General features: G+C 46.4%; 52 protein-coding genes and 2 pseudogenes (2 of these 54 cut by a window edge). 47 read left to right on the plus strand and 7 right to left on the minus strand.

From position 1 onward, the window contains the following. Nucleotides 1-229 (minus strand): annotated as a pseudogene (locus tag NXS07_RS00790) (type II toxin-antitoxin system RelB/DinJ family antitoxin) (it extends 34 nt beyond the left edge of the window). Between the two features lie 715 nt (nucleotides 230-944). Between NXS07_RS00790 and NXS07_RS00795 the strand changes: the two are divergent. The 27 genes from NXS07_RS00795 to NXS07_RS00925 all read left to right on the plus strand — a co-directional run bounded on the left by NXS07_RS00795 (nucleotide 945) and on the right by NXS07_RS00925 (nucleotide 37,014). After that, the gene (locus NXS07_RS00795) at nucleotides 945-1,394 is read left to right on the plus strand and encodes a phage tail protein (RefSeq protein WP_038196557.1); all 450 of its coding nucleotides are present in this window, start codon (nucleotides 945-947) and stop codon (nucleotides 1,392-1,394) included. A 38-nt stretch (nucleotides 1,395-1,432) separates the two neighbouring features. Then, the gene (locus NXS07_RS00800) at nucleotides 1,433-2,500 is read left to right on the plus strand and encodes a phage tail sheath family protein (RefSeq protein ID WP_258085986.1); all 1,068 of its coding nucleotides are present in this window, start codon (nucleotides 1,433-1,435) and stop codon (nucleotides 2,498-2,500) included. A 22-nt stretch (nucleotides 2,501-2,522) separates the two neighbouring features. Beyond that, nucleotides 2,523-3,932, plus strand: coding sequence for a phage tail sheath family protein (locus NXS07_RS00805; protein ID WP_038202112.1), 1,410 nt, complete (start codon nucleotides 2,523-2,525; stop codon nucleotides 3,930-3,932). A 66-nt stretch (nucleotides 3,933-3,998) separates the two neighbouring features. Beyond that, entirely contained in the window at nucleotides 3,999-5,207 is a 1,209-nt protein-coding gene (locus tag NXS07_RS00810) for a phage tail sheath family protein (RefSeq protein ID WP_258085987.1), read from the plus strand. Between the two features lie 15 nt (nucleotides 5,208-5,222). Continuing rightward, the gene (locus NXS07_RS00815; protein ID WP_258085988.1) at nucleotides 5,223-5,681 is read left to right on the plus strand and encodes a phage tail protein; all 459 of its coding nucleotides are present in this window, start codon (nucleotides 5,223-5,225) and stop codon (nucleotides 5,679-5,681) included. After that, nucleotides 5,678-5,860 carry a DUF5908 family protein gene (locus tag NXS07_RS00820; protein ID WP_258085989.1) on the plus strand — a complete coding sequence of 61 codons (183 nt, stop codon included), beginning with the start codon at nucleotides 5,678-5,680 and terminating at the stop codon, nucleotides 5,858-5,860. The genes NXS07_RS00815 and NXS07_RS00820 overlap by 4 nt, the downstream gene beginning before the upstream one ends. Then, complete coding sequence (locus NXS07_RS00825) at nucleotides 5,857-6,546, plus strand: CIS tube protein (protein ID WP_258085990.1); 690 nt, start codon at nucleotides 5,857-5,859, stop codon at nucleotides 6,544-6,546. The genes NXS07_RS00820 and NXS07_RS00825 overlap by 4 nt, the downstream gene beginning before the upstream one ends. Next, nucleotides 6,543-8,159, plus strand: a complete 1,617-nt coding sequence (locus tag NXS07_RS00830; protein ID WP_258085991.1) for a phage baseplate assembly protein V — start codon at nucleotides 6,543-6,545, stop codon at nucleotides 8,157-8,159. Before NXS07_RS00825 ends, NXS07_RS00830 begins: the two co-directional genes overlap by 4 nt. A gap of 10 nt (nucleotides 8,160-8,169) precedes the next feature. Then, nucleotides 8,170-8,592 (plus strand): GPW/gp25 family protein, encoded by a 423-nt coding sequence (locus NXS07_RS00835; protein ID WP_038202101.1) that lies wholly within the window; start codon nucleotides 8,170-8,172, stop codon nucleotides 8,590-8,592. Then, the gene (locus NXS07_RS00840) at nucleotides 8,589-9,014 is read left to right on the plus strand and encodes a contractile injection system spike tip protein (protein ID WP_258085992.1); all 426 of its coding nucleotides are present in this window, start codon (nucleotides 8,589-8,591) and stop codon (nucleotides 9,012-9,014) included. The genes NXS07_RS00835 and NXS07_RS00840 overlap by 4 nt, the downstream gene beginning before the upstream one ends. 90 nt (nucleotides 9,015-9,104) lie before the next feature. Next, nucleotides 9,105-11,291 carry a baseplate J/gp47 family protein gene (locus NXS07_RS00845; protein ID WP_258085993.1) on the plus strand — a complete coding sequence of 729 codons (2,187 nt, stop codon included), beginning with the start codon at nucleotides 9,105-9,107 and terminating at the stop codon, nucleotides 11,289-11,291. Next, the gene (locus tag NXS07_RS00850; protein WP_258085994.1) at nucleotides 11,284-14,190 is read left to right on the plus strand and encodes a baseplate wedge protein; all 2,907 of its coding nucleotides are present in this window, start codon (nucleotides 11,284-11,286) and stop codon (nucleotides 14,188-14,190) included. Before NXS07_RS00845 ends, NXS07_RS00850 begins: the two co-directional genes overlap by 8 nt. 53 nt (nucleotides 14,191-14,243) lie before the next feature. Beyond that, a complete protein-coding gene (locus NXS07_RS00855) occupies nucleotides 14,244-15,227 on the plus strand; it encodes a hypothetical protein (RefSeq protein WP_258085995.1) in 984 nt (327 codons plus the stop codon). 83 nt (nucleotides 15,228-15,310) lie between these two features. After that, nucleotides 15,311-16,837, plus strand: a complete 1,527-nt coding sequence (locus tag NXS07_RS00860) for a contractile injection system tape measure protein (RefSeq protein WP_258085996.1) — start codon at nucleotides 15,311-15,313, stop codon at nucleotides 16,835-16,837. 36 nt (nucleotides 16,838-16,873) lie between these two features. Continuing rightward, nucleotides 16,874-18,961 carry an ATP-binding protein gene (locus tag NXS07_RS00865; protein ID WP_258085997.1) on the plus strand — a complete coding sequence of 696 codons (2,088 nt, stop codon included), beginning with the start codon at nucleotides 16,874-16,876 and terminating at the stop codon, nucleotides 18,959-18,961. A gap of 83 nt (nucleotides 18,962-19,044) precedes the next feature. Then, entirely contained in the window at nucleotides 19,045-19,929 is an 885-nt protein-coding gene (locus NXS07_RS00870; protein ID WP_038214417.1) for a Pvc16 family protein, read from the plus strand. Between the two features lie 316 nt (nucleotides 19,930-20,245). Then, nucleotides 20,246-20,536, plus strand: coding sequence for a LysR family transcriptional regulator (locus tag NXS07_RS00875; protein WP_258085998.1), 291 nt, complete (start codon nucleotides 20,246-20,248; stop codon nucleotides 20,534-20,536). A 126-nt stretch (nucleotides 20,537-20,662) separates the two neighbouring features. Further along, on the plus strand, nucleotides 20,663-21,640 hold the full coding sequence (locus NXS07_RS00880; protein WP_258085999.1) for a hypothetical protein: 978 nt from the start codon (nucleotides 20,663-20,665) through the stop codon (nucleotides 21,638-21,640). Nucleotides 21,641-21,867: 227 nt separating this feature from the next. Beyond that, nucleotides 21,868-22,827, plus strand: coding sequence for a hypothetical protein (locus tag NXS07_RS00885; RefSeq protein WP_258086000.1), 960 nt, complete (start codon nucleotides 21,868-21,870; stop codon nucleotides 22,825-22,827). Between the two features lie 361 nt (nucleotides 22,828-23,188). Continuing rightward, nucleotides 23,189-24,625 carry an NAD(P)/FAD-dependent oxidoreductase gene (locus NXS07_RS00890; protein ID WP_038202074.1) on the plus strand — a complete coding sequence of 479 codons (1,437 nt, stop codon included), beginning with the start codon at nucleotides 23,189-23,191 and terminating at the stop codon, nucleotides 24,623-24,625. Between the two features lie 630 nt (nucleotides 24,626-25,255). Then, a complete protein-coding gene (locus NXS07_RS00895) occupies nucleotides 25,256-26,992 on the plus strand; it encodes a type VI secretion system baseplate subunit TssF (protein WP_258086001.1) in 1,737 nt (578 codons plus the stop codon). 11 nt (nucleotides 26,993-27,003) lie between these two features. Further along, nucleotides 27,004-28,893, plus strand: a complete 1,890-nt coding sequence (tssI, locus tag NXS07_RS00900; RefSeq protein WP_258086002.1) for a type VI secretion system tip protein TssI/VgrG — start codon at nucleotides 27,004-27,006, stop codon at nucleotides 28,891-28,893. Between the two features lie 12 nt (nucleotides 28,894-28,905). Next, nucleotides 28,906-30,126 carry a DUF2169 family type VI secretion system accessory protein gene (locus NXS07_RS00905; RefSeq protein WP_258086003.1) on the plus strand — a complete coding sequence of 407 codons (1,221 nt, stop codon included), beginning with the start codon at nucleotides 28,906-28,908 and terminating at the stop codon, nucleotides 30,124-30,126. Then, a complete protein-coding gene (locus tag NXS07_RS00910; RefSeq protein ID WP_258086004.1) occupies nucleotides 30,116-30,472 on the plus strand; it encodes a DUF4150 domain-containing protein in 357 nt (118 codons plus the stop codon). The genes NXS07_RS00905 and NXS07_RS00910 overlap by 11 nt, the downstream gene beginning before the upstream one ends. 10 nt (nucleotides 30,473-30,482) lie before the next feature. Continuing rightward, the gene (locus tag NXS07_RS00915; RefSeq protein ID WP_258086005.1) at nucleotides 30,483-35,342 is read left to right on the plus strand and encodes an RHS repeat-associated core domain-containing protein; all 4,860 of its coding nucleotides are present in this window, start codon (nucleotides 30,483-30,485) and stop codon (nucleotides 35,340-35,342) included. A gap of 1 nt (nucleotide 35,343) precedes the next feature. Beyond that, a complete protein-coding gene (locus tag NXS07_RS00920; RefSeq protein WP_258086006.1) occupies nucleotides 35,344-35,760 on the plus strand; it encodes an SUKH-3 domain-containing protein in 417 nt (138 codons plus the stop codon). A 531-nt stretch (nucleotides 35,761-36,291) separates the two neighbouring features. Then, the gene (locus NXS07_RS00925) at nucleotides 36,292-37,014 is read left to right on the plus strand and encodes a hypothetical protein (RefSeq protein WP_258086007.1); all 723 of its coding nucleotides are present in this window, start codon (nucleotides 36,292-36,294) and stop codon (nucleotides 37,012-37,014) included. Here the strand turns inward: NXS07_RS00925 and NXS07_RS00930 are convergent. The 6 genes and pseudogenes from NXS07_RS00930 to cobA all read right to left on the minus strand — a co-directional run bounded on the left by NXS07_RS00930 (nucleotide 36,940) and on the right by cobA (nucleotide 41,007). Then, nucleotides 36,940-37,273: pseudogene (locus tag NXS07_RS00930) on the minus strand (tRNA-binding protein). The gene NXS07_RS00925 and the pseudogene NXS07_RS00930 sit on opposite strands and share 75 nt — an antisense overlap. 257 nt (nucleotides 37,274-37,530) lie before the next feature. After that, nucleotides 37,531-37,722 (minus strand): hypothetical protein, encoded by a 192-nt coding sequence (locus tag NXS07_RS00935; protein WP_038222162.1) that lies wholly within the window; start codon nucleotides 37,720-37,722, stop codon nucleotides 37,531-37,533. 355 nt (nucleotides 37,723-38,077) lie between these two features. Next, nucleotides 38,078-38,272 carry a hypothetical protein gene (locus tag NXS07_RS00940; RefSeq protein ID WP_155271798.1) on the minus strand — a complete coding sequence of 65 codons (195 nt, stop codon included), beginning with the start codon at nucleotides 38,270-38,272 and terminating at the stop codon, nucleotides 38,078-38,080. 8 nt (nucleotides 38,273-38,280) lie between these two features. Then, on the minus strand, nucleotides 38,281-39,141 hold the full coding sequence (locus NXS07_RS00945; protein WP_258086008.1) for a GHMP family kinase ATP-binding protein: 861 nt from the start codon (nucleotides 39,139-39,141) through the stop codon (nucleotides 38,281-38,283). After that, on the minus strand, nucleotides 39,134-40,207 hold the full coding sequence (cobD, locus tag NXS07_RS00950; RefSeq protein WP_258086009.1) for a threonine-phosphate decarboxylase CobD: 1,074 nt from the start codon (nucleotides 40,205-40,207) through the stop codon (nucleotides 39,134-39,136). Before cobD ends, NXS07_RS00945 begins: the two co-directional genes overlap by 8 nt. Beyond that, a complete protein-coding gene (gene cobA, locus NXS07_RS00955; protein ID WP_258086010.1) occupies nucleotides 40,207-41,007 on the minus strand; it encodes a uroporphyrinogen-III C-methyltransferase in 801 nt (266 codons plus the stop codon). The genes cobD and cobA overlap by 1 nt, the downstream gene beginning before the upstream one ends. 740 nt (nucleotides 41,008-41,747) lie before the next feature. Here cobA and NXS07_RS00960 point away from each other — a divergent pair. The 20 genes in view from NXS07_RS00960 to NXS07_RS01055 are tightly spaced (at most 59 nt apart) and all read left to right on the plus strand, a layout consistent with a single transcriptional unit that may run on beyond the window. Continuing rightward, on the plus strand, nucleotides 41,748-43,142 hold the full coding sequence (locus NXS07_RS00960) for a cobyrinic acid a,c-diamide synthase CobB (protein ID WP_258086011.1): 1,395 nt from the start codon (nucleotides 41,748-41,750) through the stop codon (nucleotides 43,140-43,142). Then, complete coding sequence (gene cbiB, locus NXS07_RS00965; RefSeq protein ID WP_258086012.1) at nucleotides 43,139-44,113, plus strand: adenosylcobinamide-phosphate synthase CbiB; 975 nt, start codon at nucleotides 43,139-43,141, stop codon at nucleotides 44,111-44,113. The genes NXS07_RS00960 and cbiB overlap by 4 nt, the downstream gene beginning before the upstream one ends. Before the next feature lie 14 nt (nucleotides 44,114-44,127). Further along, nucleotides 44,128-44,781, plus strand: a complete 654-nt coding sequence (locus NXS07_RS00970; RefSeq protein WP_258086013.1) for a cobalt-precorrin-8 methylmutase — start codon at nucleotides 44,128-44,130, stop codon at nucleotides 44,779-44,781. Next, on the plus strand, nucleotides 44,774-45,937 hold the full coding sequence (gene cbiD, locus NXS07_RS00975; protein ID WP_038202042.1) for a cobalt-precorrin-5B (C(1))-methyltransferase CbiD: 1,164 nt from the start codon (nucleotides 44,774-44,776) through the stop codon (nucleotides 45,935-45,937). Before NXS07_RS00970 ends, cbiD begins: the two co-directional genes overlap by 8 nt. Continuing rightward, nucleotides 45,934-46,554: a cobalt-precorrin-7 (C(5))-methyltransferase gene (locus tag NXS07_RS00980; protein ID WP_038195623.1), complete on the plus strand. Its 621-nt coding sequence runs from the start codon at nucleotides 45,934-45,936 to the stop codon at nucleotides 46,552-46,554. The genes cbiD and NXS07_RS00980 overlap by 4 nt, the downstream gene beginning before the upstream one ends. Continuing rightward, complete coding sequence (locus NXS07_RS00985; protein WP_038218297.1) at nucleotides 46,544-47,140, plus strand: decarboxylating cobalt-precorrin-6B (C(15))-methyltransferase; 597 nt, start codon at nucleotides 46,544-46,546, stop codon at nucleotides 47,138-47,140. The genes NXS07_RS00980 and NXS07_RS00985 overlap by 11 nt, the downstream gene beginning before the upstream one ends. Continuing rightward, a complete protein-coding gene (locus NXS07_RS00990; RefSeq protein ID WP_038218298.1) occupies nucleotides 47,133-47,927 on the plus strand; it encodes a cobalt-precorrin-4 methyltransferase in 795 nt (264 codons plus the stop codon). The genes NXS07_RS00985 and NXS07_RS00990 overlap by 8 nt, the downstream gene beginning before the upstream one ends. After that, nucleotides 47,908-48,972 carry a cobalt-precorrin 5A hydrolase gene (gene cbiG / locus NXS07_RS00995; RefSeq protein WP_258086014.1) on the plus strand — a complete coding sequence of 355 codons (1,065 nt, stop codon included), beginning with the start codon at nucleotides 47,908-47,910 and terminating at the stop codon, nucleotides 48,970-48,972. Before NXS07_RS00990 ends, cbiG begins: the two co-directional genes overlap by 20 nt. After that, complete coding sequence (locus tag NXS07_RS01000; protein WP_038202033.1) at nucleotides 48,966-49,691, plus strand: precorrin-3B C(17)-methyltransferase; 726 nt, start codon at nucleotides 48,966-48,968, stop codon at nucleotides 49,689-49,691. Before cbiG ends, NXS07_RS01000 begins: the two co-directional genes overlap by 7 nt. Then, nucleotides 49,688-50,482 (plus strand): cobalt-precorrin-6A reductase, encoded by a 795-nt coding sequence (locus NXS07_RS01005; RefSeq protein ID WP_038195634.1) that lies wholly within the window; start codon nucleotides 49,688-49,690, stop codon nucleotides 50,480-50,482. Before NXS07_RS01000 ends, NXS07_RS01005 begins: the two co-directional genes overlap by 4 nt. Nucleotides 50,483-50,496: 14 nt before the next feature. Further along, a complete protein-coding gene (cbiK, locus tag NXS07_RS01010) occupies nucleotides 50,497-51,291 on the plus strand; it encodes a sirohydrochlorin cobaltochelatase (protein WP_038202022.1) in 795 nt (264 codons plus the stop codon). After that, nucleotides 51,291-52,004, plus strand: coding sequence for a cobalt-factor II C(20)-methyltransferase (locus NXS07_RS01015; protein WP_258086015.1), 714 nt, complete (start codon nucleotides 51,291-51,293; stop codon nucleotides 52,002-52,004). The genes cbiK and NXS07_RS01015 overlap by 1 nt, the downstream gene beginning before the upstream one ends. A gap of 3 nt (nucleotides 52,005-52,007) precedes the next feature. Beyond that, nucleotides 52,008-52,739, plus strand: coding sequence for an energy-coupling factor ABC transporter permease (locus NXS07_RS01020; protein WP_038195640.1), 732 nt, complete (start codon nucleotides 52,008-52,010; stop codon nucleotides 52,737-52,739). Between the two features lie 12 nt (nucleotides 52,740-52,751). Then, a complete protein-coding gene (locus NXS07_RS01025) occupies nucleotides 52,752-53,033 on the plus strand; it encodes an energy-coupling factor ABC transporter substrate-binding protein (RefSeq protein WP_038202015.1) in 282 nt (93 codons plus the stop codon). Then, entirely contained in the window at nucleotides 53,020-53,697 is a 678-nt protein-coding gene (locus tag NXS07_RS01030; RefSeq protein ID WP_038222184.1) for an energy-coupling factor ABC transporter transmembrane protein, read from the plus strand. Before NXS07_RS01025 ends, NXS07_RS01030 begins: the two co-directional genes overlap by 14 nt. A 35-nt stretch (nucleotides 53,698-53,732) precedes the next feature. Then, nucleotides 53,733-54,545 carry an ATP-binding cassette domain-containing protein gene (locus NXS07_RS01035; RefSeq protein WP_238125159.1) on the plus strand — a complete coding sequence of 271 codons (813 nt, stop codon included), beginning with the start codon at nucleotides 53,733-53,735 and terminating at the stop codon, nucleotides 54,543-54,545. After that, a complete protein-coding gene (locus NXS07_RS01040) occupies nucleotides 54,542-56,083 on the plus strand; it encodes a cobyric acid synthase (RefSeq protein WP_258086016.1) in 1,542 nt (513 codons plus the stop codon). The genes NXS07_RS01035 and NXS07_RS01040 overlap by 4 nt, the downstream gene beginning before the upstream one ends. 59 nt (nucleotides 56,084-56,142) lie before the next feature. Then, on the plus strand, nucleotides 56,143-56,688 hold the full coding sequence (gene cobU / locus NXS07_RS01045; protein ID WP_258086017.1) for a bifunctional adenosylcobinamide kinase/adenosylcobinamide-phosphate guanylyltransferase: 546 nt from the start codon (nucleotides 56,143-56,145) through the stop codon (nucleotides 56,686-56,688). Continuing rightward, nucleotides 56,685-57,443: an adenosylcobinamide-GDP ribazoletransferase gene (gene cobS / locus NXS07_RS01050; RefSeq protein ID WP_258086018.1), complete on the plus strand. Its 759-nt coding sequence runs from the start codon at nucleotides 56,685-56,687 to the stop codon at nucleotides 57,441-57,443. The genes cobU and cobS overlap by 4 nt, the downstream gene beginning before the upstream one ends. Before the next feature lie 31 nt (nucleotides 57,444-57,474). Continuing rightward, nucleotides 57,475-57,671, plus strand: partial view of an adenosylcobalamin/alpha-ribazole phosphatase gene (locus tag NXS07_RS01055; protein ID WP_258086029.1) — the beginning only. The gene runs 406 nt beyond the window's last position; the window shows 197 of its 603 coding nt (coding positions 1-197); its start codon is at nucleotides 57,475-57,477; the stop codon falls past the right edge of the window.

The raw sequence follows: 57,671 nt of genomic DNA on the forward strand, positions 1-57,671 counted from the left end.
GCGTTTTTCGCTTTATGAACGTCCACACCTTTTTCACTGTTGGCAATGGTTTCAGCTGTAAGTTCGTTTGGAATGCGCATATCGAAGGTAAGGCCTTTTCTCTTGCAACTTTGGTCAGAGTTATACGTATTAGATCAGACACGGTTAATCCCATGCCAGCCAGCACATCAGCAGCTTCATTTTTTAGTGTCTCATCTATACGAGCACGAACAATAGCATTTGCGGCCATGTTGAAACCTCCGTTTGGTTAATAGTTATTCGTAGCCCAGTTGGGCTACATAATCAAATATGGCGTGATAAGTTGCACTGATCAATGCGGTTGGTTATTCGTAGAGATTATTTTAATGCCAATAATAATCTCTACCTGATTTAATCTATTGCCATAAATATTAGTATTATTAGATATGTTGCCAGTAAAATATATTTTTAAATCATCAAGTCTTTTGAAATTGTCATAATAACTTACTTAGAACTATTAATTTCAAAAAATAATGAATGGATTTATCTATCTTTCAGCAATTAATTTTTATGCAATTGCAATAGGATTAAAATTAATTGCCATTTTGTATTTATTTTATATTGCCACGTCTGTAATTATATTAGATGCATTTAATCAGATAGGATTATTATTAAATTTTTCCGCTGTCTAATTATATTTAAAATCATCATTAATATGATTAATAAATAAATAATATATTCATCTTCATTCTGGTGTAAATGGAATTGTATAAAAAGCAAAATGCATAAAAAGCAAATTGCATTATTGGCAATGTATTTATTATGGATTTTTCGGCACGATATTACCGATGTAAGAATTATGTGACCACAGAAAATTCAAAATGATATTTTTTCATTTTGTGGCGGTAGCTTTCTTTAATATATTGTCTTCCATCGTATCTTAATTGTAACTAATCATAACCATTGTTATTCAAAAAGAGGCTCTTATGTCTACAAGTACATCTCAAATTGCAGTTGAATACCCTATTCCTGTTTATCGTTTCATTGTTTCTGTCGGCGATGAGCAAGTCCCCTTTAGCAGTGTTTCAGGGTTGGATATTAGTTATGACACGATTGAATACCGCGATGGTACGGGTCATTGGTTCAAAATGCCGGGTCAACGTCAACCTACTAATATCACCCTGCGTAAAGGCGTCTTTCCCGGCAAAACTGAACTGTTTGATTGGATTAATTCTATCCAACTTAACCAAGTCGAGAAAAAAGATATTACCATTAGTTTAACCAATGACGCAGGCACTGAATTATTGATGAGCTGGAATGTGTCCAATGCCTTCCCAACCTCGTTAACCTCCCCTTCATTTGATGCCACCAGCAATGATATTGCCGTACAGGAAATTACTCTGACAGCAGATCGCGTAACGATGCAGGCTGTTTGAAGCATTGATATTTAATCATTTCGTGTAAGGAAGTTTTTATGACAACCGATACCAGTTATCCTGGCGTTTATATTGAAGAATTAAATAGCCTGGCTTTATCCGTATCAAATAGCGCCACCGCAGTTCCTGTTTTTGCGGTAAATGAACAAAACAAACATATCAACGAAGATACTGCAACCCGTATTAATTCCTGGATGGATTATCTTAATTTGACGGGTGAATTTGATAATAAAGATAAATTAGCTGTTTCTCTGCTGGCATATTTTGCCAATGGCGGCGGCTATTGCTATCTCATCCAAACTAAGAGCTTAGAAAAAATTATCCCAACTTTGGATGATGTGACCTTACTGGTGGCTGCGGGCGAAGAGATTAAAACGTCAGTTGATATTTTATGTCAGGCAGGAAAAGGGTTATTTGCCATTTTTGATGGATCTGAAACAGAGTTGACGATTAACGGGGCAGAAGAGGCGAAAGGAAAGTATACCGCCACCCAGTTTGCTGCGGTCTATTACCCGTGGTTGAAAGCGGATTGGGCTAAAGCGGCCATTCCACCGAGTGCGGCGATGGCAGGGGTTTATGCCGCAGTTGATTTATCTCGTGGAGTGTGGAAAGCACCCGCTAATGTTGCCTTGAAAGGGGGTTTAGAACCTGCATTCTTGGTCACGGACGAATTGCAGGGGGTATATAACTCTGGTCGTGCCATCAATATGATCCGAAATTTCAGCAATACTGGCACTACAGTTTGGGGTGCAAGAACGTTGGAAGATAGTGACAACTGGCGCTATGTCCCTGTGCGCCGCCTGTTTAATACCGTCGAGCGGGATGTTAAGCGCGCGATGAGCTTTGCTATGTTCGAGCCAAACAACCAGCCGACTTGGGAACGTGTCAGGGCGGCGATCAGCAATTATCTTCATGGCCTGTGGCAGCAAGGAGGATTGGCGGGCAGTAAAGAAGAAGAAGCCTACTTCGTGCAAATTGGCAAAGGCATCACGATGACCCCAGACCAGATTAATCAAGGGCAGATGATTGTGAAAGTCGGTCTGGCGGCTGTTCGACCTGCGGAATTTATCATTCTCCAGTTTACGCAAGATGTAGAACAGCGTTAATCATATCGATTGAGGAATTATCATGCCTGCTACTCTAAAAGCACCCGGCGTTTATATTGAAGAAGATGCTTCCCTTGCATTGTCGGTCAGCAACAGCGCAACGGCTGTACCTGTTTTTATCGGAAAATTTACCCCGAAAAAGGAAAATCCAGCCCAAGTATGTACCCGTATCAGCAACTGGCTTGAGTTTACTTCTGCTTTCTCTCTGGCACCTACGACAGAGATTGTGATCAGATCGAGCATTGAACCTCCAGCTAATCCTGAAACAAAAGAAGAGACTGACAATAAAGAGACTGACAACAAAGAGACTCCTAAAGCCAGAACTCTCTCTGAAGCTGAAAATAAAAAAAACTGGATTCACGATATTGAGAAAGTCAATTTATCGCCAGCCGTGCAAGCCTTGCAGCTTTATTTCCAAAATGGGGGCGGAGCTTGCTACATCTACCCATTAAATGATGTTAAAGACGAGTCAATTCTGGCGTCTATACCTGATGTGATTGAACAAAAAGGGGATATCACGCTGCTGGTTTGTCCAGAAACCGATCTGGATTATAAAACCAAAGTTTACAGTGTTTTGCTCCCGCTATTGGATGATAAAAAAGTGGGTTATTTCCTGATTGCAGATAGCAATGATGGCGAATCCGTATCAGGGGTGGGGAACAATGCTAAAGCTGCTGCCTATTATCCCCAGCTACAAACTGACCTGAAATTTTCCCTCTTGCCTGAAGATAAGGATATTCGTATCAGTGGTTATGAGGATGATTCAGGTAAGGATGAGCCGAAGAATTTGGCCGACCTGCGGAAGACTAATGCATCGATTGCAAAAAGGATTGATGAAACACTGCAAGTGGAGCAACAAAGTGCTCTCATCCTTTCACCGAGCGCGGCCATCGCGGGAATTTACTGCCGGACAGATAGCAGCCGAGGTGTCTGGAAAGCCCCTGCAAATGTTGCACTGACTGGAGTCAAAAGTCTGCTTGATAAAGTCGACGATGAACGGCAGGGAGCGATGAATGACAAGGGCATCAATGTCATCCGTTCATTTACTGGCCGTGGCTTGATGGTTTGGGGAGCCCGCACGAGTGTGGAGGCCAATAATACCGACTGGCGTTACATTCCTGTCCGTCGTTTATTCAATTCCGTTGAACGCGATATCCGTCAGGCGCTGCGCGCTGTTTTGTTTGAAACCAATAATCAACCGACCTGGATGCGCGCTAAGGCCGCCGTTGATCAATATCTTTATACCCTGTGGCAGAAAAATGCCCTGATGGGCAATAGCCCTGAAGAGGCTTACTTTGTGCAGATTGGCCAGAATATCACCATGTCTGATGCTGATATCAAACAAGGCAAAATGATCATGAAAGTAGGTCTGGCCGCAGTACGACCGGCTGAATTTATCGTTCTGCAATTTACGCAGGATGTCGCCCAGTAATCTCCGTGATTAAACACCAGGCACTGTATTGACAGTGCCTATCTCACCACTTTAGAGGAGATGATGATGGAAAGAATTCAACCGGGCGTAACCTTAACGGAAAGTATCACCACCACGGGTCAGCAAGAAATTCCCAGCGCAGTGCCGGTATTTATTGGCTATACCGTCCATGATCTACGACCAGCAAAAACCGCGGTTCGTATCAACAATCTGGCGGAATATATCCAGTTATTTGGTGATGATCATCTGATGGCGCTGACGGTCAGGCTCTATTTCGATAATGGCGGGCAACAGGCTTTTATTTTGCCGCTGCAAGGCAATATGCCCTCAGCCAATATCACCCAGATGGAAGCCGAAATACTGATGGCCGCATTAGGCTCTGACGCAGTGAGAGAAGCGATTGGCGGGGAAACGCAGATTACTCTGATTCTGGCACCGGATATCGCCCGGCTCAATGACAGCGCTATTGATGATGGATCAACCTTAGTGAATCTATGGTCTCAAGGTTGGATGACACTACTGCAACTGAGCCAGATCCGCGCCAATCTCTTTGTGCTGCTGGATGCGCCGGATGAGGTTAAACAGGCACAACAATGTCTGGAAAGTTTATCGTCAGAATATCGCCAATGGGGAGCCGCCTATTGGCCTCGTTTGGAAACCACTTATCAGGATAAATTCAGTCAAAAAGGTATCGTGCTTTCTCCCACCGCCGCCATTGCGGCAGTTATCCAACGCACGGATAGCGAAGTAGGAGTGTGGAAGGCACCGGCCAATATTGCCCTGTCTCAGGTTATCCGGCCGGTTAAACCTTATCTTCAGGGAAGCGCGCTGTTTAACACCAATGGCACCTCGCTCAATATGATCCGCAGTTTCCCCGCTAAAGGCATACGGGTATGGGGTTGCCGCACACTGGAAAATTCGGATAACACGCCGTGGCGCTACCTGCAAACCCGTCGTCTGGTGTCCTATGTCACCGTTCATTTGGCGCAATTAGCGCGTATGTACGTCTTTGAGCCCAATAACGAACTGACCTGGATGAAATGCAAGGGGCAAAGCTACAACTGGTTACGCCAATTGTGGTTGCAGGGGGGGGGGTATGGTTCACGGGAAGATGAGGCATTTACCGTGCAGTTAGGGGTAAACGAGACGATGACGGAAGAGGATGTCCGTGCCGGCAAAATGATTATGAAAGTCTCCTTGGCCGTGTTGTATCCCGCTGAATTTATCGAGATCAGTTTGGTGTTTGATACCCAAACGGGTGCGCTTTTGTCTTAAGAAGGAGAGAGCATCATGAACGATTACTACACACCCGTGGTATCCCACCGTTTTATGGCGAGTTTTATTTTTAATGGTATTCCCGATCCACTGGATATCCACTTTCAGCGTATTTCCGGCCTCAGTCGGGAGCTTCACGTGACCCAACACAGCCAAGGCGGTGAAAACGCCCGTAATAACTATCTGGCCGAGAAGATCCAACACGGCACATTAACGCTGGAACGCGGCGTGATGACAGTTTCCCCTTTGACCTGGATGTTTGATCGTGTATTACGCGGTGAAAAAATCGCTTATGCCGATGTGGTGGTGATGCTGTTAAACGAGAATTCACTGCCTTTGTCCAGTTGGACACTCAGCAATGCGCTGCCGGTACGTTGGCAAACCAGCGACTTTGACGCGAACAGCAACGCCATCTTGGTGAACACCCTTGAACTGCGTTATCAGGACATGTGCTGGCTGGGAGTCAAAGTATGACAGTCGAAATCAGAGAATTAATCATTCAGGCAAAAGTGGTTTCATCAGCGCAACCGACTGAATCCGAAAGGCAAGGCCATTCTTTGGTTCAGGAGAGTCTGGATGAAGCCATTTGGGTTGAAAAAATTAAATGCGAAGTGTTGGCCGCACTGCGCGATGAGGAAGGGTGGCGTCCATGAGTCTGATTGAACGTGGTTTAGCGAAACTGACCATTAATGGTTATAAAGACAGGGAAGGAAAAATACGGGCAGGCACTGTGCAGGCCATGTATAACCCGGATTCCCTGCAACTGGATTACCAGACGGATTACCAGCAATCCCAAGCCATTAATAGCGAAAAACAAAGCAGCCTTTATGTACAGGCCAAACCCGCCGGATTATCCCTTGAGCTGATTTTTGATGCCACCATGCCGGGTAACAAAACCCCCGTTGAAGCGCAGCTAATGCAGCTCAAACAGTTGTGCAGCGTGGATGCCACCAGTAATGAAACGCGATTCCTGCAAATTAAATGGGGCAAAATGCGTTGGGACAATCGCGGCTATTTTGCTGGCAGAGCTAAAGGCTTGTCGGTGAATTACACCTTGTTTGATCGTGATGCCACTCCCTTGCGGGCGCGGGTCATACTGACATTGGTGGCAGATGAAAGTCTGGTGTTGCAGGAGACAGAACAAAACCTGAAATCGCCGGCGAAAATTGCCTTACGGGTACAGGATGGGGTATCTCTGGCACTGATGGCGGCCAGTACCGCATCGACGCTATCAGGTGGGGTGGATTATCTGACACTGGCTTGGCAAAACGGCCTGGATAACCTCAACGGATTTGTGCCGGGTGAAATATTGCAGGCGACCAGAGAAGACGCATCATGAGCCACCAACTGAAAATTATTGCAGATAGCAGGGCACTGTCACTGTTGGCCGCCGTTGATGTGGATACCGGTTACCGCGTTAACAGCATCCCTTCTGCAACGCTGAAACTAAGTGTACCGGACAGGCCACTTTCTTCTTTCAGCCAAACGGATGTTCAGACAGAACTGGCGCATTGTCAGGTAGGAAAAACCCTGCGTTTGGAATTGACCAACGGCGGCAAAAAATCCGTGCTGTTTAACGGCCTGATTACCCGTAAAACAGTGAAGATCAAAAATAAGCAATTATTGCTTACTTTGGTCGTCAAACATCGGTTGCAACTGTTGGTGGATACCCAACATTCACAACTGTTTAAGGCCAGCAGCGAAAAATCGATCTTAAACACCCTGTTGAATCAGGCGGGTATCAAGGCGCGTTTTGAACGGATCGCGGCGTTAGATCAAAAGCATGAACAGATGGTGCAGTTCCGTTGTTCAGACTGGCATTTTCTGTTGTGTCGGCTATCAGCAACCGGCGTGTGGCTGTTACCAACGATAGAAGGCGTTCGGCTTGTCCAGCCTGAAACCCTGAAATCCAACGCTTCCCATACCCTGAAAAGCCGGGGAGATGAGAAAAAAGATATCGTCGTCAAGGATGCCTGCTGGCAGTTTGACAACCACCTCAATCCGGCTTCGCTGGAAGTCAGTGGTTGGGATATCAGTAAACAACAAGTGTTGTCTGGCGGGCGTCACGGCAGTGTTGCCGTGGGTAAAGCGGCACTTTTCCCGGATAGATTGGCATCTCTGAACAAAGAGAGTTGGGATATTCGCTACAGCAGCCCGCTGACAACACAGGAAAGTGGCTATCTGGCACAGGGATTATTGCTCAATCAGCGCATTTCCAGCGTTACGGGCGAGTTCCTACTGAAAGGAGATGGACGTTATCAGTTGGGAGACAATATTCAGCTGACGGGGTTTGGTTCACAACTGGACGGTACGGCAAGCATTACTGCGGTTCGCCATCGTTTTAACCGACGAATTGATTGGGAAACCACCGTAAACATTGGCTTACAGCAGGAATATTTGCCGATGTTACCCGATGCCCCCGAACTGCATATTGCGACAGTCGCGAAGTACCAACAAGACAGTGCTGCCTTGAACCGTATTCCAATTATTCTGCCGGTGCTGAATCGCCCGAATGAATTTCTGTGGGCCAGATTAGGGAAACCTTACGCCAGCCATGAAAGCGGTTTCTGTTTTTATCCGGAACCCGGTGATGAAGTGATTGTCGGTTTTTTTGAAAATGATCCGCGTTATCCGGTTATTCTCGGAGCCATGCATAATCCGAAAAATAAAGCCCCTTTAGAACCGAGCCAAGATAATCAGGAAAAAGTGTTGGTGGTTAAAAAAGGTGAAAACCAACAACAGTTATTCATTAATGGTAAAGAGAAAATAATCCAAATTAATGCGGGAGAGAATCAAATCACGCTCCAGCAAGATAAAGATATTTCTCTGACAACGAAAAAAGAATTAACCCTGAAAGCACAGACTATGAATGCCACAATGGATAAATCCGTGACGATATCGGGCAAAAACAGTGTTGAAATCAAGGGTGCAAAAATTAATCTTACCCAGTGAAAGGTGAAAAATGGAAAACCAAATACTGACACAACTCTATGGTCGTGGTTGGGCTTTTCCTCCGGCCTTTTCCCTTGAGAAAGGGGTGGAGATGGCCGAAGGTGCTGACGATGTGCGCCAGAGTTTGCATATTCTGTTCAGCACTGATCAGGGAGAACGCCTGATGCGTGAACATTATGGCTGCGGGTTAAATGATTTTATGTTTGAAAATATCCGCAATGAACTGCTTGCTGAAATTGAATCCCATATCCATGACAACGTATTACGTTATGAGTCACGGGCAGATATTACAGATATCCAAGTTCGTCAGTCGCCAAATAATAAGAGTACTTTGCAAGTGCAGGTTATGTATCGCTTGCGGGGAAGCGACATCAATCAGCAAATTCAGGGTACGCTGGCGCTGAGTGAAGGTCGGGTGATGGAGGTGGTATGAGTGAAGCCATTGTGGTGGACGGGGATGTGCTACAGTTTGATCCCAGCTTTGGAGATCGGCAGGTGATAATTTCCATCCCCGCTAAAATCAGCGGCACCGGGCATGCGCAGGTGAACGGCAAAAAAGTCTGCATTCTGGGGGATGAGAAACAGGTTAGTGTTTCTGCAATCTATACCACAGCAACGCATACGACACCGGGAAAAGGCACCATTACCATCAGCGCGCTGGATGCCAGCCAGCAGGCTCTTCAATGTACCAGTGGCGCCGCCTTAATTATCAAAGGGCAGAAATTCACGGCGCTGTTTACGCCTGAATTACCCGCCATGAATAATACGGTAACTCCACCCCAACCGGATGTGACGACACCTTCATCGGGAAAAGGCAGTTTTATGACCCAACAGAATTTTGCCACCGTAAATTAAGCTACTGGCTGAATTAAACAGAATGTTAAAGGTGTGAATAATGATTTATTCACAGAGGAATCGCTGTGACAAATAAACACAGGTGATATTATGGAATTAACTGAGTTAAATAATAAATTGTCAAATTTGGTGCCGATGAGCGATTTTAAATTAGATAATCGAACCAGTTTGCAATTACTCCAATATATTGAAGAGTACACCAAATTAATTCCCTTTAATAAAAGTGATAAATATTGGAATGATTTTTTCTTTATGGCGAATAATACGCCGGAAAAGCTGGCCGAATTATACCAGGGGGAAATCGAATCCAATGGGGAGTTATTACCTCATCAGGCTTTTCTATTAGCGGCACTGCGATTATTGGAAACGCCAATATCCTTATTTAATACCTTGCCTGCGGCACATCGCAATCTTTATTATCGGGCGCTTTTGGGATTATCCCGCCGTCCGGCACAACCTGATCAAGTTGCCTTATCGGTGGAGCTGAATGCCACCGTGACAGAGCAACTACTCACTAAAGGCACCTTATTTGAAGCGGGACAAGATGACCAAGGCAATGTCCTGCAATATGCGCAGGATGCCAGTTTGTTGGCGAACCGTGGCTATATCAGTGATCTGTACTGGTTACGGAATAAAGAAAAACAGCAATGGGTTACCGCGACACCGTGGGATTCTCAGGCACAGTTATCATTGCCATCTGGTGGGATAAGGTTATTCAGTGAAACGGATCAGGATAAACCTGTGCTGGGTGGCGTGTTAATCACCTCTGCGCAACTGGCAATGGAAGAAGGGATAAGAAAGATCACTGTTACCTTTGATAAAGACGTTAGTAGCCAAAATCTGGTCGCCCAGATCAGCAGCGGTAATCAATGGCTAACTTTGACAGCGAAGGTGGATAAAGAAGGAGCCACACTAACGCTTTCAGATAAAGAACCCGCAATCACGGCCCCGGAGGATTTGGATAATCTGGTTTTCAGCCAGCCAGTCCTCAGGCTACAAGGCAAAGACAGCCAACCACTGCCAGCGGTGACAGCTCTTAAGGTACAAAAAAACCCGGTCGATAAAGCCGCATTCGAGACGTATCACCTATCTCCTTTTGGTTATAGCTCTGAAATTGAACCATTGGCAGAAAGTCCCGCTTTATACCTTGGTATCACTGACGTCGAACCGGAACAAACCTTATCGCTATATTGGAAATTAAAATCACCACAGCAACCTGAAAAAGTTTTCTGGTATTACCTGAACCAAAATAATCAGTGGACTGCACTGGATGCGTGGGTCAATGATCAAACCCAACATCTGTATCAGGATGGCACTTGGCAGGTTGTCCTGCCCGCGGATGCTGCCAAGCAAGCAACACAGATGCCAACAGAACGCTATTGGCTAAAAGCCGTTGTGGTCATCCCTACACACAAAGGTTCATGGGGAAAAAACCCTTGGTTATGCGGCCTGATCTATAACGCCATAACAGCCACGTTGGTCAATGCCGATAGCATCAACAACAACCATTTATTAACGCCTTTGCTGGCCGGCAGCATTCAGCGTCCGGTTGAACCGATTATTGTGGTGGCATCAATCAACCAGCCTTGGCCGTCATGGGGTGGACGTGTGCCGGAATCTTATAACGCCTTTTTTGAACGTACAGCGCAGCATCTGTCTCATCGAAATCGCGCCTTGACGTGGGGCAATATGGCGACCCTGTTAAAAGAGCGTTATGTCAGCATCTTTGATGTTAAGTATCCGGGCGATGATGAACTCACCCGAGTACCGGCACGGGAGGTACAGCAACTGACCATCATCCCGGCTAACCGATACAATGACAGCGATGATCCATTTCGTCCGGTACTCAACCCGGCACGCCTGCAAGAAATGGCCGGGTGGTTACAGCAAAAAAGTTCTCCCTGGGCTGAGATTGAGATCAGTAATCCCCAATATGTTGATGTGAAAATCAATTACACGGTGATTTTTAAGCCGGATGTTAACGAAGATTTTGGCTATCGCCAGCTACGGCAGCAACTCAGTGAAGCGTATATGCCCTGGAGCGTTGATGAGCAGCGCCCCGTCACGCTGAACAACAGCATTAGTTATTACCAGTTACTGGCAACCATCCAACAGCAACCACTGGTTGAACGAGTTACTTGTCTGACACTGCGTCGGTCGGATGCCGCCAAAGGCAGTGATATCACCGCATCAGTGGAAGCCAAAGATAATGAGGTGCTGATTTTGGTCTGGGAAGCAGACGATAAGCTGCAATGTCGAGGAAATAACGATGAGTAATCAAGATGCACTGTTTCACAGTGTGAAAGACGATATTCACTTTGATACCTTGCTGGAACAGGCTCATCATGTGGTTGAGCAACAGGCCGGAAAACTGTGGAGCGACACCGCGGAGCACGATCCCGGTATCACCTTTCTGGAAGGGCTTAGTTACGGTGTGTCAGATCTGGCTTACCGCCATACCCTTCCTTTGGAAGACTTACTGACCCCTGCGCCCAATGAGCAGGAACAGCAAGACGGAATTTTCCCCGCTGAATTTGGCCCCCACAATACGCTGACGTGTGGACCCATAACCACTGATGATTACCGCAAGGCGTTGCTGGATTTGCATAGCAGTGACTGGGCAGGAACAAAGTCAGCGTCAGAACAGGATAAAGGGGATTTTCTGTTCCGTAACGTGCAATGGGTACGCGAGCAGGAAGAGCACCGCTATACCTATTGGTATGATGCCACCAAAAGGGAATATAGCTTTGTTGAGAGTAAAGAGGCGAAAAAGTTTACCCTGCGGGGAAATTACTGGCTCTATCTGGAGCCAACCCGTCGTACTCAGGAAAATCTAACCACCGCCACCCAGCAATTAACGGACTTTTTGACTCAAAACCGCAATATTGGTGAATCTGTCAGTCAGATTATCTGGTCAAAACCGGTTGATTTTCCGCTATTACTGGATATTGAACTGGATGACGATGTAAAAGTACAGGATGTTCCGGGTATTTTTGCTGCCGTCTATACTACCGCAGAACAATATCTGATGCCTGAGGCCCAGCGTTTCAGTACGGTAACGCTGCAAGATGCCGGAATGCGCAATGATGAAATTTTTGACGGGCCACAATTGGAACATGGCTGGATCACTGAATTGCCGACAGTCCGTGATTATACCAAACGGATCACCCTCAATCTGAGCCGACTGGTTAACAAGTTGCTTGAGATTAAGGGCATTCAGAACGTTAATCGCCTTCGACTGGATGATAACTTTGATAAAACCCTGATTGAACGAGCTAAAGAAGATGCTTGGTCATGGTCAATTAAAGAAGGCTACTACCCTCGTCTTTGGGGTAAATATCCACTCCATCAATTGGCACAACATGATGGCCCGCTGAGAGTGGTAGCCAAAGGTGGGATCAGCGTCACGGTTGATGAAAACCAAATTCGAGGCAGTTTACCCAACCCTCCCCTGATTCAGAATAAACCTGTGGTATTGGCTTATGGTCAGCATCGCGATGTGGGTCGTTATTCTCCCGTCAGCGATACGCTACCCGCTTGCTATGAGTTACAGCATGATTTATCTGCCTTATCTGACAGTAAACATGCCCAGCGCTTATTGTCACTTCATCAGTTTCTGCTGCCATTTGAACAACTGTTGGCTTGCGGCTGCCAGCAAGTTGCCATGCTGCCAAAATTGTTGGCTTTTAAGCGTGAAGGATATGAAGTCTGGGGCGATCAATGGCCGTTTAAGCCGGATTCTGTCAATGATGAAGCTCATCAGAATTACGCCCCTGCGTTAAAGAAGTTGTTAGAACAGATCGCACATAACAGTGATCATGAATTGGATATCGTCAATTATCTGCTTGGCTATTTTGGCACTCAGCGGGCGCCACGTACTTTTACCACCCCCATTGATGATTTCCGCGCAGTGCAACAGGGTTATCTGGCGCAGCAACCCACATTGACTTATCACCGCGCTAATATTCGTATTGATCAAGTCTCGTCACTACAAAAGCGCATTGCTGCCCGCATGGGGTTAGGCGGTGAACTGTTTAAACCGGAATCTGATCTGAGCCGACTGCCTTTTTATCTGGTGGAACATCGGGCATTGCTGCCAATTAAACCCAATAGCCAATTTGATAAAGAGCAGAAGCCAGATTCGGTAACAGAAGAGAAAGAGAGCCAAACCGGTCAACATTATGTGGTGATTAAGCAGGCCGGTATTGATGGCAAACTGACACAAGGGCAAGTGATCAATTTAGTCCTCTATGAAGGCGCACAAGGGGAAAACCTCTTTACAATACGTGGTCAAATGATAGTCAAAACCAAGGGGGATCAGTTTTGGCTGGATGTGGGTAACAGTGCGCAACTGGAGTACAATCTAAAACGCGTAATGGATGCCGCTAAAGCGAAAAAACTGCACTGGCAAAACGGCGTGGTCTGGATGGAAGATATGAACTATCGTCTGGCCTACGATAGTGAGCAATCCCTGAATGGCAGCCCATTGCCTGACAACCAACGGCGCCTGACCCGCACAGCACAGACTCCCTTCCCATCTCTAATTGCGGTCGGCAATGAAATTACCCTGACCAAAAATTTAGGGATAGTCGGTGTCACACAGGATGCACCTGACGAAGCAGAAAAACTCTATGCAAAAGTCGTCAGCTTTGATCGCATCAAGGGAACCTTGATTATTGAACGTCAGGATAATTCTACATTGAAGTTCTCTGTCCCAGAGGAAGCATGGCGCTACAGTTGGCATTTTTCCGGTGAGGAATATGAAAAGACTGACCGTTTCTCATTTGTGATTAGCGTGGTGGTAGACAGTGATTTAATTAAAGTGCGCGGAGTTGATCCCTATAAATTAGAAGAGTGGGTTAAAGAAACGATTCTCACCGAATTCCCTGCCCCTATTTCCATGATTATTCATTGGATGGATCGGGAACCATTTTTAAATTTCGGTACTACTTATCAGCGCTGGCAAAATAATGGCGCGCCATTAGGGGATGCAGCTTATTCAATTCTGGAAAGTTTGACATTAGGTAAATTACCTTCAGCTTTCAAAGGAATAGGGACAATGCGCATTTCCACACCATATCAGAGAGAGGAAGTTGTCGGTAAAAATAACGATCAATGGAATACTGATAAAATAATTCAGAACGAATTATTCTATGTTCCTAAAGAGAATGAATAAAAAATAATTTATCAATCGAAATTTTATATTAAATATATTTAATGGAGTTAATCATGAAAGAGATTCGTTATTCTGAAAAAATACAAGATAAACAAACATTGTCTGACTCAAAAGGCATTTGGCCTGATATTAATAAATTAAAAGATAAGTTTAAAGAAGGCAGTATTCCTTTACAAACCGATTTCAACCAGTTAATTGATATTGCTGATATTGGACGTAAGGCTACTGGACAAGCTCCCAATCAAAATGGCCCGGCACAAGGAATGCGTTTGGGCGAAGATGGACTTTTAAAGTTAAAATTAAGTGAGAATGATGAGAATTATGTCGATGGATATCATAGCCCTTTAGTATTGCGTAATGATGTATTGGGTGTAGGTGTAGGCGAAGGTTTGATGACTTATCAAGGGTCACATAACATAGGTGTTAATCCAGGAAATGGTCTTAGGGTAGATGGTGGCAGTGTTACGGTGAAACTGGCTACCAATAAGGGTTTGGATGTTGATAGTAATGGTATCGCTATAAAACCAGGTTATGGGATGCAATTTAGTTCAGATGGTGCATTACAGTTAAAATTAAATGCGAAATATGCCGATGGATATCATAGCCCTTTAGTATTGCGTAATGATGTATTGGGTGTAGGAGTAAGTAATGGTTTGATAACTTATAAAAATTCGAATGAAATAGGTGTTAATCCAGGAAATGGTCTTAGGATAGATGGTGACAGTGTTACGGTGAAACTGGCTGACAATAAGGGTTTGGCTATTGATAGCAATGGTATCGCCATAAAACCAGGCAATGGAATTAAGGTAGATGCTGATGGCGTGGCTATCGATCCTAATACTGTATTGCCAACAGGCATGATTGCGATGTTTTCTGATAGAAATGTACCAAAAGGTTGGATTATTTGTAATGGCAGTAGTAACACACCAAATCTTCTAGATAAGTCTATTCATGTTAATAATCCCTATGATAATAATACCATAGGCGGCATCCCCATAGGATATTCAATGGATTTTAATTTTTACATGAAATTATAATTAATATTAAACATGGCAATGAGCGTTTGAAAATACGCTCATTGACTAATATTTGGTAAGGTAATTTTTGTGGCTTATATATAATGACCTCTGAAAAACATGGTGTCAATTTTATTGATAGAATCACTATTTCCATTGATATGCTATATTTTAACAATGATAAAATAATGGATGATTCCTCATCTTTATTTAAAAATAAATTAAAGCATATCATTAATGAAAATATTACAAATTTGGCATCAAGTATAAATAGAAAATTATATTTCAAAAGGATAATTCTAGATCTTGGTGATATTGAAATTAATTTATTTGAAAGAGAAACAACAAGAAAGTTTGAAATAGAATTAAAAAAACACTTAAATAAACATTACAGTTATTACAAATATACTTCTAGGACAGAAAAAACATCTCCCCAAAAAACAGTACAAGAGAGAGAAGAATATAATATTCATATAAAAAATAGAGATTTTAATGGAGTTTCATTGATAGAAAACGTGGATAATTACTTACGTAAGGGAAACTTGTTATCTGATGACAGCAAACATCATGTCACAAATATTGTGCGTATTGATAATGAATTATGGCAACAGATCAACCACCAACCACAACAATGGCTACCTATGTTAGCTAAACACTGCTTACAACCTGCAAGTCTAAGTCGCTTAATTCAGATCTGCCAGCCAGATGTTCCTGGTATGCTTTATCAGTTATTTACTGAAACAACGTCCGAATTTTTTAATTCACAAGCACAGGAAGCCATAAATACAAAAGTGACGCCAGAAAAATTAAGTTTGTCTGCCGAGCATTATCTTCGTCATCAGATTAAATATATAAATGCAACACAACCGGAGAGAATAATATTACAAAATCAAGATAATTTTAAATCGGTGAATAATACCACGGTAAATAGCAATAATTCATTAACATCGGATGCGCTAGAAAATAATATCTTGCTCAATATTGTACAGCCATTTTCACAGCAGACTACGCAACCTTATCATCAGATAACCGCTGAACCATTGAGTAATAACTTGATTAAAGATGCTAAAGAAAAAAACCTCTTAACCTTACAACATAAGACTGATAATACTATTTCTCCCCAGTTATTACAGTCAGTTTTACCCATTAGCAATGCCGGCTGTATGATTTTATGGCCATTACTGCCAACATTTTACCGTACCTTTGATTTATTGGAGAGGAATCAATTTATTAGCCTTGAAGCACAAAGAGAGGCCGTTTGTTTACTTGATTGGTTAATTTGGGGCGAAGAGGAAATACCCGCATGGCGGCTGACGCTGAATAAAGTCATTTGCGGCCTTCCTATAAATGATAACGCGCTATGGCGTACCCCAAAACCAGAACAGCAAATTGCAATCAATCAATGGCTGGAAAAAATTATCGTACAACTTCCGGCCTGGAAAAAAATGGGCGTCAACGATGTCCGTCATTTATTTCTGCAACGATCCGGAGAGTTAAGTGGATCAGAGGAAGTGATGGAAATCCATATTAAATCTGAAATTTATGATGCGCTGATAGCCGAATGGCCGTGGCCAATCAATATGGCGAGTTTTAGCTGGTTAAAGCAACCAATAACAATGACGTGGTTATAACCACTAACCACCATGACTTAATCTGAGTAAAAATTTATGAATATAGTGCCTGTTTTCTCTGATTCATTTAAGCAAGATAATAACCATGATCTATCGTTTTTATTCAGCCAACTGGAACGCATAGATCTTGTACTGCAATACCATTTCCATTGCATATCCGGTCAGCGTAGTGACCTGCTTGATGAGTTTCTGTTAACCGAAGAAGAGGTTATCGCCAGACTGGATAAGCCGCTGGGTAAACCTCATTGGGTCATTGATGATTGTCTGGCAATACCCCAAACCGTCAACGCTGTGGCATCCCGCTTAACTGACCTGATTGAACGTTTTGAGCTGACTAATTTTGAAAGGGATGTTTTGCTGTTAGGCCTATTGCCTCATTTCGATAGCCGCTACTATCGCCTGTTTACACTGATTCAAGGGGAGCAACAATCTCGATTACCCTCTTTTGCGCTGGCATTGGAACTGTTTTGCCGCTCGCCACTGGAGAAACAGGCACAACAGGCCAGTTTTCTACACCGGGCGCCTTTGATTGGCTGCCAACTCTTATCCATCGATAGCCGTCAAAAAACGTTGTCCTGGCTCCAGACTCCTTTTATCACTGACAGCGGCGTATACCATTTTTTACTCGGCAATTACTATATTTCGCCTGCTTTGGAGTATTTTGCTGAGTGGTTAACGCCCGCAGAGAGTGGCGGTTATCCCGCCAGATTAAAACAAGTACTGAGTCACGCATTGTTATCTGACCACGATGATATTCGGCCAGTAGTCTTATTGCGGGGCGTTGCCGATAGCGCCAGAGCTTATGCCGTTGCCAATATGATGGCATCAGAAAAGCGACAAACGCTATTGGTGGATATTGCCAAACTAGCTGACGGTGATGATAAAAATCTGCTTTCCCAAATAAAGGCTGTTTTACGGGAAACCCGCATGCGCGGAGCCTGTTTATTGTTGAGAAATTTCTGTTTATTAGCTAAACAGAATCAACAGTTACTGGATTCACTGTCCGCGTTATTGAATCAACCGGAATTAAGGGTTGTCTGCCTGGTTGAGCCGTATGCCCCACTGGTATGGTTGAAAAAGATATCGACATTACTGGTTGAGATGCCACTTTTCACATCAGTGGAAAAAACCAGACTACTAACGGCCAGTTTACCGGATAACTGTTCAGAGGATATTGATGTGATAACCTTAAGTCAGCGTTACACGTTTACCCCTGAAACCCTGCCATTGATTTTGCAAGAGGCTCAGTTTTATCAGCAACAGCGAGATCCTTCTGGGGTTTTGCAGCAATGTGATATCCGTAAGGCGCTCAATTTACGTGCCCAGCAAAATTTCGGCCAATTGGCGCAGCGCATTACCCCCAAACGTTCACTAAAGGATTTGCTGGTAACTGATGAGGTTGCTCAACAGTTACAAGAAATACTCACCGCAATTAAATATCGGGAACAGATCTTGGCGGGCGGGTTTAAAGATAAAATTGGCTATGGTACGGGTATCAGCGCGCTGTTTTATGGTGATTCCGGTACCGGAAAAACGATGGCGGCAGAGGTGATTGCTGATTATATTGGTGTTGATTTAATAAAAGTCGATTTATCTACCGTCGTGAATAAATACATCGGTGAAACGGAAAAAAACTTATCCCGTATTTTCGATTTGGCAGAACAGGATGCAGGGGTTTTATTCTTCGATGAGGCGGATGCCCTGTTTGGTAAACGCAGTGAAACCAAAGATGCACAAGACCGACATGCCAATATCGAAGTCTCTTATCTACTGCAACGGTTGGAAAACTTCCCGGGGTTAGTCATTTTATCCACCAATAACCGCAGCCATTTAGACAGTGCTTTTAATCGTCGTTTTACTTTTATTACTCGCTTTACTTACCCGGATGAAAGACTCCGTAAGGAAATGTGGCAGGCAATCTGGCCTAAAAATATAAAAGTATCACAGAATGTGGATTTCGATAAATTAGCTCAACGAGCCAGCGTGACAGGTGCAAATATTCGTAATATTGCTTTATTGTCTTCATTTTTTGCCGCAGAGAATAGTAATGGAGAAGTTAATAACGAAATTATTGAAATAGCATTGGCACGGGAATTAGCTAAAATGGGGCGATTAAGTTTCTGAAAATAACAGCAATAAAAATACTAAAATATTAAATAAAATTATTAACAAATAGTTATTATAATAATAACATTAGAGAGGTCTTTATGTTAAAAATGCAAACCATTATTGATGTCAATAAGGCAATGGATGCTATGCTGCGCAAATATCTGAATAAAGATATTGAAATTCGTTTTGACCTGCCTGAAATTAATACGGTGCCGCCTAATGCGACAGTCAGTGTTTTTCTTTATGATATCCATGAAGATTTGCAACTTCGTTCAGCAGAATCAAGAGGGTTTAATGCCACTGCCGGAAAATTATTGCCTGGTTGGGTCAATGTTAAATGCAACTATCTGATTACTTATTGGGAATCTTCCTGCCCAAAATCGGACGCCAGTAGCCCGGATAGCCAACCTTGTAATCAAGCTATACAAGTGATGTCACAAGTCTTGGAGGCATTGATTAATAATCGCCAATTAACCGATATTCCCGGTGCATATACGAAAGTCATTCCACAACAGGAAAATTTAAACAGCCTGGGTAATTTTTGGCAGGCATTGGGTAATCGCCCACGGCTTTCCCTGAATTATTCAGTGACAGTGCCTATTAGCCTAAACAATGGTCAAGATAGTGTAACTCAGATTATTGATGTTTCTTCCAGTGTGGAACAAACTACGTCACTTAGCCAAGAAACAATAAGTCATGCTTTACGGGAACGACTTATTACAGAATTAGGGAAGGGAGATGATATTAGGTTGGCACTGAGCAAAGTGGAAATATTCACGGTTCCAACCAATATTGCACAAGACAATCTGACACAAATGACGCTATCTTTTTTGTCTGTCTCGGGTATTACACATAAGAAATATCTGACAGATATTAATAAAATATTATCTGGCTGGGGAAATAATAGTGTGGTTATTACTACAATCAATGATTGCAATATCTATATTGAAAAGATAGAAACAAGTAATCTTTTTGGGATTTAATTTTTCGTTATTTAAATAAAATTTATGAATAATGATTTTGATTTATTATTGTACTTTAACATTCAATTGTTATTTAATTAGTATTTATTATTTAAGGAAATAGTTTTTCCACGGGAAATAATTTATATATTCAATCGTTGACAAATACTGATGTCTATATATGATTGTCACCTCAGCAATGATCGTATTATGCTAATTTGCTGAGTCAAATAATGTATTGAAGGTAAAAATTCAATAAATTCATTAACAGCTTATAGCGCTAGTGAATAGCTCTATCATATTAGAAAAACTCTACCATATTAAAAAAGGAGTTCAGATGTTTACTTCAAAAGAATTATTAAACTTTATTGCTGTAGCTAAGAATAAATCAATAAATAAAGCAACACAGGAGCGATTTATCACACAGTCACCCATTTGTCGTAGCTTAAAAAAATTGGAATTTTCATTAGGTGTCAAACTCTTTGAAAGAAAAAGCCAAGGATTAGTTTTAACAGAAGAAGGAGAATGTTTATATAATAAAGTTTCATCAATTTGTGAGCAGCTTGAACATATTGAAAATGATTACAAAAATCATAAATCACCCTATCATGCAGTTTATCAAAAATAGAGATAATGATTTGATGTAATGCGGGAATTATAAAATTTCTACCAACATAATTATTCTGATTATATATGGAATGATATTCTATATATTCTATTGCCAGCAATTACCGGATTAAAAAGGAAATATAATATGCCTATCCCTTCCAATAAAACAATAGATGAAAAAATTGATATGTTTAGGTCAAATCATTCTACTGATGAAGATATAGACAGCGCTACATCAGAAATAGGCTGGGACACTAATGCTATGTTCAGTAACGGATCTGTTAGATTAGATCAAATTAAAGATCCTGGATTTTGGAAAGAAAATATTGCCGATTATTACAAATGGATGGTTGTTGTCAAAGAAGAATTAAAAAAATTAGATCTGACTTTAAAAGCGATGGAGTCCCCGAAATCCGCAGTGACTAATACAGCTAAAAACATGGGGGTTGCCACCCTAAAAACCGCGTTAAGTACAGGATCGAGCGCAGCCAGTGCAGCGATTGGAGCAGCGGTTGGAACCGCGGTATTTCCGGGTGCTGGAACTGTGGCTGGCGCGGGAATTGGTTTATTAGTAGGGATTGGATTAAATATTCTTAGTGGTATAGCTATTGACAAGTTAAAGTATAAATTGGAGATAGCACATCCTTATCCTAAAACAAGGAACATGATATTAGCGATCAATAATTATGATAAAAATTTTATTACTAAAGTAGTTAAAAAGAATATTAACAAAGATAATCTAAAAGTCACCGGTGGCGGCATGTTAATCTCAACAATTACGGGTAAAGCCAGTCCAGTAAAAATTCCCGCCTATGAACTTATTGACCTCTTGGTATCACATGATAGAGCATCAGAACCGTTGAGAGATGATAAAGTCGAACATATATTAGAGGTTACTAATTATATTCGTGAGGTTTTAAATGAAAGTCATTCTGATGCAGTCATGTTTATGCGTAAAAACTATGGTGATAGTGGAATGAGTCTTCCTGGGGTTGTCGCTAAAATAAAGGGAAGTAAATTAACGTTAGATACAATGGCCAGAGCAAAAAATAAAATAGATATTAGAACTAATAGCATTGATAAACAAGTAAAAAATCTTTCGCGCTTAAATGGAGATCAGTAATTATCTCATGATAATTTTTGCCATTTTTCATCGTCTTCTTGGCCTAATAATCTTAGGCTGGGCGTAGTCTTGCGCCGGACGATACCCATCTGGCTAATATGATAATAAGGTTATCTATTTGAGGTTTATATATAAATAAATTCTCAAGATAATCGTTCATTTGAAGGTAACTCAGTCCGATTTTTGCGATCTGGTCAATCATCAGAAATAACTAAACGGAATGAGTTATGACCATTGCAGTAGAGAAAACAGCAGGATCTTATATGCCATATGCTACATACCTTAATAATAAAGATGTTAATTCAAAAAACGCATCTTCTTATCATGATAATTCGGAAGTGCTTGGTGATACTGATGACTGGCTGCTTGTCGATAAACAGCCTGTACCACCTCCGCCAATGCTAAAATCCAGCATACCAATCCCTCCTCCTCCCTTGGGAGCCGGAATGCCACCACCACCAATGCTGTCAGCCAGTACATCAAAAAGCGCGACTGGAGCAACGAAAAAATGGAGGATAAAAGAAGATCCTGCATTATATAAACAGCAAGGGGGAGAATATCCCTATTATTCTTCTTTTACTATTACTCTACAGAACATGGGGATTAAACATTACAGTAATACCCTCGAATCGGATATTGGGAATTTTGTCTCCGAATGGAAAAAAGTAGGCACAGAGATGAAACCACCAGCCAGAAATATTTCAGAAGATAAATTTAATGATGTAAAACAAACCCTAACAAGAATGGACAGTGAATGGGATACCTATACAAAAGCCAATGTAAAAGAAACTTTCCGAGGGGATACTGAGGCGGTTATTAAAAGTTATCCATGGCTATCTGAATTTATCCAAAAAACAAATGGTATGAATCAGACTTACAGTGAGCCAGTCAATCAGGAAATTGCCAGTCCTACTGTGATGTCCACTGCTAAAGATCCAATGATGAGTTATGTAAATCAGAAAACAATCATGTGGCATTTTTCTTTAGAAAAAGGACATGCTGGTGTGTCAGAAGGGCTTTACGCTGCTGAAGGAGAAGTAACATTCCCCCTGTATAACAGGATACACATCGATTCATTACATTTTATCCCTAAGGGAAGTGCTTACGAAGATGACAAAAGATTTGGCATATCACATCGCTATGTCATAAAAGCAACTATGTTGCCAAGGTATTCGGTAACACAGTGATCGAACGGTAGATTTTTATCAAAATCTGCAAGTCACAAAAAAAAGCGCCTCAGAGCGCTTTTTTTTGTGCTTTCAAAATATCAGATCAAAGCTAAACACCACATAAACACTTATGGATATTTATGTCTATTCGGTAAGCGTTATATTGCGGTTGACTAATCTTAAAACCCTCTGTTAGATTAAATACACCTGATATAGTCACTATCATAAACAAATCTAACCTGATCTCGTTAAAGCCAGAATAAGCACATAACGGAAGCATTTTCCATAACTTAGCTGTCAGAAAATCATCTCTAATCTGTCCCTAGAGATTTTTAGGGGTGTTTATCTATCAACGCGCAATGTGAAGAGGATAGAACCGATGAACTATGATGTGATTGTTGTAGGATCTGGCGCCATTGCAGGTTCAATTGCTTATGAACTTGCTGGTCGCCAATTGAAAGTATGCAGGTTGGGGTGTCTTGATCGTAGCAATGCGGCATCGAGAGCCGCAGGGGCAATGAATGGTTGTTTTGGTGAAGTGACCAGTGGGCTTATTGCGAGCGATTATGGAAAACTGAAACTCAAAATGGACCGTATCGCGAAGGATCGCTGGTCAACATGGGCGCAGCGTTTGGCCGCATCTTCGGGAGATACCCGCCCTCTGTTTACCGCAAAAGGGACTCATGTCATTCTTAATACCGCTGGAATGGAGGTTGTTGATAGTGTTAATTATGATGCTATAGAGAGTGTTCTTCGTGAATATAATGAGCCTTATGAAGTTGTTGAGCCGCGATCGATTAAGGGAATGAAACCTAACGATTTGGCGCGTTCGCTTAAAGGGCTTTATATTCCAGAAGAACATGCCCTTAATTCCCATCTATTGCTTGAAATGTTGGATGCTGCATTGCTCCGGGAAGGCGGAGAAATCGTCGATAACAATGTTAAACGCGTTCTCACAGAAAATGGAATCATAGTGGGCGTTGAAACTGTCGATGGAGTACGTTTTACCGCAAATAAAGTGATTATTGCGGCAGGTGTGCAATCCCTCGATATATTATCAGACCAGACTTCTATCGTGCAGAAAATTCCACCGCTCTTTGCCGGTTATGGCGTGTCTGTTTTACTCAAAGTTAAAAATCCCGATGAGTTACCGACATCCGTTATTCGTACGCCTAATCGGGCATTTGCTTGTGGGCTACATTGTGTTCCGCGTAGTGATGGTGTTCTCTACGTCGGCGCGACTAACCTTTTGTCCAACCAGCCTCGTACACATGCGACAGTTGCTACCATACAGTTCCTTCTGGAGTGCGCCTACAACCAGTTAAATGTTGATTTGTTTGAATCAGAGATCCTTGCCATTCAGGTGGGTAACAGACCCATCTCTGCGGATGGTTTTCCATTGATTGGGCCGTGTGGTATAGACGGGCTGTGGCTTGTCACGGGTACATACCGGGATGGCCTGCATCAATCCCCACTTTTAGCGGATTATGTTGCGAATGCACTCATGGGGCTACCTAATCTGGAGATTGATTTGGCGGATTTTACACCTATTCGTCGGCCTTTAGTGGGGCTGAGTCGAGATATGACTATTTCGGAAGCGGCAAAGCAAACGGTAGCGATGGGTTATGAATTTATCTGGAATCTTAAACCAGGGTGGGATGAATTAATCTATGAATCTTTACTCAATAGTTATGGTACACAAGTTGAATCTATTGATGATATCTATACGCCTCCCCCGGATTTGGTTGCATTCTCTTGCAAGGATGAGCAGATAACAAAGCGGCTACGTGATTACTACCGCTGTTGGAAGAAATAAGTCGCCGGAAATCATCTGGGACATGAAAAATATCCTCCTAAATGCGCTGCGAGCATCTTTATCAGGGAATAATAAAGATGCATCGCAATATTGGCCGCATACCTCTCTGCCATCTTATTTTAAAATCCTATCCTATTAAGGTTATTTTATTTGTCATTTTAACCTGAGCTATACTCAAGATCCTCACATGCGACGTGTACGCTTCGGTGGATGCGCGTAGGTCGTGTTCAAACTGACGGCAATTATTGCACCTAATGGATAGGTTCTAAATAACGAATCAGTGTGAGAGTATTTTAGAATTATCCTCATAAATATAATGAATTTAATATTATTTGTTTTGCATTAATTATTGTTAACTGAATGTTAATAAAGAATGTTTTATCGAGTGATATTATTGTGTAATTTTGTTATTGAAAATAATTATAATGCTATTTTCTTTTTTGTAGAAGTGAGTGTTATTTATTTTATTGACGCTGTCGTTTTCATTTAATTTTTCTTACTTAAAATAAAACAGACTATGATTAACACACTGTCTTATTATTAATCTGCAATGTAAAAATACATAAATAATTATATATTTCAAAATGAAAATAATATTCCACTCAGCATAGCCCTTTGAAGGAGGCAGGTATGGAGGCTTTTCAGTTTTATTATCACTGGGAATTGGATTATCTGCGGCAACTCGAAAAACTGGTCGGTGAGGAAAAGCCCCATCTGGCAGATCACTTTAATGGAAATGATCCGGATATTGAAAGACTGAATCAAGGCTTTGCTGCTTTAATGGCTCGCTTGCATCAGAAAGTGGATGATACATTTCCGGAAATGACCCTGCCTCTGCTGCAACGATTAACCGCGCAATCTATCAAGGGCATTCCCGCTACCAGCGTCGTTCAGTTCGACAGGCGGGAAGGGTTTGATTTTTCCTACACCCTGCCGAGGGGCTCCGAAGTTTCATCAGGTACCGGGGCAACATTTGTCACAAGCCGAGACTGCCCTATTGAACCGCTGATATTGCTGGCGCGGGATATCACTTATCAGGCAGAAACCACCCTGATCACCCTCACGTTTCAATATATTGGCAAGGATGATCACTGGCCTATCCGCCCGCTTAGTCTGTTTCTCAGCCCTGATGAGGCAGTGGCGGATACCTTGATGCTGTCCCTGTGCCGCCTCTTGCAGCGCGCAGAACTGCACCATGACGGGTTGACTTATCCGGTCGAGCCTTTCTGGTTTGAACCGCTATCAGGCACTTCCCGGCTGATCTTATCACCGCCGATCGCTGTCGCGGGTAACTGGGCGCCGCAAATGCTGATGGAATCGCTCTATCTGCCCCATGTTCATCATTTCCTGACATTATCCTTGCCTACGGTGATGCGCAGCCGGTTATCCATGACGGAAAGCCGGCAGTTCAGCGTGACGCTGAAACTCTATGACGCCCTGCCTTTGTCTGAGGCGCAACTGGCTGATGCTTTTCAGCTCCATTGTGTCCCCGTCGTGAACCTTGAACGCCGATCGCAGGTGACACAGTCCTTTGCGCCCGATACCGCTCGTTATCCCCTGCCTTTGCCACCCGGACAGGGGCTCTTGCATATGACTGACCTCCGGTTAAAAGATGAACCCGGTAAAGAGCGCGGCAAGCGATGTCAGTTTTATCCGATGAGCCAATTCACGCATTTCTTCCGTAATGCCGATGAAGAAGTCTGGTTCTATGCGCTGGATATTACCCGTGATGCGTTGGGGCATCTGGAGTATGCACTCATGTTTTACGACAGCCATGCCCGGCCGATGGAACAGCCGCCGGAGCAGGAATTTACCTGCCATTTTGTGGCATTCGATACAGGGCTGCCGACATTGGCCGTGGGTGATATCTGCCACGCGAGTGAGGATATTCCTGATGGCCTGCAAGTCAACAATCTCACGCCCACCGCGCCCAGCTATCCGCCGGTTACCGACTCTTCACGCTATTGGGGGTTGCTGTCACACCATGCCGCCAACGGTTTCTGGCTGAACTCGGTATCGGCTCTCAAACAATTGTTATGGGATTACGATTTTTATGCGGATCTTGACCGTCATGCCCATCGCGATATCCAGCGGTTAACTGCGGGCATTTTAGCGATTCAATCCACGCCCGGTGACTGGCTGATCCGTGGCGTGCCTTACCGCTGTATCCATGTCGAACTGACACTGGATGAATCGGCTTATACCCATCAGGGCGAACTGTTCCGGTTTGCCAATGCCTTGTACCAGTTTTTGCCGTTCTGTCTTACCGAAGATATGCGTATGCGAATGACCGTCATCGGGAATACTTCCGATATCCGCTGGCTTTTAGCGCCTTGTCCGCTTCAAGGGTATCGCCCAATTATGTGAGGAGCTGCAAAATGGATGGATTAGTGTTTACTTGCCAGATAGGTGCGTTACCGGCCACGACTTTTCAGGTAGTGAGTTTCAGTTTACAGGAAGGGCTGTCACAGCTTTACCACTTGTCTCTGACCGTGGTCAGCCCGCTTAACAGTGTGGTACTCAATGATCAGTTGGGCACTTATGCTTCTCTGACCGTCACCCGCAATGGCAAGGTGGATCGCACGGTCAAAGGGATCGTAGCGGGTGCCGCGCAGGGCAATACTGACGGGCGGCAGACTTACTACACGTTTACTGTCCGGCCGGAGATGTGGCGGATGAGCCTTCATCAGGACAGCCGCCTGTTTCAGCGGGAGTCCGTACCGGACATACTTAAAAAACTGCTGAAAGAACATCGTGTCAAATCGGACAGCAAGTTTTATGACGATAGTGATCACCACCCCGTTCGGGAATACACCACCCAGAAGCGCGAATCTGCCTATGACTTCTGGTGCCGGCTGGCAGCGGAAGAGGGGGTTGTTTTCTGGTTTGAGGAGGAACAACTGTTTTTCAGTGATTCCCATTTGGGGATGACGGCGGATCTTAATCTGACTTACAACGTCCAGCCCAGTACCGATGATAAAGATACCACCGCCTGGCAGTGGCAGTACGCAGAATACCTCTGTCCGGATGAGTATATTCACAAAGACTACAACTACCTGCGGCCTTCCCAACCGTTGCAGACACAGGCCACGTTACCGCAGGGCGGGCGTCATGCGGTGTTTGAAAGTTACGGCCGTTTCCCAGGGAGCAAAGAAGGTAAGCCGCTGGGCGAGGTGAGGCTTAACCAACTGAACAGCGAAAGTAAGTTGGGTTCGGCTCAAACCAACTGTATTCAGTTGCGTCCCGGCAAAATCTTTATCCTCAAATCCCATCCCATTGCGACCATGAATGACCGCTGGCAGGTGGTGACCGTGAATCACTATGGTTCCCAGCCACAGGCGGCAGGTCTTGCGGGTGAAGGCACTACGCTGACCAATAACGTCACCTTTATTCCGGGGAAAGACGACTGGCGTCCGCCGTACCGTTACAAACCGCTGGCCGACGGGGATGAATTGGCAACGGTAGTGGGGCCGCCGGGCGAAGAGATTTTTGTCAACGAGCACGGCGCTATCAAGGTGCACTTCCACTGGAATCGCCATGATACACCGGGGGACGGCTCCTCCTGCTGGGTACGTGTGGCACAGGGCTGGAACGGCAATGGCTTCGGTTTTATGGCGATACCGCGTATCGGTCAGGAAGTGATTGTCTCTTACCTGAATGGCGACATTGACCGTCCCATCGTGACGGGGTGTAACTACAACGGCCTGAACCGTCCCCCCCTTGATTTACCCGCACAGAAAACCCGTACCACCTTCAAGACGCGTACCCATAAAGGGGAAGGATTTAATGAACTGCGGTTTGAGGATGCGAAAGGCAGCGAAGAAGTGTTTATCCATGCCCAAAAAGACATGAACACCAAGGTGCTGAATAACCGGACGACACAAGTGCAGGGGAATCATACGGAAACGATTGATGGGAATCAGGCCGTTATAGTGAAAAAAAATAAGCAGGAAGTGGTACAGCATACCAGCACCGAAGTCGTCGGACTCGCCAAGACATTGACGGTGGGACAGTCTTATACCATTTCCGTCGGCGCCAATATGAATACCTCAGTTTCCATGAGCCAGACCGAAACGGTCGGCACGCAAAAAACCGTCTCCGTGGGGCAAACACTGACTATCTCGGCCGGCAAGGTGATCGAACTGAAATGCGGTAACAGCACATTGCGTATGGACAAAGACGGCAAAATTACCATCAAAGGGAAAGCGTTCCTGTTTGATGCCAGCGGCCCTGTGCAAATCCGTGGCAAAGACATTGACTTGAACTAAGGAGACAAGGCGATGGAATTCAGAAACCTCACCCCCTTTTCGGTTATGAACTACCGGATGCTGGACACGGAAGATAAAGAATACCATGTGGTTGCCATGAAAGTGGGCTACCAGTTGCTGTCGGCGGGAAAGGGCGAATACCTGGCCGAACTGCTCCCCGTGATGTCCTTGTGTGTACAGGATCAGTATCGGGGGGCGCTGAATATCTCGCAGGTGTTGCAGGAAAGTGATCTGGCACCGTTTAAGCCGAAATGTGACGTGATTGTCAATGGCACCGCCTATGCACCAGAAGGTAAGCCGTGTCCGGCTTTTCCTGTGCGTCTGCTACTGACCGATGCCAACGGTGACACTCTGCTTGATAAGACACTGGAGATTTCCGGTGAGCGGGAATTTTTCCGCACGGATAACGGGCAATGGCAACTCTCCGAACCCAAACCTTTTGACCGTCTGCCCCTTGATTATCGTTACGCTTTTGGTGGGGAATGCCGGATTGAGGCGGATGATGATGAAGTTGCCAATGCTTTGACGGAAGACGATAAACTCTCCCCTGAACAGCGCAGCCAGCATCCTGATGGTGAACAGGCACCGATTGCTCATGCGGTTTTGGAATACAACCCTATCGGTTCAGGTTTTATCTTGCCCTGGTATGCACAGGCCAAAGATCTACCGCGCTATGCAGCACCGCGTATTACCCGGCCGGATGCGCCCATCACGGCGCAGCACTTCGCCGCGATGCTGTCCGGTCATTTACCGACGACTGAACCCGTCTGCCAGCCACAAGGGATGGGCGTTATCGGGCGGGCGTGGCTGCCACGGCGAACGCTGGCCGGCACTTATGACCAGACGTGGCTGGACGAGCGCCATCCGTACCTGCCACAGGATTTTGACTTCGGTTACTGGAATGGTGCACCACAAGATCAACAGATTGACTGGCCGTCCACCGATATCACACTGCAACTGACTAATCTGACACCGGATGGCTCCTTACAAACCGAACTGCCGGGACATCGTCCTTTTATCCTGTTCCGTATGGAGGATGGTGATCTTCTTCCGGTTCTGATGAACCTCGATACCCTGATTATTGATACCGATGCAATGACACTGGAACTGACTTTTCGTCTGCATTTCAGCATTGACTTACTCATCAGAGTCACAGAAGCGCGGTTTGAAATAAATCCCAAAGCCCCCTTAATCACATTTGCACCCCAACCGGAGCAGAATCATGGCGGATAACTATATTGCCCGTAAAGATACCCAATGGCTGATTATCAGTCTGGTTCCTGATGTCTGTAAAACCCCGATGGGACCGGCCACTCCTCCAGTTCCTTATCCTGTTATCGCCAAACTGGAAGATTCCTCTGCACCAGTCACATCGGTACGGGCAAACGGGCAGCCAGTGGTGGTATTTGGGCAAAGTTTCGTCCCACAGACATTGGGGGATGAAGCGGGTACGGCTACAGGGATTAAAAGTGGCACGGTGGGGGGGAAGTGTCACCCGAAAGAACATACTCAAACGGTGCGGGCGGGCGGTAAATTGACATTGCGCCATGCAGATAAGTTCTGGATGAATGGGGCATAAGGGTGGAAATATGGCAAAAGGCGCAAGAAGTGATAGCCCAACAGGCACAGGGAATACGGTGGGCGTTATTGTGGGGCAGGCTCCACAAGCCAATAAATCGCCACAGGAGTCCAATCCAGTGGTTAAGAGAAAGAAGAGAAAGGTAGCTGATTTTTCTGAAAAACTGGGCAGAGAGAATGAAAACGAAAAGTCTGACTATAAAGAGCATGGAGATATAAACAAAGATACCGACGGTACAGTGCCTGAGCATAAAAATTTTAGTCAGCGTTTTGGAGATAAATTTTCTGATGGTTTTCATTGGGGTAAAAAGAAAATTTCTGATGGTTTTCATTGGGGTATAAATAAAGGTTCTACTGTTGCTCATCAGTTAGTGAGTGAATCTGCTGAAGAAGCTCATTGGCTTTTGGATAAAGCGCCTGATTTTAGGGGGAAAGATTTAGCTCATCGGCTTATAGATAACGCTGCTGATGATGCTTATTGGCTTGTGAATAAAGGTTCTGATGCTTCTCGATGGGTTGTGGATAAAGCTCCTAGTCTTGTTGGTCATTGGGTTAATGAACAAGGATATAATCTTATTGAAGCAGTCAAGCACCCTGTCGAAGCAATAAAAGGGGGGGGAAAGGATTTTTTTAATACTGTAGTCGATCTGGCACAAATTATAGAGAAAATTCCTGAAATGGAAATGAAAGCACTGGGGAAGACGCTTTCACTTATTGGAGCAAAAAACGCAGGTGCTGCGGTTTTTAATTTTGGTCAGGGGTATGGAGATACAGTTCAAGGAGCTTTAGGGGCTTTACATATGGAGCTAAGTAACCCGGCTCAGCAAGGTGGAGCTTTAATAGGTAATATTGCCATGTTCTTTATTGGCCCCGGTGAAGTAAAAACAGTAATGAAAGTAGGTGCTGAGTCAGTAACTTTTCTCTCAAAAGTAGTAAAAGGAGAAGGAGTAATAACTAAAGTTCTCGAAACAGAAAAAGGATTGTCCGGCGTCAGGACTGTAACTGGAGCAAAAAAATTAACCCAAACAGAGCAGATAGGTATCCGATCTGCAAGAACGGAAAAAGAGCCGCTTATTAGTTCCAAGAAACCAAAGAAAACCAAAAAAGATCCTCCAGATGATTCGGGCAAGAATGATTCTTCTAAGTGTGAAGGTGGTAGTTGTGGAAAAGGCGAACCTGTCGATATCACCTCTGGCGATTACTTACAAACATTCTCAATCATTACCATCCCCGGCTTGTTACCAATCACCCTAACCCGAACCTATCGCTCTGCCGCCTGTCTGAGTGGATTATTAGGGCGAAAATGGGCTGATGATTGGTCACGTCAACTAGTACTGGACGATGAAAAAGTCCATTTTACCGATGCTGATGGGCAGGTTTATGATTTCTCAACACCGGAAAAACAGGTATTGGCACGTAATCGTCATCTCCTTCATTGTTTACTGACAGGAGAGCTTGATGGTGAACTGTGTCTGGTTAATAAACAGATCCAGAAAACATTCCATTTTAACCATATTGTGGGTAACAGGCGTCGGTTGTCTGCCATCACGGATCGCCATCAGAATCATATTCAGTTTATCTATAACGACCAGCATCAGCTGATGGAAGTTGTACGCAATGACGGTTTCCGATTAACGCTTCACTATCAAGATAATCAGCTCCAGACAGTAGATTACCACTTTCAGCAGATACAACAGTGTCTGGTCACCTGCCATTATGACCAGCACGGTTATCTGGCAGAATGTGATGCCTTTCAGCAAAACCATCTCTGGCATGAATACACCGCACAAGGGTTTATGACCCGCTGGCATGATACGGATAAGACCGATTTTTATATTCACTATGATGAACGTGGACGGGTAATTTCCACCCATTCTTCCGCAGGTTATTGGGACGATCGTTTTATCTATGACGATGAGGCTCGCGTTACCACTTATCTTGATGCTGAAGGCGGAAAAACCCTTTCCTATTACAACCAGAATAATCAGGTGATCCGCGAGGTTGATCCGTTAGGGCGTGAAATCCGTACGCAATGGCGTTACAACCAGAAGGTTTGGGAAATTGATCCACTGGGAGGTTATACCACTTTTGATTACAACAATGACGGTGCATTAACTGAAATTGTATTACCAACGGGGGACGCTTTTTATTATGACTATGATGAACATGGTCAACTTATCGAAGCGATTTTACCCACGGGGGATATCTGGCGTTTCCATCATGATCAGCAAGGTAATCTGACTGCTGTCACCAACCCGCAAGGGCACAAAGAAGAATATCAGTACGGCATTCATGGGGAACTGCGGCAACATCTGCTACCGGATGGCCGGCAATGGCATTATGCCTATGATGAGCATCAGCGACTTGCCGCAATTATGACGCCTGATGGCCAAACGACGGGTTTGGAGTTAGATGAACTGGGGCGTCTGCGCCGTATTACCAATGCACTGAAGCAGGAAAGTCGTTATCGCTACAGTAACGTCCATGCTAGCCTGAATGGCAGTGTGACCGAAGTTGAACTGCCGGATGGCGTCACCCAGCATATGGAATATGACAGCGAGCGACGGATTGCGGCTGTCACCGACGGAGAAGGCCGCATTACTCGCTATAGTTATGGCGCTTTTGACCTGCTTACCCACGTTACCCGTCCCGATGGGACGACATTGTACTTTGGTTATGATCGTCTCACCCGTTTTTGTTCTGTCACTGCGTCTACAGGGGAAACTTACCGCTATGAGCGGGATGTCGCCGGTCAGATTATCCGTGAAATCGATTTTACCGGCCGCACTATCGACTATCAGTATGATGAGCTGGGGCGTCGTATTCAGGCACATTATCCTGATAATCATCTGCTACGCTGGCATTACTCCTCATCGGGTTTGTTGACCCGACAGGAAACCTGGTATCAGGATGGGGACAGGTCTGAACTGAAAGCCTCCACCACCTATGAGTACAACGCTCGCCATCAGCTTACTCGCGCCGTCAATGACGATGCGGTTGTGGAATATGAATATGATGCGGTTGGTTTGCCCGTGTGTGAGCGCACCAATGGGCGGGAAATCACCCGTGAGTGGAATAGCCTGACAGGGCAAATCACTACCGAGACCATTGGTGAGCATGCTCTGCACTTTGGTTACTCCGTGATGGGAGGGCTGAACCACTTTCAGTTTAACCAGCATACGCCACTGACTCTGAGCCATGATGCTCTGGGGCGGGAAACTGTGCGGGAAAGCGCGGACGGTTTCATTCTTGCCAGTCGTTATACTGCCACGGGGTTGTTGGCACACCAATCCGCAGGACGTGCCACGGCGCTGTTTCGCGAAACCTTGGCACAAAATGACCCGCACTTCCCGCCGCAGGCCACCGCGGTTAACCGTAGCTGGCAATATGATCGCGCCTACAGCGTCAGAGTGATTGATGACGGTATCTGGGGGCAAACCCGTTACCGCTACAACCAGAATGACCAGATAGTCAGCGCAACCTTCAATGGCCGTTTGCCCTATGAAGAACAGTTTGGTTATGATGCCAACGGCAACCTGAACCAACACTTGCCGGTGGACGCACGGGGCGCGGTTGAGCAGATTGAACAGCGCCAGCAGGCGGGACGGGTCGTTAAACGAGGTAATGTTTCTTACCGTTACGATGACAATGGCCGGCAGGTGGAAAAGACTGAGCACCATGATGGTTTCCGGCCACAGGTATGGCGTTACCGCTGGGATACTCAAAATCAACTGACCCATTGCGAAACACCAGACGGCTCACGCTGGCACTATCGTTATGATGTCTTTGGGCGGCGTATCCGTAAGCTGAAAGTTCATGATGGCAAACTGACCGCGGTCAACCTGCAACGCTGGCTGGACGGCAAGCCGGATTTGACCGCGAAGCCGGATACCATTACGGGGTATGACTACCTGTGGAGCGGCAACCAGTTAGTTGAGGAAACCCCACTGTATGCAGATGGTTCGCTTGCCCATGATCACAGCATTCGTTGGTTGTATGCGCCGGGTGCCTTTACGCCTTCGGCTCGTTATGAAAAGGGCAAGTTACATTATATCGTCAGTGACCATCAGGGGACGCCCCGGGAAATACTGAGCGAAGCCGGTAAGCTGGTATGGGCAAGTCGGCTGACCACTTGGGGTAAGGCCGAGAGGATGCCGCTACTGGCGGCGAATGATGAAGATTATTATGTTAGCTGTAATTTGCGCTTTGCAGGGCAGTATGAGGATGAGGAAAGCGGGTTATATTATAATCGCTTTCGCTATTATGATCGTGATACAGGGCAATATCTGACGCCGGACCCGATAGGGCTACAAGGTGGGTTGAATCCGTATGGGTACGTGTATAATTCTGTGAATTTTATTGATCCACTGGGATTAATGGACTCCTGTAAAGGAGAAAGTTCTAACTCTCGGACTGAACACGATAGATTCACGGATAGATATTTATCTGGATATGCTGACCAAGAAGCCAGGGACAGGTGGAGATATAGATTGCCAAGTAAGCCAAGAGCTACATCAGTAGCAGTGGATATTTTGAACGGAAAACACTATCGGGGTTATAGTGGTGCTGGTAAAAACAGTAGTGAATTTCCTCAAAATATTCATCCACATTTACAGGGAAGAATAGATCATATGCAAAATAAATCTCTGAAGTTCTGGGATATTCGTAATTGTGCTGAATTTCAATGTCTTAATAATGCTTTATTGGATGGAGCAAAGATAGAAAATCTAAATGTTTATACGGTGAAAACTACTGATTTATCACATGAGCCTTTTGCTATGTGTGAAAACTGCCGAGTAACAGTTGGTGGTTATGGTAATAGTAAATTAGGTATTCCTAGTTCTATTGGTGCCAATGTAAGGAGTGGGTAATATGAATAAATTAATCGAATTAGCAAGTAAATATGGTGAGGTTTATCAAGAAAAGCTTGATATGGCTAATTGTGCCAACTTTCTACTGAATGAAGGATATAATATATTTTCTTTATATTTAGAGTTTGTAACTAATTATGGCGGAATTAAAGGATATCATTCAGCATATAAAGACAATGAAGCTAAACCTGAAAAATTCCATACAGATCCTATAGAAGCTTCAAAATTAATTCCTATGGATTGGGTTGAGGAATATGAAGATAGAACTTCATGTAAATTAATTCCTTTTGGTGAGTGTTGTAATGGATATATTACATTAATGTTAGGAAGTGATGGTAAAATATACGGTGCATTTGATGATTCATTATTTCAATATGGAAATGACATATTAAGTGGTGGAATGTCTTTTATCCAATAATGGACATTTGCGGAATTAATGAATTTCTTTTTTATATATTTTCGTGTGTTAAATTTAGATCAGTCAAGCCATTTAGTTATTATCTGTTTCAAATAAAATACTATTATCGCTAGATTGATAATATTTGAAAATTATATTTTATATCTTATAGGTGGGTTATTTATATGATTCATTCCATCTGTTTTACTGATTGAATATATATTAATAAAAACTAATAATTGGCAAAATATTCTATATTAAAAATGTTTATTATTATAAAAATAAATCTGCATTATGTAAATAAATATTAAAAATGAAAATTTCATCAGCAATAATAAAATTTACTAGGAGCATATTAATTAGATATTTGTAACATAATTTATTCTTCGCATTCTGTAACAGTTAACAACGTTTTTTCTTAAATATACCGTATCATAAAGCGACCAATATTACCCCCATTATGACATTAAGGATGAAAACAATGTCAGTTCTTACAGAATTTCCCCCCAAGCCGAACCTATATCCCACACAGCCTCTTGAGGAGAAACAGTTATGAGTCACCCAGATTACACGTTATACACGAAAACACCGACGGTAATGGTATTGGATAATCTCGGTCAGATGGTTCGAGACATCCATTACCACCGTCATCCGAATACGCCGCAAACCACCGATAAGCGTATCACCCGCCATCAGTTCAACGCCCTTGGGCAACGGATTCAGAGTATTGACCCACGTCTGTTTGAGTTACAGCAGACAGACGCGACCGTTAAACCCAATTTCGCCTATTTTCACGCATTGACGGGAGAAGTGCTTCGTACCGATAGTGTGGATGCAGGTAGCAACGTCTCGCTGGATGATATTGCTAATCGTCCGGTGCTGAATGTGAATACAACCAATGTTATTCGGACTTGGCAGTATGAAGACAGCACCTTGCCGGGGCGCCTGCTCAGTATCACCGAACAGTCGGAAGAGGGCGCATCTCGGATAACCGAGCGTTTCGTCTGGGCGGGTAATAGCCCGTCAGAGCAAGCCCAGAATTTGGCGGGGACTTATACCCGACACTACGATACTGCGGGTTTAAATCTGACAAACAGTATTTCCCTGACGAATGTTCCCCAGTCTGTCAGCCGCCAGCTACTGAAAGATGATGTCAATGCAGATTGGCAGGGAAATGACGAGCCGGCTTGGAATGCCCTGTTATCGCCGGAGGTCTTTACTACCACGACGACGACCTTGATCGTCACAGACGGCGGCCAGAACGAGGACTTCTGACTTAAAGCCTGCCACTCTTCTTGGTGGGAAGTTGACAACTGCTAACACTTGTTTGCCGATTAATTGTTCTTCTGTGTAGTTTTGGCATATCTGGGCGGAGCTCTGTTTTTCACCAATATCACTGCCAAAATCGATATAAAGTTTATAGGCTGGCTTAATGGCTTTTTCGTTTTTTTTTTGCTTTGATGATTTTGCCTACACGAATATCGAGCGACATAAAGGCGTCAAAGGTGGCAGGTTCGAGATGTATATTTTCCATAATGTATGACGGGCTGTTCAAATAATATTATTTAACATAAGCATAATGCGAAAAAATGTTCAGGGCAAAATAGCTTCTGATTTATGGAATGCTGATCGCAATGATGAGCTGGTGCGTTTGTGATTAAAACAACAATGCCCGCCGTATTCAGCAGGCATTGTTGTGGTTGCTGTTGCGTATTATGTGTACTTATTTTATTCAGTCAGGAGAGTGGTCAGTTCCTCTCAATGATTGGCTGGGTAACGGTTTGACGCTTTTTACATACAGGCGGTTTCTAGCGGCTGTAAATCCCATGTAGGTACAAATACACTGTATTCCTGGCTGCAATGTGGGCAAGCTAAGACTACATCAACAATTTTTTCAATAAACTCAGCCGATTGAATAATTTTAGCTTGTTTTAAGTTCATTTCTTCAACAGGTTTTTGGCAGTGATTACATGTTATATTCATAAATTATGTACCTTACTTAATTTCCTAGTTCAAATGGGAATACTGAAAAATATTTTTTTCCTGAATCAATCTATATTCCATTGATATTTTTGACGGGAGCTTTATCAGCCGGAATATCATCTTTATTTATCTTTACCCTGATAAAGTGAGGGCATTAATGTAGCCCCAGTAAGCAATGTTTGCGGGCTTGTTGGTTGTATTGCCGCAAATCGTGTATGGTCGCTTCGTTCCGGTAAGGGGAAGACTCGGTAACTAATCAGCATAGTCTCCATGTATCCATTTGGTGTAATAAAATTTATTAGTTGTAATATCAATTTGTTATGTATGAAGTTCTCATGTTGAATATAATAATTGCTTACATATTCATTTCTACCCGAAACGGGTTTATTTCAACCCATTTCGGTCTGGCGTTGGTATATCCCATATCAGCGGGTTGGCTTGTGATGAGCTTGTGTTCAGCAATATGATCCTCTTCGGTAATCAGGCTACGTTTGTCGGTCAGATCACCAAGAATAGGCATAAAATTCGTGTGATTTTCGCTTTCATTCATGAATTCTGCTAACAAACTCCACCTGCAATCATTTTGACAGGGTGTATCTGTGGGTAGTAGTCAGAAATGGGTTTCTGGCCTAACTGCCAGCGCAGGTTATCCATATCGTGCTGATGGCTGTTGCATAGCAAGCCAATGACACTGCCGCTATGGGCGACGTTCAGGCCATAAATTCCACTTCGTTCGACTAAATCCAATAATTGATAAAACCGGGGCTTAGGCAGTATTGGCTGGCTCGCGATGGCGCTCAGGGTGCAGGCTTCCCCTAGACGATAGTGGTCATGATATTTATTCGCTATACGAAATTGCCGCCATGCTTGTTGGAGCAGCGGCGTACTTTCCAGCAAGAGTTGATGGCGATCCCGCCGATGGTACTCTTCTGTCAAAACAGTTTGCCGACTTTCCAACAGCAAAATATCGACATCCGGCTGCCAGGCGAAGGGGATCTGAGTTTGGGCGGTCAGGTGATCGAATAACGTTAATGGTGCAAACACCGTGCTGTCAGTCGGTTCGAGCTTGACGCAGAGTTGCGCGAGGGTGGTGCTGTTCAGCGATTTACCCAGTAATTTGGCCGTGGCGTGTGCAGTGGCGGCAATATCTGCGGTACTGCTGGCCATGCCTTTGGCTATTGGGATCGTCGATTGATATTCGATGCGCAGGCAGGCCGATAATTCAGCAGGTTCATTCCAATGTTCCAGCAGCAATTCCACCATCTGGCGCATACGTGGTCGTTCATCAGCAGAGGCATGGCCTTCGCTGACCGCGACACAACTGAACCAATTAATAGGGCAGGAGATCAATTTTTCTCCGCCGAATAGCCACCCTTGCAGCAGTTCTCCGCAGGAAGCCGGGCAGTAGGCTTCAGCCATGTGCGAAAACGTGCTGTATGGCGGCGATCAGGCGTCGGTTTTCCCATTCGCTGCGTACGGCGATCCGATAGTAACTCTCGTCCAAGCCGACATAGTTTTTGCAATGGCGGATCAGCAGCCGATGTTCAAGCAGTGTGTGCCATAAATCAAGACTGGGCTGATGACAGCGAAAGAACAGGAAATTAGCGGAAGGTGGCCAGACGGTGAGTGTAGGGAAGGAGGAGAGGTGCGTCCAAAGATAATGCTGTTGTGATTTTAGCCATTGATGGGTGGCGGTGATATAAGCCTGATCATCCAACAAGACTTCACCCACCCGCGCCGCAAGGGCATTAATAGACCACGGTTCGCGCTGGTTTTTCATCCACGCCACCCCTGCACTATCCCCGCTGACCAGATAGCCTAGTCGCAACCCCGGAATGGCGAAGAATTTTGTCAGTGAACGCAGCACATAAAGGTGGCGGGTGGCGGCAATGTGTGGGATCAGACTCCGGTTATCGGGCAGAAAATCAATAAAGGCCTCATCAACAATCAGCGCTATGCGGTGCTCTTCACAATGTTGCACCAACGATTGCAGAAACCGGCTGTCTGGCATTAAACCGGTTGGGTTATTGGGCGTAGCAATAAAGACACAATCGGGTTGGGTCATTGTCAGTGTATCCAGCAGGCGTAGATCGGGTTGAAATCCTGCGTCTTCTGTTAATGGATACGCGATGATCTCAGCCCCAACGTGCTGCAAAGCTCGGCGGTATTCAGCGAATCCGGGGGTGAGGAGCAGGGCGCGTTTCGGGTTGAGGTAACGGACAACGGCGTAGATCAGTTCTGTTGCTCCGTTGCCTGCTATCACAGAAGTGGTATCGCACTGATGGGCGTCAGCCAGCGCCTGATGCAAATGGCGATACTCTATGTCGGGGTATTTTTCGATGCAGGCAAGGTTATCTTTAATCAGCGCCTTCACCCGTTCCGGGGCGCCCAACGGGTTGATATTGGCGCTGAAATCGATGAGTTCGTTGGCTGGAATGCCGAACTGTTGGGCAACTTCGATGATATTGCCGCCGTGTTCACTCATTATGTCACCTGCCGGGTGAGAGGGTTCATCATGACTGCGGTTGAACTGAGCGCAATGGGGGTGGAGGTAAAGGCGAGTATTTCAGTTAACCGGACGACATTACCAATCACAATCAATGCGGGCGCATGCAGTTGGTGGTGTTCAACTTCTGCGGCCAGTGTTGCCAGTGTGCCGATGGTCATCTCCTGTCTGGGCTGGCTGGCATACATAATTACCGCTGCGGGCGTAGCGGGAGGTTTGCCGAATTGCATCAGTTGCTGGCAGATTTCAGCCAGACGGCTCATACCCATCAGAATAATCAGTGTGCCACCCAATTGCGCCAATGCGCGCCAGTTCTGTGGCTCGTTACCTTGGGAAAGGTGGCCGGTCACCACATGGAAGCTGGATGCATAATCGCGGTGGGTAACGGGAATGCCGGCATAAGCCAGCCCGCCAATGGCGGAACTGATACCCGGAATAATTTCAAATTCGATGCCCTGTTGTGCCAGCGTTTCTGCTTCTTCGCCCCCGCGTCCAAATACATAAGGATCGCCGCCTTTCAGGCGCACGATTTGTTTCCCGGCCAGAGCGTGTTTAACCAGAATCTGGTTAATTTCTTCCTGCGGGATCGGGTGGTGATTGCGCTCTTTGCCAACATTAATGATGTCGCAGTGTTCTGGTGACTGTGCAATCAACTCAGGATTGACGAGACGATCATGCACAATGACATCCGCAGATTGAATGTAATGCAGCCCTTTAACAGTAATTAACGCTGCTTCGCCCGGGCCTGCTCCGATTAGCCATACTTTGCCTTTATTCATAGAACTCCCTTTATATTTTCCTTCTTATATAGAAGCGTATAGGGGAACGCGGGTGGTATGAATGATTTTTAATTTAACGCATTATTACGTGAGTGTGAATAAAATGAATTTGATTTAGGTCAATATTCGTTTATTTAAAAATAATGGATTCTTTTGATTCATATAATAATTACCAGAAAATATTTTTCTGTATGAAAGTTTTTTGTCATATTAATGATCTGTATTTTAGTTTGTTTTATTGTTTTCATATAAAAAATAAATATTATTCAATCTGTTATGTTTATTTTTTTGTCGGTATATTTGTTTTTCTATAATTATTTTTATTTATCTATGAATAAAAATAGTGTTTAAAATTCAATAAGTATGAACAAGATCACAAAAGTCATCATGTGTATTTTTATAAATAGGAAAACTGTGTATTTTGAAAATTGATTAATGACTCTCCGTTATTTTAATATAAAACCCCAGTTTGTAATGATAGTGTTAATGTATTCTTTGTGTGATTAACAAACGGTTGTTTTAAGACTCTGTCGGGTGTTTTATTAATATAATAATGAAATAAATTTATTTTCCTATTATTAAGGTTATGCGTGTATTTGATTATTTAAAATAGGTTGAATCTGTTTTATTTGATAAATATCAATGAGAGAGATCGGATATTCCAGTTCTAATGGCAGGGAATAGTTTTAGCTAAATGGTTCAGGGTAAATAGTTTGAAGTAAATAGTCTGGGGAAATCCTATGCGGCAGAAATATGCTTTTGTCATTGCAGGTACAGGCAGCGGATGTGGCAAAACCACCGTCACACTGGGGATCATGCGAGCACTCATGTGCCGCCAGCTACGGGTTCAGCCATTCAAGGCGGGGCCTGATTATCTGGATGGCGGCTGGCATCGTGCGGTGACAGGGGTGGCTTCCCGCAATCTGGATGCTTTTATGCTGCCTGTCCCTATTCTGAATGGCCTGTTTAATCAGGCTGTAGCCGATAAGGATGTTGCCGTTATTGAAGGCGTCATGGGGCTATATGATGGCTATGGTTCAGACCCTGATTACTGTAGTAGCGCGGCGTTGGCAAAGCAGCTTGGCTGTCCGGTGATTTTAGTGGTGGATGGCAAGGCGGTTTCTACGTCCATTGCTGCCACAGTGATGGGGTTTCAGCACTTTGATCCTTCCGTCAATATTGCGGGTGTGCTGATCAACCGGGTGAACCATGATAGCCATTTTCAGTTGTTGAAACAGGCGATTGAAGACTATTGCGGCCTGCCCGTCTTGGGGCATATTCCCGTCATGCCGGATATCGCACTGCCTTCCCGTCATCTTGGGCTGATCCCGGCCCAAGAGCGGAATAACCAACATGATGAACAGTGGCAGAACCTGGCGCACCAGATAGAAACGACGGTCGATCTGGACAAGCTACTGGCGTTGACTCCATTACCGACATTACCGCAAGGCGATATCGCTTCCCTTGTCGATCCGGCTAGCGGTCAGGGGTTGACACTGGCACTGGCGGAAGATGAAGCCTTTCATTTTTATTATTCCGACAACCTGCTGTTGCTGGAACACGCGGGTGTGACCATCAAACGTTTCAGCCCGTTGCACGATAGCCAGTTGCCGGAGTGTCAGATGATCTATCTGGGCGGGGGATATCCTGAAATGTATGCCCAGTCACTGGCGGCTAATCACGCTATGCATGAGGCATTGCGTCAGGCGCAACGAAAAGGCATTGCCATTTATGCGGAATGTGGCGGCCTGATGTATCTCGGTGAAGCCCTGACCGATGTACAGGGCGTTCGCCACCCTATGGTGGGTTTGATTGCCGGTGAAAGCCAGATGGGAAAGAGTCTGAAACGCTTTGGTTACTGCGAGGCGACGGCGATCTGCGACACGCTTTTGGTGGCGAAGGGGGAAACCTTGCGTGGGCATGAATTCCATTATTCTGATTTCACGTCCGCCCAGACGCCGGTATTCCACTGTACCAAACAGCGTAGCGGCATGGCGCAGAAAAGCTGGTTTGGCGGATATCAAAACGGCAATACGCTGGCGGGGTATCTGCATGTTCATTTTGCCCAACGTCCTGATTTGCTCCATCGCTGGCTGACGATCGCCCGCGAGCAGATGGCAAGGGGGCAATCATGACCGTTTTACTTTGGTTTGCGGCGTTTATTCTCGATATGAAACTGGGCGATCCCCCTCATTGGCCGCATCCGGTGCGCTGGATAGGCCGGCTGATCAGCCAGTCCGAGCGCATTATTCGTCGGCGATGCAAAACCGAAGCTGATTTGAAATGGGGCGGGGTGGCCTTGTGGCTGGTGGTGGTGGGCAGTGTCTGGCTGATGAGTTATCTGGTTCTGTGGTTGGCTTATGGTGTGGCGTTCTGGTTCGGCATGCTGGTGGAAGTCTGGCTGATTTATACCTTGCTGGCCGGACGTAGCCTGAGTGATGCGGCCAATGCGGTCTATCAGCCATTGAAACAGGGCGATCTGGCGGCCAGCCGTCAACAACTGGCTCAGATTGTTGGACGGGAGACGTCACAGTTACAACCGCCGCAAATCAGCCGTGCTGCCATTGAAACGGTGGCAGAAAACAGCGTGGATGGCGTGATTGCTCCGTTGTTCTTCCTGATGATTGGCGGCGCTCCACTCGCGATGGCTTATAAGGCGGTAAATACCCTCGATTCGATGGTGGGCTATAAGACGCCCCGTTATCGGGCGCTGGGCATGTTCTCGGCTCGCATGGACGATGTAGCGAACGGGATACCTGCGCGTTTGGGCTGGCTTTTACTGGCGCTGGCTGCGAAGTGGCAGGGGTTGGATTTTCGTCAGGCATTGCGTGTCGGCTGGCGTGACCGTTACCAACACCGCAGCCCCAACAGTGGCTGGCCGGAAGCCACGGTAGCAGGCGCATTGGGTATCCGGCTTGGCGGGCCGAGTGTCTATTTTAATCAGCGGGTTGAAAAACCGTGGATCGGTGACGCACAGCGTGAAGTCACACCGGAAGATATCCCACAGTCCGTGCAGATGATGTGGGTGGCATCGGTGATGGCGCTCCTGCTGTTTGCGCTGCTGCATAACCTGGTCAGCGTAACGCCATTCAACGCAGTGTTATAAGAAGAGGAAACAAGATGAACGATCCTCAACGCTCGTATATTCAACAACCTCAGCAGATTGAGCAACATAGCTTTGACATTATCACGGAGATTATCCGTGAATCGCGCCCTGATTATCGTTTTGTGGATGCCGGGCAGGAAGCGGTGATTAAACGGGTGATCCACACCACCGCTGATTTTGACTGGCTCGATATTCTCCATTTCTCACCGGATGCCCTGCATCGTATTCGCGATGGGATCTTGCGCGGTTGCACGTTATACACCGATACCACGATGGTGTTATCCGGCATCAATAAAACCCATCTGGCGCAATATGGCAGTGAATGTCGTTGTTATGTCAGCGATCCCCGTGTCGTGCAAATGGCGAAAGTACAGCAGATCACCCGTTCAATGGCGGCGGTCGATATTGCTTTACAAGAAGCAGGGGAGAAGATTTTTGTCTTCGGCAATGCTCCCACCGCGCTGTTTCGCTTGCTGGAACATCAATCCGCGCCCATTGCCGTCGTCGGGGTTCCGGTGGGTTTTGTCGGGGCAGAAGAGTCCAAAAACGCGCTTATACATAGCGGCTTGAGCTGCATTGCGGCGAGAGGGCGCAAAGGTGGCAGCAATATTGCGGCGGCGATTATCAACGCTGTTTTGTATCGGATGCCGGAGGTGCGGCATGAATGACATATTGAATGACACACAGCCCCCGCAGGCAGAAAGCCTCGGAACGGTCTGGCACCGGGGGAAACAGTACCGTAAGGGTTATACCACCGGCTCTTGTGCCACGGCCGCTGCGCGGGTGGCGGCGTTAATGATCTTGCGCCAGCAGATTATCCATCAGGTTTCCATTGTAACCCCTTCCGGCGTCACGTTGGCCTTGAACGTTGAACAGCCGCTGATTGAAGGTCAGCAGGCAGTTGCGGCGATCCGCAAAGATGGCGGTGATGATGTTGACGCAACGCACGGTATGTTGATTTTTGCGCGCGTCTCCCTGAATGACAGCGGAATCATCACGCTGGATGGCGGTGAAGGGGTTGGCAGAGTCACGCGGGTCGGGATCGGTCTGCCAATAGGCTGGGCGGCCATCAATAAAACGCCGCGGCACACCATTGAAGAAGCGGTGCGTGAGGTGATTGGTCTTCAGCGTGGGGCGGATATTGTGATTTTTGCGCCAGAGGGGGAGGAGCGGGCGAAGAAAACCTATAACGACCGGCTGGGGATCAAAGGGGGAATTTCGATTATCGGTACGACGGGCATCGTCATGCCGATGTCAGAAGAGAGCTGGAAGCGTTCGCTGGCGCTGGAATTGGAAGCTAAACGCGCCAGCGGGTTGGATCGGATTATCTTTGTGCCAGGTAATCACGGTGAGCGTTTTGTCAGTCAGCAGTTGGGTATTGACGGAAATTATGTGGTGACGATGAGTAACTTTGTCGGCTACATGCTTCAGGAAGCGGTACGTTTGCAGTTTAGCCATGTGGTACTGGTGGGGCATGTCGGCAAGCTGGTGAAAATCGCAGCGGGTATTTTTCATACCCACAGCCATATCGCGGATGGCCGTATGGAAACGTTGATCGCCAATCTTGCCGTAATGGGAGCGCCTTTCGAATTGATTCAGGCCGTTGATCACTGTGATACCACCGAAGCCGCCATCGAACTGATCGCGGAACGTGGCTGGCAGGCGGTGCATCAGCAGATTGCCCAGAAGATCTGCGGACGCGTTGATCAAATGCTGCGTTTTTCCAGCGGCAGGCCACAGTGCGATGCCATTCTTTTCTCCTTTGATAATCAAGTCCTGGGCTGCAATCGGCCAGTGGATGAGATTGTGGAGGGGTTCCGATGATTACGGTCGTTGGCATCGGCCCCGGCGCCATCGCAAATCAAACGCTGGCCGCGCTGGACGCCATCAAACAGGCGGAAATCTTGGTGGGAGGCGCCCGTCATCTGGCTGAATTCCCCCATTTTCGTGGCGAAACCCGCCGTTTGAATGCCGATATGGACGGATTGATGCAATGGCTTGAACAGCGCCAATATCAGCAGGTTGTGGTGCTGGCTTCAGGTGATCCCCTGTTTTATGGCATTGGTAAACGCATCGCTGAACATTTTGCGAGTGAGCGGCAAAACATTCGCATCATTTCTGGCATCACTGCCATTCAATATCTGTGCGCCCGAATTCTGCTGGATATGAACGATATCTACCTTACCAGCAGCCACGGTCGAAAACCGGATTTTGACTGGCTGCTCCGGCACGAAAAAATCGCAATGGTGACGGATGAGCTGATTGGCCCCCGCCAGATTGCGGAGGAGATTTTGGCACGCGGGCAGCATCGCCGGATGGTGATTGGTGAAAACTTGTCACAGGAGAACGAGCGGATTGTTTGTCTGAGTGCGCAACAGGTCGCCGAATGCGGTGACATTAATTATGGTTTGAACGTGGTGGTGATCCTTAATGAAAGATGAACTGTTTTTGCGTGGTCATCGTATTCCCATGACCAAAGAAACTGTCAGAGCGCTGGCACTGGAACGGCTGGAACTGAATAAAGCCCGACATCTGATTGATGTCGGGGCGGGGACAGGCAGCGTTAGTATTGAAGCTGCATTACGTTATCCCACGCTGGATGTCCTCGCGATTGAACGTAAGGAAGAGGCGCTGGCACTGATCTATGAAAATGTCCGGCACTTTGGCTGTCACACTGTTCGTATTCAGGCGGGTGTTGCACCACTGCCCTTGGAGGAAGCCGCCGATGCCATTTTTATCGGCGGAACGGGCGGACACTTGACGGAATTAATCGATTGGGCGCTGACACACCTGAACCAAGGTGGGCGTTTGGTGATGACGTTTATCCTGCTGGAAAACTTTATGCAGGCATTGGTGCATCTGCAATCTTGTCAGGTGGTGTCCCTTGATGGCCGTGAAATTCAGATCGGGGAATTGACCCCATTGGGGCAGGGGCACTATTTCAAACCCAACAATCCCACCTATTTAATTTCCTGCCAGAAATTTGTCGAACATCTGTCCGATCCAAAGGAGAGTGCTTATGACTGAGCATGTTGATACTGAACCTGCGCGTTTTGATGCCGGAAAAGTCTGGTTTGTCGGGGCGGGGCCGGGAGATAAAACCCTGATCACCCTGAAGGGATACCAGTTGTTGCAACAGGCGCAAGTGGTGATTTATGCCGGCTCGCTGATTAATCGGGAGCTGCTGGAATATTGCCGCGCGGATGCAGAGTGCCATGACAGCGCAGGTATGACGTTACAGGAAATCACTGATTTGATGGTGAACAGCGTCAAAGCCGGAAAATTAGTTGTGCGCCTGCAAACGGGGGATTTGTCGTTATTCGGTTCTATTCGTGAACAGGCCGAAGTATTAGCAAGCCAGGGAATGGGGTTTGTCTCCGTGCCGGGTGTCAGCTCTTTTCTCGGTGCGGCTGCGCAATTGGGAGTGGAATATACCGTCCCCGAAGTGGCGCAAAGCCTGATCATCACCCGTATGGCTGGCCGAACACCGATGCCGCCACGGGAAACACTGGAAGCCTTTGCGGCTCATCAGACATCTATGGCGATCTTTCTGTCGGTACAGGATATAGCCGGTGTCACCGTTCGGCTGATACAGGGCGGCTATCCGCAAGAAACCCCCGTCGCGGTGGTTTACAAAGCAACGTGGCCGGATTGCCGGATTGTTCGCGGCACATTGGACACGATTGCTGAACAGGTACGCACGGCAGGGATTCAGAAAACCGCCTTGATTTTGGTCGGCGCGTTTCTTGGCGAGGAGTACCACTACTCAAAACTGTATGATGCGGGGTTCAGCCATGAATATCGTCAAGCATAGTAAAAGAATCGCCTTGTTCTGCCTGACGATGGGGGGAATGGAGCTGGCACATCGTCTGCGCTCCCATTTGGCGGTGGATTGTTTTACTTCCCCTGAACTGGTGGAAACGGGGTTCAGTGCTTTCGACAGTGGCTTTGCCAATACAGTACGCAAGGCATTCAGCCAATATGGCTCGCTGGTCATGGTCGGTGCGACGGGGATCGCCATCCGCGTGATCGCGCCACTGCTCAGGGACAAACTGACTGATCCGGCGGTTGTCGTGCTGGATGAAAAAGGCCAGTTTGCCATCAGCCTGTTATCGGGGCATATGGGCGGTGCGAATGATCTGGCGCGACAGGTTGCGGATCTGCTTGGCGGACAGGCGGTTATCACAACCGCAACGGATGTCAACCAACTCGCTGCACTTGATGTGTTATCCCAGCAAATTGACGGCGAAATGGCAGATTTTCGCGCCAGCGTCAAGACAGTGAACCAAATGCTGGTCAATGGCAAACGAGTAGGTATGTGGTGGCATCCGGCACTGATTGACGAAAAAAGGCAGTGTGATACCCGTGGGTTTATTCCGGTGGAATCCCTTGATGATCTGCCGGAACTCGATGCCTTGGTTTACGTCAGCCACCGACGGGCAATACCCGTATTGGCGATCCCGACCTTCAAATTAGTGCCACGCCGGATTATCGCGGGTATTGGCTGCCGACGCGGGGTTGCCGCTGAACGGGTCGCGCAATTATTGGATCGTCATCTGGCAGAACATGATTTTGACCCTCTGGCATTAAAAGCCATCGGCAGTGTGGAATTGAAACAAGAAGAGCCGGCTTTAGTTCAACTGGCGGAAAAACGCCGCATTCCTTTTCAAATTTTCTCTGTTAACCAGCTCGCCCAATGTGGACAGGCATTCCCTGCCTCTGAATTCGTGCGCAAAACCGTGGGCGTCGGTTGTGTCTCCCAACCCGTTGCCTGGCTGATGAGTCAGGGGCAGCTGGTTGGTCATACCCTGCGTGAGCAGGGCGTCACTATCACATTAGGAGTATTGCAGCCATGTTAACCGTCATTGGAATAGGCCCCGGCAGTGAAGCCATGATGACGCAGGAAGCGATAGCCGCACTGAAAGCCGCGGACATTGTAGTGGGTTACAAAACCTACACTCATTTGGTAAAGCCGCTGGTGGGCGATAAAGAGATTATCAAAACCGGCATGTGTAAAGAGATTGAGCGATGTCAGGTGGCGATTGATCTGGCAGAAGAAGGCAAAAACGTCGCGCTGGTCTGTAGCGGTGATGCGGGGATTTATGGCATGGCGGGGCTGGTTCTGGAACTGATCAGTCAGCATGAACGCCATGTAGAAGTGCGTCTGGTGGCTGGTGTGACGGCCAGTACTGCTTGTGCCTCACTGCTTGGTGCTCCTCTGATGCACGATTTCTGTCATATCAGCCTGAGTGATTTGCTCACTCCGTGGGCGGTGATTGAAAAACGGGTACGGGCAGCGGCTGAAGCGGATTTCGTGGTGTGTTTCTACAATCCGCGCAGCCGTGGCCGCGAAGACCATTTGGCACGAGCCTTTGCGTTGATGGCGCCGTGGACACCGGCAGAAACACCCGTCGGTGTGGTCAAGGCGGCGGGGCGCAAGAAAGAAGAAAAATGGCTGACCACTTTTGGCGAGATGGATTTTTCCCGCGTTGATATGCGCAGTCTGGTGATTGTCGGCAATCAATCCACTTACGTACGTGATGGGCTGATGATCACACCAAGGGGGTACCGATTGTGAAACAGCCACAAATCCACATTTTTGGCGGCACGAGTGATGCCCGCCAGATTTGCATGATGATGGATAGCGCTGGCATTGACTATCGCCTGTCTGTTGCCACGCCCACGGGAGCACAGCAGGCGGCTGATATCCGCGGTGACATTGTGATTGGCCGGATGGAAGCGGAGGGCATGGTGGATTATCTGCAAAAGCAGAGAACGCAGAGGGTCATTGATGCTTCTCATCCTTATGCCGAGCGGTTGAGCCAAAACATCGTGCAGGCCTGTCAGAAGCTGGATATTCCTCTGATCCGTTATATCCGTCCGAGTGATATTGATGATGTCGAACATGCCTTGATCCATAAAGTGACGACCCTTGATCAGGCGTGCGAAGTGGCCGCCAGATTAGGCGAACGGATTCTGCTGACCACCGGCAGCAAACAATTGGCCGATTATGTTAGCCGTTTGGCGGGAAAAACCGTGCTGGCGCGTGTCTTGCCGACGGCAGAAGTCTTGGCGCTATGTGAATCCTGCGGCCTGTCGGTTGATCAGATTTTTGCCCTGAAAGGCCCATTCAGTGCCGATTTTAATCGGGCATTTTACCAATTTTGTCAGGCGGATGTAGTCATTACTAAAGAATCCGGTGAACAGGGCGGTTTCAAGGAGAAAGTCGAGCCGTGCCTTGCGCTGGGGCTGCCCTGCATCGTGATCTGCCGTCCGGTACATCCGTTTAACGGTGAGGGAATTATGCAGGCCAATAGCCTGGAAGAGATGGCGCAGCTATTGGCGAATTTCCCCGTGATAGCTAACTAATAAGGGATAACGCGATGAAAAAAGCACTCTTGGTGATCAGTTTCGGAACCAGTTATCCAGAAACGCGAAAAAATAATATTGAAGCCTGTGAGCAGCAGTTGGCTTCTGTCTTTCCTGATAGGGAACTGTTTCGCGCTTTTACCTCCGGCATGATTATTCGCAAATTGCGGGAGCGCGATGGCATCCACATTGACACGCCTCACGAGGCGCTGACCAGACTGCATCACGCCGGTTATCATGATGTCGCGGTTCAGTGCCTGCATATCATCAAAGGTGATGAGTATGAAAAAGTCCTCCATGAAGTAGAAAGATTCCGTCCGCGATTCCAACGTTTGGTACTGGGAGCCCCTTTACTGAGCAATTTTGAAGATTATCTGCAACTGATGAGGGCGCTGCACCACCAGCTCCCCAGATTGGGTGACAAAGAGTGTGTGGTCTTCATGGGACACGGCACGACTCACCCTGCTTTTTCTGCTTATGCCTGTTTGGATCACCTGATGACGCATTATCATTTTCCGGCTCGCGTGGGGGCAGTAGAAAGCTATCCTGAAATCGCTTTGATTATTAAGGGACTGAAAGCCGAAGGCATGCGTAAAGTTCACCTGATGCCGTTGATGCTGGTGGCAGGGGATCATGCCATTAATGATATGGCTTCTGGTGAAAGCGATTCCTGGAAATCACAGTTGGAGAAGGCCGGTATGACGGCCATCCCCTGGTTGCAGGGATTAGGCGAAAACCCGATGATCCGGCAGATGTTTGTTGATCATCTTGCGGATGCCATGAATGAAAAGGTCGGGGAGGGCGCGTGATGAGCGGAAAACTGTATGTCATAGGGGTTGGCCCCGGAGCGAGTGATCTGATTACTGTACGGGCTGCCCGTATTCTGGCCAGTCTGGATGTCATTTATGCCCCTTCTGGCAAAAAAGGCGTTCAGAGCCTCGCTCATTCCATCGTTGAAGAATATCTCTCACCTGAAACTGAAGTGTGCACTTACCATTTTCTAATGAAATCAGACAGGGGAGAAAAAGAAGTCGTGTGGGATAGAGTCGCACAAGCCTTGCAAGAAGAAGTGGCGAAAGGCAGAAAAGTCGGCTTTATCACACTGGGCGATCCGATGCTGTTCAGTACGTGGGTGTTTCTGCTGGAGCGGATCGGCAATCCGCCGTGGCTGGAAATCGTACCGGGCATTACCTCATTTGCGGCGATTGCGGCACGTAGCGCCATGCCATTGGCGATGGAAAATCAAACCTTGTCCGTCATCGCTGGTACGGCTCCCGATGCGGTTTTGGAGCAAGCCTTGCTCAATCATGACTGCATCGTCCTGATGAAAGTTTACTCGAATTTTGAACGGATACACGGGCTGCTCCAGCGCCATCAACTCCTGCAACACACGCTGATGATGGCTGATGCGACTTTGCCGACAGAACAGTGCTGGCGCCATCTCGGCGCATTGGATAGCGGGCAGGGGCTATCGTATTTCTCAACGATTTTGATTAATAAAAACTGGCAATTATCGAGGTGAGTTATGCAACAGAAACTAACGAAGTTTTCGTTATCTGGTGCGGCTATCGCACTGCTTTTAGCGCTGGCACCGCAGGAAGCGTTCGCCATGCATGTGATGGAGGGATTTTTGCCCCCGATGTGGGCAGTTGCATGGTGGCTGGCTTTTCTGCCTTTTTTGGCGGCAGGCATTATGAGATTGCGTCAGATTGTGCAGGAAGACAGTAACCAGAAAGTGTTGCTGGCACTGTGTGGTGCATTTATTTTCGTCCTGTCTGCGTTGAAAATCCCCTCTGTCACCGGAAGCTGTTCTCATCCGACCGGAGTCGCGCTGGCGGTGATCTTGTTTGGCCCTTCTGTCGTTGCGGTTCTGGGTGCGATTGTCCTGCTGTTTCAGGCGTTGCTGCTGGCGCACGGCGGCGTGACCACTCTGGGGGCTAACGGCATGTCGATGGCCGTGATTGGCCCGCTGGTGGGGTATTTGGTCTGGCGTTTCTCCTGCAAAATGGGCGTACGCAAAGATATCGGTGTCTTCTTCTGTGCTTTTATCGCCGATATTGTCACCTATGCCGTCACCTCTATTCAGTTGGGTGTCGCTTTCCCCGACCCACAACTTGGCATGGGGGCAGCCATCATCAAATTTATGGGCATTTTCTGCATAACCCAGCTACCGATTGCGGTTGCTGAAGGTTTACTGACCGTGCTGATTTACGATCAGTTGGTGAAAAGACAATTAATTCAGGCTCGCAGTTTTTAAGGAGTGTTGAAGATGAAAAAGACATTAATATTGTTGTCTCTGCTGATTGCTCTGTGCGTTATTCCATTTTTCATTGATCATGGCGGGGAATTTGGTGGCGCAGATGGTCAGGCTGAAGCGCAAATCATGGAAATTGCGCCCAATTATACCCCTTGGTTTGAATCCTTGTATGAACCGGCCAGCGGCGAAATTGAAAGCCTGTTGTTCACATTACAGGGCAGCCTCGGTACTGCCGTGATTTTCTACATCCTTGGTTATTATCGTCGCGACCGTAAAGATCATGATCGGCATTGATAAACTGAGCGACCAGAGCCGTTGGCGCAATAAAGATCCCAGGGCGAAATTTGCCCTGTATCTGCTGTTTATGGTATTGGCGATGGGGCTATCTCCAGTATGGCAGGCCGCATTGTTATTCGGCCTTGCCCTATTTACCTGCTATCTGCTGCGGATCAGCCTGCTGCGTTACCTGAAATGGCTGTTGATCCCGCTGGGGTTTCTCGGCATTGGCCTGATTGCTATCGTACTGTCTGCCAGTTTGCAGCCGGACAGCCTGTTGTGGGGATTTAAAGTAGGGCAATATTGGCTGGGAATTGATTCACAGGGCGTAAACATGGCTAATCAGACGCTCTGGCGCAGCCTTGCAACGTTGGCGGCAACCTTCTGGTTTATGCTGAATATGCCCTTTGAGCAGATGATTAAGTTACTGAAATTCTGCCGTGTTCCTCATCTTTTGATTGAACAGATCCTGTTGACATGGCGTTTTATTTTTATCTTTGTGGAAGAAGCGGCCGCGATCCACCGCGCACAATCACTGCGTTTTGGTTATCGCTCCCTGCGAACGAGCTACCGCTCACTGGCGATGCTGGTCGGTATGCTGTTTGCGCGGGTGATGAGCCGTTATCAGCAGATGAGTGTGGCGCTGACACTCAAACTGTATCAGGGTGATTTTCATTTATAACCTGGGGAATTGCGGCTCAGATAAAGGAGGCGAACATGCTGGCGACGCAGGCACTGCATTTCAGTTATCAGGATGAACCTATATTGCAAGACCTGACACTTGATTTCAGCCATCATCAGGTTACCGGAATTATCGGGGCGAATGGTTGTGGTAAATCGACTTTGTTGATGAACCTTTCCGGTATCCTGCGTCCACAACAAGGCGCTGTCTGGTGGGATAATGCGCCATTGGATTACAGTAAAAAAAGTCTGATGGCTTTGCGTCAGCGGGTCGTCACGGTATTTCAAGATCCGGACCAACAGATCTTTTATACCGATATTGACAGCGATCTGGCTTTCAGCCTGCGTAATCTGGGTGTGGAGGAGGCCGAAATTCAGCGCAGGATAGAACGTGCACTGACATTGGTGGACGCCCATGCTTTCCGCAACAAGCCGATTCAATACTTGAGTTTTGGTCAGAAAAAGCGGGTGGCGATTGCGGGTGCATTAGTGATGGAATTTGATTACTTGTTGCTGGATGAGCCGACAGCGGGGCTTGATCCTTCCGGGCGTCAGCAAATGCTGGAGATCATCACCATGATTGCCGCAGGGGGTAAGCGGATCATTATTTCCAGCCATGACATAGATTTGATCTATCAGATCTGTGATGGTTTATATGTACTGGCAAAGGGTCGGGTGATCAGTTCAGGTAAACCAGAAACCGTCTTACTGCAAAAAGATCTGCTGGAACAGGCAGGTTTGGTGCAGCCGTGGCTGGTGAAAGTACACAGTGAAGCCGGGTTGCCTCTGTGCAAAACAGAGCAGGCGCTTTTTGCTATCTTGCATAGAACAAGGGAGAAACGACAATGACATTATCTCTGATGATTCAGGGAACGGCTTCTGATGTGGGCAAAAGCGTGCTGGTGGCCGGATTTTGCCGGATCTTTTTACAGGACGGCCATCGCTGCATTCCTTTCAAAGCGCAAAATATGGCGCTCAATTCGGGTATTACCGCCGATGGCAAAGAGATGGGGCGGGCGCAGATATTTCAGGCAGAAGCGGCAGGTATTGAGCCGGATGTGCGTATGAATCCGGTTTTGCTGAAACCCACCAGCGATCGTAAAGCGCAGGTGATTTTCATGGGAAAAGTAGTATGCAGCATGAACGCCGTGGAATATCACGTATATAAGCCACAGCTCCAACAGCAGATTTTGGCCGCCTATGACAGCCTCGCAGCGGAAACCGACATTATGGTACTGGAAGGTGCGGGGAGTCCGGCTGAAATCAATTTGCGTGATCGCGATATCGTCAATATGGGCATGGCAGAGTTGGCGGATGTTCCGGTCATTCTGGTCGCGGATATTGATCGTGGCGGCGTGTTTGCCGCGATTTATGGCACACTGGCACTTCTCAGGCCAGAGGAAAGAGCACGGGTCAAAGGCGTGATCATCAATAAATTCCGTGGCGATCCGGCTTTACTGCAATCAGGGATTGATCAGATCGAAGCTCTGACACAAGTGCCGATATTGGGGGTGTTGCCGTGGTTGGATCTCGATCTGGAAGATGAGGACAGCGTCGCCTTACAGGTCGGCAAATATGATCACTCTGGCAAGCACGCAGAAAATTGGCTGAATATCGCGGTTATCCAGTTGCCGCATATCGCCAATTTTACGGATTTCAAAGCGCTGGCGGCACAATCTGATGTTCATCTGCGTTATGTCTCTGATCCTTCGGCACTGCATGGCGCTGATCTGATCATTTTGCCGGGCAGCAAAAATACCTTAGGTGACTTGGCATGGTTAAAGATCCACGGGCTTGATCAGGCTATTATCGCCGCGCATCAGTCAGGTATTCCGATCATCGGGATCTGTGGCGGCTATCAGATGCTGGGAAAACAAATCATTGATGAGGTTGAATCAGGTTTAAACCGGATGGCAGGCCTGGGATTACTGGATGCTAACACTCAGTTTGCCAATGAAAAACATACGGCGCAGGTTAAAGGCGTTGTCATGCCTGAGCTGACGGGGATGCTGAATTCATGCAGCGAGCAGCCGATTGCGGGCTATGAGATTCATATGGGAATTACCCAGCTTGGCGAGCAGGCAAGGCCATTTGCCAGAATGCATCTGCGTAATGGAGAGGAGACGGTCTGGTTTGACGGCGCAGTCAATCAGTCAGGATCGGTAATGGGCAGTTACTTGCATGGCCTGTTTGATCAGAATACGTTTACTCGGCCATTACTGAACCAGCTTCGTCGCCAAAAAGGCCTCGCGCCATTAGAAAATGTGATGTTCAATTACGTCCAGCACAAAGAAAAACAGTTCAATATTCTGGCTGCCAGTATGCGTGAGCATCTCGATATTGATCGTATCTATCAGTTAATGAAAGAGCATGAAGAGCATCACTGATTGCAAAAACAGAGCGTATCGTGTGAGCATTGTGGCTTTACGGAGTTTGGGATCACAAAATGATTTTGGTGACGGGAGGTGCGCGGAGCGGTAAAAGTGCCTACACAGAGCGGCTGATTGCGGGGCAGTGTGAGCAGGTACTTTATATTGCTACGGCGCAGGTTACGGATGAAGAAATGGCGGCTCGCATCGAGCGGCATAGACAGGAGCGCCCTTCACACTGGCGGACGTGGGAGGGTTATCAAGACTTGGCCAGCGTGATCCGCCAGCATCGGCAACCCGAAGAGGGCGTTATACTTGAATGTGTAACAACGTTGATTGCCAACCTGCTGTTTGACAAATCGGCGGGGGCATCACCCGATGAATGGGATTTTGCATCATTGGAGGGATTTATTCAGCGTCAGATAGATGACTTGATCGTTGCTTGCCTGCATTGCCCGACTCCGGTGTATTTGGTGACGAATGAAGTGGGCATGGGCATTATGCCTGAAAATCGGCTGGCACGTCATTTTGCCGATATCGCCGGGCGCGTGAACCAAAAACTGGCGCAGGCGGCTAAAGAGGTCTGGCTGATGGTTTCAGGGATTGGAGTCAAAATCAAATGAAGCTGAATCTCTTTTGGGCGACATTGCAATTTATGACACGGCTTCCCGTGCCTGCAAAATGGGCGGAAGGGGTTGATTTCAGCCAGTATTGGCGCGGCGTGCCGAATTTTCCGCTGATTGGTCTGATTATTGGTGGGTTGGCTGCCCTGATTTCGCTCTCGATTAGTCAATCTGGCGGCGGTATGTATATCGGTGCCATTGGCTATGTGCTGGCATTGGCACTGTTGACAGGTGGGTTACATTTAGACGGTTTGGCCGATACCTGTGATGGCCTTTTCTCTGCCCGCCGGCGAGAAACAATGCTGGCGATCATGCGCGATAGCCGTCTCGGTACGCATGGCGGTCTGGGGTTGATTTTCTGCCTTTTCCTTAAGGTTTTCGCCGTGGCAGAGCTTTCTTATCATCCTCCTCTTGAGCTATTTGCTTTGCTGACGTGCGCGCCGATTGTCGGGCGTACTGTCGTCGTGCTGCTGATGTATGAACAGCGTTACGCCCGTGAAGGTGAAGGCATGGGAAGCAGTTATATTGGTCGAATGACTCCGCGATCGACTGCCCTCACGCTATTAGGCGGTGCGGTATTGGTTATCGCGCTCGGAGACTGGCAAGGATTAATCGCCATGATGGTGACATTGATCGTCATTTATGGATTGGCCTTCTATTTTAATTATCGTCTTGGTGGTCAGACCGGCGATACGCTGGGTGCTTCAATTGAAGCAGGGGAAGTCATTTTTCTGCTGGTCATGATCTGGAAATAGATTGGGTAATCAATTTGGAGAAAGTAATCCAATGCGGCTTTTTCTCGTTCGACACGGGCAAACGGAAGCCAACATTAACGGCGTTTTTTGTGGCAGTACGGATTTGCCGTTGACGGAGGTGGGGATCAAACAGGCGCAACAGGTCGCTGCTGCGCTGAAACATGTTGATTTCCAATCGGTCCACTGTAGTGAAATGCAGCGGGCACAGCATACTGCACGTATTATTTC

Origin of the sequence: Xenorhabdus bovienii, assembly GCF_024721015.1 — a bacterium.
GTDB lineage: Bacteria > Pseudomonadota > Gammaproteobacteria > Enterobacterales > Enterobacteriaceae > Xenorhabdus > Xenorhabdus bovienii.

Bases quoted from the DNA above. Each gene is read 5' to 3' on its own strand.
- NXS07_RS00850 (WP_258085994.1), top strand. From the start codon at position 11,284: ATGAGTAATCAAGATGCACTGTTTCACAGTGTGAAAGACGATATTCAC.
- NXS07_RS00795 (WP_038196557.1), top strand. From the start codon at position 945: ATGTCTACAAGTACATCTCAAATTGCAGTTGAATACCCTATTCCTGTT.
- cbiD (WP_038202042.1), top strand. From the start codon at position 44,774: ATGAATGACATATTGAATGACACACAGCCCCCGCAGGCAGAAAGCCTC.
- cbiK (WP_038202022.1), top strand. From the start codon at position 50,497: ATGAAAAAAGCACTCTTGGTGATCAGTTTCGGAACCAGTTATCCAGAA.
- NXS07_RS00990 (WP_038218298.1), top strand. From the start codon at position 47,133: ATGACTGAGCATGTTGATACTGAACCTGCGCGTTTTGATGCCGGAAAA.
- NXS07_RS00970 (WP_258086013.1), top strand. From the start codon at position 44,128: ATGAACGATCCTCAACGCTCGTATATTCAACAACCTCAGCAGATTGAG.
- NXS07_RS01025 (WP_038202015.1), top strand. From the start codon at position 52,752: ATGAAAAAGACATTAATATTGTTGTCTCTGCTGATTGCTCTGTGCGTT.
- NXS07_RS00855 (WP_258085995.1), top strand. From the start codon at position 14,244: ATGAAAGAGATTCGTTATTCTGAAAAAATACAAGATAAACAAACATTG.
- NXS07_RS01020 (WP_038195640.1), top strand. From the start codon at position 52,008: ATGCAACAGAAACTAACGAAGTTTTCGTTATCTGGTGCGGCTATCGCA.
- NXS07_RS00800 (WP_258085986.1), top strand. From the start codon at position 1,433: ATGACAACCGATACCAGTTATCCTGGCGTTTATATTGAAGAATTAAAT.
- NXS07_RS00935 (WP_038222162.1), bottom strand. From the start codon at position 37,722: ATGAATATAACATGTAATCACTGCCAAAAACCTGTTGAAGAAATGAAC.
- cobA (WP_258086010.1), bottom strand. From the start codon at position 41,007: ATGAATAAAGGCAAAGTATGGCTAATCGGAGCAGGCCCGGGCGAAGCA.
- NXS07_RS01035 (WP_238125159.1), top strand. From the start codon at position 53,733: ATGCTGGCGACGCAGGCACTGCATTTCAGTTATCAGGATGAACCTATA.
- cobS (WP_258086018.1), top strand. From the start codon at position 56,685: ATGAAGCTGAATCTCTTTTGGGCGACATTGCAATTTATGACACGGCTT.
- cobD (WP_258086009.1), bottom strand. From the start codon at position 40,207: ATGAGTGAACACGGCGGCAATATCATCGAAGTTGCCCAACAGTTCGGC.
- NXS07_RS00910 (WP_258086004.1), top strand. From the start codon at position 30,116: ATGGCGGATAACTATATTGCCCGTAAAGATACCCAATGGCTGATTATC.
- cobU (WP_258086017.1), top strand. From the start codon at position 56,143: ATGATTTTGGTGACGGGAGGTGCGCGGAGCGGTAAAAGTGCCTACACA.
- NXS07_RS01030 (WP_038222184.1), top strand. From the start codon at position 53,020: ATGATCGGCATTGATAAACTGAGCGACCAGAGCCGTTGGCGCAATAAA.
- cbiG (WP_258086014.1), top strand. From the start codon at position 47,908: ATGAATATCGTCAAGCATAGTAAAAGAATCGCCTTGTTCTGCCTGACG.
- NXS07_RS00880 (WP_258085999.1), top strand. From the start codon at position 20,663: ATGCCTATCCCTTCCAATAAAACAATAGATGAAAAAATTGATATGTTT.
- NXS07_RS00890 (WP_038202074.1), top strand. From the start codon at position 23,189: ATGAACTATGATGTGATTGTTGTAGGATCTGGCGCCATTGCAGGTTCA.
- NXS07_RS00815 (WP_258085988.1), top strand. From the start codon at position 5,223: ATGAACGATTACTACACACCCGTGGTATCCCACCGTTTTATGGCGAGT.
- tssI (WP_258086002.1), top strand. From the start codon at position 27,004: ATGGATGGATTAGTGTTTACTTGCCAGATAGGTGCGTTACCGGCCACG.
- NXS07_RS00940 (WP_155271798.1), bottom strand. From the start codon at position 38,272: ATGAATGAAAGCGAAAATCACACGAATTTTATGCCTATTCTTGGTGAT.
- NXS07_RS00895 (WP_258086001.1), top strand. From the start codon at position 25,256: ATGGAGGCTTTTCAGTTTTATTATCACTGGGAATTGGATTATCTGCGG.
- NXS07_RS00840 (WP_258085992.1), top strand. From the start codon at position 8,589: ATGAGTGAAGCCATTGTGGTGGACGGGGATGTGCTACAGTTTGATCCC.
- NXS07_RS00925 (WP_258086007.1), top strand. From the start codon at position 36,292: ATGAGTCACCCAGATTACACGTTATACACGAAAACACCGACGGTAATG.
- NXS07_RS00870 (WP_038214417.1), top strand. From the start codon at position 19,045: ATGTTAAAAATGCAAACCATTATTGATGTCAATAAGGCAATGGATGCT.
- NXS07_RS00905 (WP_258086003.1), top strand. From the start codon at position 28,906: ATGGAATTCAGAAACCTCACCCCCTTTTCGGTTATGAACTACCGGATG.
- NXS07_RS01040 (WP_258086016.1), top strand. From the start codon at position 54,542: ATGACATTATCTCTGATGATTCAGGGAACGGCTTCTGATGTGGGCAAA.
- NXS07_RS00920 (WP_258086006.1), top strand. From the start codon at position 35,344: ATGAATAAATTAATCGAATTAGCAAGTAAATATGGTGAGGTTTATCAA.
- NXS07_RS00985 (WP_038218297.1), top strand. From the start codon at position 46,544: ATGAAAGATGAACTGTTTTTGCGTGGTCATCGTATTCCCATGACCAAA.
- NXS07_RS01015 (WP_258086015.1), top strand. From the start codon at position 51,291: ATGAGCGGAAAACTGTATGTCATAGGGGTTGGCCCCGGAGCGAGTGAT.
- NXS07_RS00865 (WP_258085997.1), top strand. From the start codon at position 16,874: ATGAATATAGTGCCTGTTTTCTCTGATTCATTTAAGCAAGATAATAAC.
- NXS07_RS00845 (WP_258085993.1), top strand. From the start codon at position 9,105: ATGGAATTAACTGAGTTAAATAATAAATTGTCAAATTTGGTGCCGATG.
- NXS07_RS00810 (WP_258085987.1), top strand. From the start codon at position 3,999: ATGGAAAGAATTCAACCGGGCGTAACCTTAACGGAAAGTATCACCACC.
- NXS07_RS00875 (WP_258085998.1), top strand. From the start codon at position 20,246: ATGTTTACTTCAAAAGAATTATTAAACTTTATTGCTGTAGCTAAGAAT.
- NXS07_RS00825 (WP_258085990.1), top strand. From the start codon at position 5,857: ATGAGTCTGATTGAACGTGGTTTAGCGAAACTGACCATTAATGGTTAT.
- NXS07_RS01000 (WP_038202033.1), top strand. From the start codon at position 48,966: ATGTTAACCGTCATTGGAATAGGCCCCGGCAGTGAAGCCATGATGACG.
- NXS07_RS00960 (WP_258086011.1), top strand. From the start codon at position 41,748: ATGCGGCAGAAATATGCTTTTGTCATTGCAGGTACAGGCAGCGGATGT.
- NXS07_RS00980 (WP_038195623.1), top strand. From the start codon at position 45,934: ATGATTACGGTCGTTGGCATCGGCCCCGGCGCCATCGCAAATCAAACG.
- NXS07_RS00805 (WP_038202112.1), top strand. From the start codon at position 2,523: ATGCCTGCTACTCTAAAAGCACCCGGCGTTTATATTGAAGAAGATGCT.
- NXS07_RS00830 (WP_258085991.1), top strand. From the start codon at position 6,543: ATGAGCCACCAACTGAAAATTATTGCAGATAGCAGGGCACTGTCACTG.
- NXS07_RS00860 (WP_258085996.1), top strand. From the start codon at position 15,311: ATGACCTCTGAAAAACATGGTGTCAATTTTATTGATAGAATCACTATT.
- cbiB (WP_258086012.1), top strand. From the start codon at position 43,139: ATGACCGTTTTACTTTGGTTTGCGGCGTTTATTCTCGATATGAAACTG.
- NXS07_RS00885 (WP_258086000.1), top strand. From the start codon at position 21,868: ATGACCATTGCAGTAGAGAAAACAGCAGGATCTTATATGCCATATGCT.
- NXS07_RS00945 (WP_258086008.1), bottom strand. From the start codon at position 39,141: ATGGCTGAAGCCTACTGCCCGGCTTCCTGCGGAGAACTGCTGCAAGGG.
- NXS07_RS00915 (WP_258086005.1), top strand. From the start codon at position 30,483: ATGGCAAAAGGCGCAAGAAGTGATAGCCCAACAGGCACAGGGAATACG.
- NXS07_RS00820 (WP_258085989.1), top strand. From the start codon at position 5,678: ATGACAGTCGAAATCAGAGAATTAATCATTCAGGCAAAAGTGGTTTCA.
- NXS07_RS00835 (WP_038202101.1), top strand. From the start codon at position 8,170: ATGGAAAACCAAATACTGACACAACTCTATGGTCGTGGTTGGGCTTTT.